This is a genomic window from Glaciibacter sp. 2TAF33 (assembly GCF_052114945.1).
Taxonomy (GTDB): Bacteria; Actinomycetota; Actinomycetes; order Actinomycetales; family Microbacteriaceae; genus Cryobacterium.
Window position 1 is genome coordinate 115344 of sequence record NZ_JBFRFS010000007.1, and the last position, 57671, is coordinate 173014.

Consider the following 57671-nt stretch of genomic DNA (forward strand, 5'->3'; position numbering starts at 1 on the left):
CCCGGGGCATTTTCGCGCGCCCAGCGTCGTCGCGCGCGACCCCGACCGGGTGAGCACGGCATACGGCCGGTACGGGACGCATCCTGTGAGCACGATGAGAACTCTGGCAACCGTTTGCCAAACGCTGTATTAAGTGTTTCACTTAACGGGTTCTGATCCGCGGCCCGCCGCAGACCACCATGACAACAATCGCAAGGAAGCGCACCGCAACGGCGCGAATGGAAAGGTCATCATGCTGAATCCGCAGGCTCGCCCGGGGCATCTCGCCCTCGACGGCGCATTCGTGACCGACCCGGTCGCCGGCGTGGCCGGCTCCCACGCCCTGCACGCCCGCCGCACCCGGCGCGCCACCTCAGCAGCGCACAGCAGCGCAGTGCCGAACAACTAAGCATCCGTGAAGAACATGGGTAAAGGAGCCCCCGCAATGACCTCAACCATCGCACCGAACCAGGCGGCACCAGCCGCGGAGGTCGGGAAGCCGGCCGGCAAGCTCAGCAAACTGAGTATCGTCGGCTACGGCGCTGGCGACGCGGCGAACAACCTCGCCTTCACCACCGCGAGCATGTTCCTGCTGATCTACTACACGGATGTCGCCGGTATCTCCGCCGCCGCCGCCGGTACCCTGCTCCTGGTCGTGCGCGTGTTCGACGCGTTCGCTGACATCTTCGCCGGCCGGATCGTCGACCGCACCTACAGCAAGAAGTTCGGCAAGTTCCGCCCGTTCATCATGTTCGGCTCGATCCCGCTCCTGCTGCTCTCCGCCGCAACCTTCTCGGTGCCGCAGATCGGCGAGAGCGGCATGCTCATCTATGCCTACCTCACCTACGCGGCGCTCGGCCTGGCATACAGCCTGGTCAACATCCCGTACGGCTCGCTGGCCGGCGCCATGACGCAGGACTCGGGGGAGCGGGCCAAGCTCGCCAGCGCCCGCTCGATCGGCGGCATGCTGGTGGGTGCCGGGTTGGGAATCTTCGTCGCCCCGCTGATCGTGCCCGGGGCCGACCTGCAGACCCTGTTCACCTTCATGACCCTGGGCTTCGTTGTAGTCGGCACCGCCCTCTACTTCTTCACCGTGTTCACCGCCAAGGAGCGTGTGGTCCGCGACGTCGCCCACGTCTCCCTGAAGCAAAGCTTCGCGGTGCTCAAGGGCAACAAGCCGTTGCTCCTGCTCTGCATCAGCTCCTTCGTGTTCCTCACCGGCTACCTCGCCCTGGCCACCGTGCAGCTGTTCTACCTGCGCGACGTGCTGCACTCGCTGCCGCTCTACGCCGTCATCTCGATGGTGCAGCTGGTCGCCACCTTCGGACTGGCCGCGTTCATCCCGCGCATCGTACGCCGCTTCGGCAAGCGCAACGGATACATCTTCGGTGCGGTCGTCATGGCGGTCGGTGGACTGATCGTGTTCTTCGCCCCGTCCGGACTGCCGGCCCTCGGATTCGGCGGACTAGTCCTCTGCCAGGTCGGTATCGTCCTGGTGAACATGCTGGTCTGGACGCTCGAGGCCGACACGGTCGAGTACGGCGAGTGGAAGACCGGCGTCCGCGCCGAGGGCATCACCTATGCGCTGTTCTCCTTCACCCGCAAGACCGGCCAGGCTGTCGGCGGCGCACTCGCCGCGTTCGCACTGGCCTGGGGCGGGTACGTCGGGGGCGCTGCGACACAGACCGCGCATGCCGAGCTGGGTATCCGGGCCGGTGCCGGACTGATCCCGCTCGCGGCATCCGTCATCGCTGCCGTCGTAATGGTCTTCTACCCGCTGACCGACAAGAAGCACAAGGAGATCGTGGCCGAGATCGCGGCCCGCCGAGCGGCAACCGGTTCTGCGATTCCGATCGACCCGGCACTCTCCACTGCGTCGTTCACCGTCTCACGCGGACCCAACGGCGCCCCGCCGACCGACTAATCCTCCATCGACTAGTCTTCCTCCACGCCAACTCACGAGTAAGGGAACAGCAATGAAGATCGACAAGGCAGAAGTCATTGTCACCAGCCCCGACCGCAACTTCGTCACCCTCAAGCTGACGACGGATGACGGCCTGACCGGCCTCGGCGACGCCACCCTCAACGGCCGCGAGCTGGCCGTCGTGTCCTACCTCAGCGAGCACGTCGTGCCCCTGCTGATCGGCCGCGACGCCTCGCGGATCGAGGACGCCTGGCAGTTCCTGTACCGCAGCTCCTACTGGCGTCGTGGCCCGGTCACCATGGCGGCGATCGCCGCTGTCGACACGGCGCTCTGGGACATCAAGGGCAAGGCAGCGGGGATGCCGATCTACGACCTGCTCGGCGGCGCCAGCCGCGACAAGATGATGGCGTACGGGCACGCGTCCGGCAAGGAACTTCCGGAGCTGTTCGACAGCATCCGCCACCACCAGGAACTCGGTTACCGCTCGATCCGTGTGCAGACCGGGGTTCCCGGACTCGAGTCGATCTACGGCATCGCCTCCAACAAGGGCCTCCCCGGCAACGAGGGTGTGCGCTACGACCACGAGCCAGCCCAGCGCGGCGCATTGCCGGCGCAGGAAGACTGGGACACCCGCGCGTACCTCCGTCACCTGCCGACCGTGTTCGAAGCGGTCCGGAACGAGTTCGGCCCTGAGCTGCCACTGCTGCACGACGGCCACCACCGGATGACGCCGATCCAGGCCGCCAAGCTCGGCAAGTCGCTCGAGCCGTACGACCTGTTCTGGCTCGAGGACTGCACGCCCGCTGAGAACCAGGAGGCGCTGCGACTGGTTCGCCAGCACACCACCACGCCGCTGGCGATCGGCGAGATCTTCAACACGGTGTGGGACTTCCAGTCGCTCATCAAGGAACAGCTCATCGACTACGTGCGCGCGGCGTCCACCCACTTCGGCGGCATCAGCCCGCTCAAGAAGGTCATGGACTACGCGGCGCAGTACCAGATCAAGTCCGGCTTCCACGGCCCGACCGACATCTCGCCGGTCGGCTTCGCCGCCCAGTTGCACGTGGGCCTCGCGATCCACAACTACGGCATCCAGGAGTACATGCAGCACGGCGACAAGACCAACGCGGTCTTCGAGCAGTCGATGACGTTCGCGGACGGCTACCTGCACCCGGGCACCAAGCCAGGGCTCGGCGTCGAGTTCGACGTCGACGAGGCAGGCAAGTACCCGTACGAGACCGCGTACCTTCCGTACAACCGTCTCGCCGACGGCACCGTCCACGACTGGTAAAGGTAGTTTGAACAGATGACTCACTCACACCCCGAAGCGCCACTGATCGTCGTCATGGGCGTTTCGGGGTGCGGGAAGTCGACCATCGGTGCGCTGATCGCGGACCGGCTGGGGATTCCGTTCGTCGACGCCGATTCGCTGCACTCCACCTCGAACATCGAGAAGATGGCCGCCGGCATCCCGCTGACCGACGACGACCGCTGGCCCTGGCTAGCCACCGTGGGCACGGTCCTCGCCGACGCCGGCCGTGCGGACAGCGGCGTCGTCGTCGCCTGCTCGGCGCTCCGCCGGAGTTACCGTGACGCGATCCTCGCCGAGGCCCCCGCCACGGTGTTCGTGCACCTGAGCGGGACCCGCGAAGTCCTCGCCTCCCGGCTCGAGGGACGCAGCGGCCACTTCATGCCGTCCGCGCTTCTGGACTCCCAGTTCGCGACCCTGGAAGAGTTGCAGGCCGATGAACCTGGCGTGGTCGTCGACATCAGCCGGTCGGTGCCGGAGATCCTCACCGACGCCGTGGGACGCATCCGCTCACGCCTGGCCAGGGCCGCCGTCGCTTCGCCTGCCGACACCGCGCCCGCGGACTGACGCCCGGTCCCGCCCACCGGCTTTCCGGCGTGGCGGATGCCTATTCGGGTGCGCCGCTGTGCTCGATCGTGCTCATCTCCGTGAACGCCTTGTCCATGATGCGCAGCATGGCCGCGTGCGCTTCATCGCCGTGGCCGCGCTGGATGGCGCTGGCCACGTCGACATGGAACTGCAGCGCCTCGGTGGCCGGGTGATCCGGGGTGAACCCGTAGTGGGTGCGTCCGGTGAGCACCTCGGCGACCAGCGAGTTGAGCTTCGCGAACATCTCGTTGCCCGAACTGGCCAGCACCAGCTGGTGGAACTCGATGTCGAGCTCCAGGAACGCCGCGGAGTCGCCGGCCTGGCCCGCGGCCCAGAGCTTTCCGGCGAGGCCCATCAGCGCGCTCCCGTCCTCCAGTGACGCGCGCTCAGCTGCCAGCCGGGCGGCCTCCGGTTCGATTGCCGTGCGCAATTCGGTCAGCGACTGCAGCTGCGCGATCCGACCCGGTGACGCCAGGCGCCAGCGGATCACCTGTGGATCGTAGAGATTCCACTCCGACGCGGGCAGCACCAGCACGCCGACCCGCCGACGCGACGCAACCATCCCCATCGACGACAGCACGCGGAGCGCCTCGCGAATCACGGAGCGGGAGACGCCGTAGTGCCCCTCGAACTCCTCGATCCGCACGATCGTCCCGTCCGCCAGCTCGCCAGAGCAAATAGCAGCACCCAGCCGGTCGAGCACGCGCGCGTGCAGGCCGCTCAGCACCGCCCCTCCGGCGGCGATGATCGGCGCGGGCCCCTCGGAGGCGGTTGTCCTCGGGCGTGCTGCGGCATCCGTCATGCGACAAAGCATATCGTTATGGCTACAGAGTTGAATAAGTATGTTTTATTCAGTAACCTCGTGCGTTGAGGCAGATGTAAAGATGCATTGCCGAGGCCTGCGCACGCAGGCTTCCCAGATTGGAGACACAGTGAAGCGTCATTCAGTTGTGAAGGTCGCCGCCATCGCGGCCACCGCGTTCCTCGCCGCAGGAGCATTGTCGGCTTGCAGTTCCGGCGACAGCGGCGGCAGCGACAAAGCCGACCAGGGGTCGAAGACGCTCAGCGTCACCCTGGTGAACCATGTGTGGACCGACATCATCAAGTCCAAGATCCCCGAGTTCGAGAAGAAGACCGGAATCAAGGTCACGCTCAGCCAGTACGGCGAAGATCAGCTCTCCGACCAGTACAACGTGAAGCTGAACGCCGGCACCAGCGACCTCGACGTGATGATGTACCGCCCGCTGCAGGAAGGCAAGCAGTTCGCCAAGAACGGATACTTCGCCGATCTCACCGATGACGTCACGTCCGACAAGAAGTGGGCCTGGGATGACTTCCAGTCCGGCCCGGTCGGCTCGACCACCTACAAGGACAAGGTGGTCGGCGTGCCGATCATCACCGAGCAGGAAGTGCTCTACTACCGCAAGGACCTGCTGGAGAAGGCAGGCCTTGAGGTCCCTAAGACCATGGACGAGCTCGAAGCCGCCGCCAAGGCGATCAAGGAGCAGAACCCCGGCGTCGCCGGCTTCGTCGCCCGCACGGGCAAGTCCGCAGCGGTCACCCAGTTCTCCAGCTTCCTCTACAGCTTCGGCGGGGACTTCATCGGCAAAGACGGCAAGGCGAACATCAACAGCCCCGAAGCCAAGAAGGCCTACGCCTTCTACGGCGGCCTGATCCATAATTACGGACCCGAGAACGTCAGCACCGACATGAGCTGGTCCGAGGCGATGGCCATCTTCACGCAGGGCGGTGCCGGGCTCTACACCGAGGCCGACAGCCTCTACAAGAACGCCACCGACCCGGCGAACTCCAAGGTCGCCGACACGGTCGGCTTCGCGCCGATGCCCGCCGGCAAGTCCGGCTCGAAGGCGTACAACGTGCCCTCCTGGGCGCTCGGGGTCAACGAGGCATCCGGTCACAAGGACGCCGCCTGGAAGTTCATCCAGTGGGCGACCAGCCAGGACATGACGCTGGAGATCCAGAAGAACGGCGTGCCCGGTGCGCGCACCTCGGTCTGGAACGACCCCGACGGAGTCTCCACCTACCCGGAGGACCTCGCCGCTGCTATCGCGGTCAGCACCAAGAACGGCATCGGCCACGACCGTCCGCTCGTGATCAAGGTGCCAGAGGCACGTGAGATCGTCGGCGACCCGATTGTCACCGCCATCACCGGCGGCGACTCCGACGCCGCCGCCGACGCCGCCAACAAGGCCTTCCAGGCCCTGCTGGACGACGAGAAGTAAGTACCCCTGAAACGGATGCCCGGCGCCTCGCCGGTGCCGGGCATCCGTTTTCGACCCCCTGTTTGCAGACCTTGAACCGAGGTGAACGATGACCGCACTGGTCAGCAGAACGCCCACCGCGCGGATGAATTTCTCCGCCTGGGCAAACCACCACAGGAAATGGCTGTTCGCGGCGCCCGCGATGATCTTCGTCGGCCTGCTGATCGCCGTCCCGCTGCTCTGGACGATCTACCTCAGCCTCACAGACACCGAAGGCTCTGTGCGGGCGGAGTCCGAGTTCGTCGGCTTCGACAACTACCTCGAGGTCTTCGGCGATTTCACCCGATTCTGGCCGGCCGTTGCGCGCACCTTCATCTTCACCGGGGGCGCCCTGGCGGTCGAACTGGTACTCGGGATGGGCATCGCGCTGCTGCTCTGGCGCCCGTTCAAGGGCGAGAAGTGGGTGCGCGTCGCGATCCTCCTGCCGCTGGTGGCCACGCCCGTCGCCGTCGGCATGATGTGGCGGCTGATCTTCGACCCGAACATCGGCTTCGCCAACCAGCTGCTCGGCTGGTTCGGCGTGCCGCCGCAGCCCTGGCTGAGCGGTCAGGCGACCGCCCTGCCGACACTGATGTTCGTCGACATCTGGCAATGGACGCCGATGATCGTGCTCATCCTCCTGGCCGGCCTCACCTCGCTCTCCGAAGAACCCGACGAGGCCGCGCGGATCGACGGCGCCAACGCCTGGCAGCGATTCTGGTTCGTCACCCTGCCGCTCCTGCGGGCGACGGTCATCGTCGCCATCGTGCTGCGGGGCATCGACGCGCTGAAGACCTTCGACATCCTCTACGCCACCAAGGGCAAGGGCGGCGGTTCGTTCCATGAGGTGGAGACGCTCAACGTGTACGCCTATGGGCTGAGCTTCGACTACAACGACTACGGCATCGCCTCGACGGTGCTCATCCTGTTCTTCCTGCTCATCATTGGGATCATGTGGCTCGTCACATTCCGTAGAAAGGCGAACCGGTGACAACCGACACTCTCCTCACCACACCGGTGGCCTCGGCTCGGCCGGCCCCGGTGCAGGCCAGACGGCGCAAGCCTCGCGCCTACCCGGTCTTCCGGGTGGTCGCGCTCACCCTGGTGGTGCTGATGTTCGTGGCGCCGCTGGTCTGGATGTTCATCGCGTCGCTGAAGACGAACGTGGACATCTACGACGCGAGCAAGACGCTGCTGTTCACACCCACGTTCGACAATTACGCGAACGTGCTCAGTCGCAACAACTACTTCAGCTTCATCTTCAACAGCTTCTGGGTGGCGTTGTGGTCGACCGTCTTGTCGCTGGTCCTGGGAGTACCGGCCGCGTACGCGATGAGCCGGTTCACCATGCACCGCTCGGCGATGGTCGTACTCATGGCGAGGATCATCCCCGGCGTCAGCTTGTTGGTGCCGTGGTACTTCATCTTCGCCAACCTGCGCCTGGTCGGCGGTTTCGGCGTGCTGATCCTCTCGCACATGTTCGTGGCGTTGCCGCTGATCGTGTACATCATGATCAGCTTCTTCGACTCGATGCCGCTGGAGCTCGAGGAACAGGCGCAGGTCGACGGGCTCACCCCGATCGGGGCGTTCGCCCGGATCACGCTTCCGTTGTCGGTCCCGGGGCTCGCAACGGCAGGCATCCTCTCGTTCATCTTCTCCTGGAACAACTTCATGTTCGCCCTGGTGCTCTCCGGCGCGAACACCAAGACCCTGCCTGTCGCGATCTTCAACTTCGTCTCCTACGCCAGCATCGACTGGGGCAGTCTGATGGCCGCGGCGGTGGTGGTCACGGTTCCGATCATGGTGATCGCCCTGTTCACCCAGAAGTACATCGTCTCTGGCCTCACGGCCGGCGCCACGAAGGGTTAGCAGAGTATGAAGATCGTCAGGATCGAAACCTTCCTGGTTCCGCCACGGTGGCTGTTCGTACGCATTGAAACGGATGCCGGCATCGTCGGCTGGGGCGAGGCGAGCCTGGAAGGGCACGCAGACGCCGTGCGCACGGTCGTCGAGCAGTACGCCGAATACCTGATCGGAACCGATCCCGGCCGCATCGAGGACCACTGGCAGGTGCTGTCCAAGAGCGGGTTCTACCGCGGCGGGCCGGTCTTCGGCAGCGCGTTGTCCGGCATCGACCAGGCGCTCTGGGACATCAAGGGCAAGGCCCTCGGCGTTCCCGTGCACGAGCTACTCGGCGGAGCCGTGCGCGAGCGGATCCGGGTGTACGGCTGGGTGGGCGGCGATGACCCCAGCGGCATCGCCGACGCCATCGGGGCGCAACTCGCCGTTGGCCTCACCGCCGTCAAGATGAACGCGTCGGGAATCATGAGCCGGATGGGCTCCGTTGCCGAGATCGACGGCGTTCTCGATCGGGTCGCCGCCGCGCGTGAGGTGCTCGGGCCGCACCGGGATGTCGCCGTGGACTTCCACGGCCGGTTCACCCTGGCCACCTCCCGCCGCATCGCGCCGCTGCTCGAACCGCTCCGGCCGTTCTTCATCGAAGAACCCGTCGTTCCCGAGAACTCTCACCTGATCGGTGACCTCACTCGCTCGACATCCGTTCCCATCGCCACGGGGGAACGGCTCTACAACCGGCAGGACTTCCTGCCCGTGCTTCAGGCGGGCATCGCCGTCGCCCAGCCGGACCTCTCCCACGCCGGTGGAATCTCCGAGGTGCGTCGCATCGCTGCAGTAGCTGAGGCCTTCGACGTGCAGCTGGCGCCCCATTGCCCGCTGGGCCCGATCGCCCTCGCCGCCTCGTTGCAGGTCGGCTTCTCGACGCCGAACTTCCTGATCCAGGAGCAAAGCATCGGCATCCACTACAACCAGGGCGCGGAACTGCTGGACTATGTCGTCGACAAGACCCCGTTGCGATTCGTCGACGGCAGCATCGAGCGGCTGACCGGCCCCGGGTTGGGGATCGAGGTCGACGAGAAAGCGGTGCGGGCGGCAGATGCCCGCGGCCACAGCTGGCGGTCGCCGATCTGGCGGCACCCTGACGGATCCCTGGCGGAATGGTGAACATGAACGAGAACTTCCTGAACGATCTCACGCAGGAGAGGCTGCTCGCGATCATCCGCGGCAGCGACGCGGATGCCGCGATCAGGGCGGGCGTCACGCTGGTCGAGTGCGGCATCCGTTTCCTGGAGGTGTCGCTCGTGACTGCGGACGCGCTGCGAGTCATCGGTGAGATCCAGCGGCTCGGCGGTGACCGCTGCATGATCGGCGCCGGCACCGTCTTGACGCGCGACGACGTGGCACGGGCGGCGGATGCCGGTGCGCGCTTCATGGTGACCCCGGCCGTCACCGACAGCGTCGCCGAGTCGGTGGCACGGGGGATCCCCGTGGTGGCCGGTGCGCTGACGCCGACAGAGGTGCTCACGGCTGTGGGCCTCGGCGCGACCGCGGTGAAGCTCTTCCCCGGGTCGGTCGGTGGCCCCCGTTATCTGAAGGCACTGCGCGAACCGCTGCCGCTGGTGCCCTTCGTGCCGGTGGGCGGAGTCACTACCGTCGCGGCGGCGGAGTATTTGGGATACGGCGCGATCGCGGTCGGGATCGGCAGCCCGCTGCTCGGCGACTCGGTGCGCGGGGGCGACCTCGACGAACTCCGCAGCCGGGCGGCCGCGTTCCGTGCCGTCGCCGAGGAGTCGCGCCCGTCCCTCTGACCGCCCCGCGAGTCTGCACTTGTTGGGGTTATGAGCGCTCGATAACCCCAACAAGTGCGTTCTCGGCGACGTGAAAGGGCGGGAATGGGGCGGGCCAAACGGGGCCTGCGGCGGCTGCTAGACTGGCGAACTGAACTTCGGCGAGGGATGACAACGCTGGCGGGCGACCGCGAGTACGGCATCCGTTATCGACGCGGCGAAAAGACTTCCTCTTTTCCTCACGCTGACAATGCGTTCGAGTTGAACCAGTACCCATACGTTGCAGGCACAGCCTGTGAACCATCGATCAGGGCGCATCTGCCCCGCAAGGAGAAACATCATGGCTGAAGACAACAAGGTTGTCGCCGAACTGCGCGAGAAGTTCGGCAAGGGCTTCGCCCGCCGGCTCCGGGTTGCCGGCAAGATCCCCGCCGTCATCTACGGCCACGGCACCGATCCGGTGCACGTTGCGCTGCCGGCCCACCACATCGGCCTGCTGCTGCGCAAGGCCAACCAGGTGCTCGAGCTCGACCTGGACGGCACGACGCACCTCACCCTGGTGAAGGACGTGCAGAAGGACCCGGTTCGACAGATCATCGAGCACCTCGACCTCATCGTCGTCCGCAAGGGCGAGAAGGTGCAGGTTGAGGTTGCCGTGCACGTCACCGGTGAGCCCGCGGCCGGCACCATCGCCGACTTCGACACCAAGACCCTGCTGCTCGAGGTTGAGGCCACCCACATCCCCGAGAACGTGTCTGTGGACATCGAGGGCCTCGAAGAGGGCGCCCAGATCCACGCCAAGGACATCTCGCTGCCGACCGGTGCCGTCCTCATCTCGGACCCCGACACGCTCGTGCTCTACGTGCACGCGCCGCGTGGCGAGGAAGAGCCGGAGACCACCGAGGCCGCTGCAGAGGCTCCTGCCGCTGCGCCCGCTGAATAGTCACGCTGCATAGCGTCTTGAAGCGGATGCGTCATGTGGTTTCGTCGCACGAGGAGCAGTCCTCTGGACGATAATCTCTGGCTCGTAGTCGGGCTCGGCAACCCCGGGCCCGGCTACGCCGGCCACCGACACAACGTCGGCCAGATGGTCCTGGCCGAACTGGCCGATCGTATGTCGGCCAATTTCAAGTCGCACAAGACGAACGCGACGGTCGCCGAGGGGCGCAGCTTCCCCGACGGGCCGAAGCTCGTGCTGGCCAAACCGAACACGTTCATGAACGTATCCGGCGGCCCGGTCGCGGCGTTGCTGCGGTTCTACTCGCTGGAGCCGTCGCGCCTCATCGTGGTGCACGACGAGCTGGACCTGCCGTTCGACACGCTCAAACTCAAGGCCGGCGGCGGGCACGGCGGCCACAACGGCCTGCGTGACATCATCGCCGCGACCGGCACGAACGACTTCACCCGGGTGCGCGTCGGCATCGGCCGCCCGCCCGGACGGCAGGATGCCGCCGACTACGTGCTGCGCGATTTCACCGCCGCCGAACGCACCACCCTGCCCAACCTGCTGACGGATGCCGCGGATGCGGTCGAAGCGATCGCCGCCGACGGTCTCACCACGGCCCAGCAGAAGTTCCACTCGCCCGCCTGAGAAGCCCGTCAACGCCCCGCGAGAACGCACTCGTTGGGGTTATGCGGCCCGTTTAGACCCAACTACTGCGTTTTCGCGGAACTTGTAGACTTGTGCGAGTGATCCTTCAGGGCTTAATCGCAGCGCTTTCGCGCGCCTCCACATTCGATAACGCCCTGCGCTTCGCGGCCAGGGACGCCGACTTCTCGCTCACAGAGGGCCTTCGGGCCCCGCTCCTGGCCGGCCTCGCCCGCCGCCGCAGGGAGCAGGGGAACACCCAGGCACTGCTCGTGATCACCGCAACCGGCCGCGAATCCGAGGCGCTGCGCGAGAACCTCGCCTGCTTCGCCTCCGACGCTGCCAAACCCGCCGAAATCGTGGACTTCCCGGCCTGGGAGACCCTCCCGCACGAGCGCCTCAGCCCGAGCGCCGAGATCGTCGGCAAGCGCCTGCACGCGCTCCGGCGGATGCGCGACTGGGAGGCCGCAGACCCCGCCGAGCGTGCGCCCCTCGTCGTCGTCGCCTCTGTCCGCGCCGCCCTGCAGCCCGTCGCAGACAACCTCACCGACTTCGAACCGATCGAGCTGACCGCCGCCGGACGCGGCTACGACCTCGCCCAGATCGCCCACGAACTCGTGAACGTTGCCTACTCCCGGGTCGACATGGTCACCCGGCGCGGCGAATTCGCGGTGCGCGGAGGCATCCTCGACGTGTTCCCGCCGGTCGCCCCGCACCCGTACCGGGTGGAGTTCTTCGGCGACGAGGTCGAGCAGATCCGGGCGTTCTCGGTCGCCGACCAGCGTTCGCTGCCCGAACCGATCGCATCCGTCAGCCTGCCGCCGAGCCGCGAGCTGCTGCTCAGCCCTGCCGTGCGGCAGCGGGCCAGGGAGATGCAGCACGAGTTCCCGAGCCTGGTCGGCATGCTCGCCAAGATCGCCGAGGGCATCCCGGCCGACGGCATGGAGAGCCTCGCCCCGGCACTCGTCGACCGCCTGGTGCCGATCACCCACTACCTGCCCGCCGGCGCGGCGATTGCCGTGATCTCCCCGGAGCGGGTCGCCTCCCGCGCGATCAGCCTCGCCGAGACCAACCGCGAATTCCTCTCCGCCGCCTGGAATGCCGCCACCGCCGGCGCAGAAGCCCCGATCGACCTCGACTCCGGCGACTTCCTCACCCTGGGCCAGCTCCGCGACTCGGTGAAGTTCAGCGCCCCCGGCCAGCCCGCCTCCGAGCACGTCTGGTGGACCCTCAGTTCCTTCCAGGCCGCCCCGGTGGGGGAGGAGCTCCCCACGGAGGTCCTGCCAGAGCACCGCGAAATGGACGACCTCCTCACGGTTCGCATCCAAGCGGATGCCGTCCCCAGCTTCCAGGGCAGCGTCGAGGGTGCGGTGGGTCACCTGGCGTCGCGACTGAAGGACGGCTGGATGGTCGCCATCGTCGCCCAGGGGGCCGGCCTCGTCGAACGCGCCGCCGATGTCCTGGCCGAGCACGAGTTGCCGGCCCGGGTGGTCGACGAGTTCCCCGCGGACCCGGAACCGGGCATCGCATACCTGCTGAAGGCATCCGTCGACCACGGTTTCGAACTGCCGGAGCTGAAGCTCAGCCTGGTCAGCGAGTCGGAATTCTACGGGCGCACCGTCGGATACGACGCCCGCCAGGTGAAGAAGCTCGCCAGCCGGCGGAAGAACGTCGTCGACCCGATGCAGCTGAAGGCGGGCGACTACGTGGTGCACCAGACCCACGGCATCGGCAAGTTCCTCGAGCTCACCCAGCGAGAGGTGTCCAGCGGCGGCCGCAACGCGGTCAAGACCAAGCGCGAATACCTGGCGCTCGAGTATGCGCCGTCGAAACGCGGCCACCCCGGTGACAAGCTGTTCGTGCCCACCGACCAGCTCGACCTGCTCACCCGCTACGTCGGCGGCGAGGCGCCGGCGCTCAGCAAGATGGGTGGCAGCGACTGGTCGGCGGCGAAGAACAAGGCCAGGAAGGCCGTGCGCGATATCGCGGTGGAGCTGGTGAAGCTCTACTCGGCGCGGATGGCCAGCAAGGGCCACGCGTTCGGACCGGACACGCCCTGGCAGCGGGAGCTCGAGGAGGCGTTCCCGTTCGCCGAGACGCCCGACCAGCTGACCACGATCGACGAGGTCAAGGCCGACATGGAGCGGCCGATCCCGATGGACCGGCTGCTCTCGGGCGACGTCGGCTTCGGCAAGACCGAGGTGGCGGTGCGTGCCGCGTTCAAGGCGATCCAGGACGGCAAGCAGGTGGCCATGCTGGTGCCGACGACGCTGCTGGTGCGCCAGCACATGGAGACGTTCCAGGAGCGTTTCGCCGGGTTCCCGATCCACCTGCGCGCGCTGAGCCGGTTCCAGACCGAGAAAGAGTCACGGGAGACCATCGCCGGGATGCTCGACGGCACCGTCGACCTCGTCATCGGCACCCACCGGCTGCTGTCGGAGAACGTCATCTTCAAGGACCTCGGCCTCGTCATCATCGACGAGGAGCAGCGCTTCGGCGTCGAGCACAAGGACCAGCTGAAGAAACTCAAGACCAACGTCGACATCCTCGCCATGAGCGCCACGCCGATTCCACGCACCCTCGAGATGGCGGTCACCGGCATCCGCGAGATGTCGACCCTGGCGACCCCGCCGGAGGACCGGCATCCGATCCTCACCTTCGTCGGCCCGTACTCCGAACGGCAGGTCGCCGCGGCGATCCGCAGGGAACTGCTGCGTGAGGGCCAGATCTTCTTCGTGCACAACCGGGTGTCGAGCATCAACCGAATCGCGGCCAACCTGGCCGAATTGGTGCCGGAGGCCCGCATCGCGGTCGCGCACGGCCAGCTGCCCGAGGCGCAGCTCGAGCAGGTGGTGGTCGATTTCTGGGAGCGCAAGTTCGACGTGCTGGTCACCACGACCATCATTGAAACCGGCCTCGACATCGCCAATGCCAACACCATCATCATTGATCGCGCGGACAAGTACGGCCTCAGCCAGCTGCACCAGTTGCGCGGGCGGGTCGGCCGTGGCCGGGAGCGCGCCTACGCCTACTTCCTCTATGACGAGAACAAGCCGCTCTCCGAGACCGCGCACGACCGGCTCTCCACCATCGCGGCGAACAACGAGCTGGGCAGTGGCATGCAGGTTGCGCTGAAGGACCTCGAAATCCGCGGGGCCGGCAACCTGCTCGGGGGCGAGCAGGCCGGCCACATCGCGGGCGTCGGCTTCGACCTCTACCTGCGCATGATCGGCGAGGCGGTGTCGACCTTCCGCGGCGACGTCGCCGAGGGCCAGACCGAGCTGCGGCTCGAGCTGCCGGTCGATGCGCACATTCCCGAGGACTACGTCGACAGCGAGCGGCTGCGGCTGGAGGCCTACCAGAAGCTCTCGGCCGCGAGTGCGCCGACCGCGGGACAAGGGCAGATCGACCAGGTGCTCGAGGAGCTCACCGACCGTTACGGCGAGCCGCCGACGCCGGTGCAGAACCTCATCGCCGTATCCCGGCTGCGCTGGCGCGCCCAGCAGGCCGGCCTCGGCGAGGTCGTCGCGATGGGTTCGAACCTCCGGGTCGCGCCGGTCGACCTGCCCGACTCGATCCAGGTGCGGTTGCAGCGGATGTACCCCGGCGCGCGCTACTTCACCCAGAACGGTTCGCTCACGGTGCCGATGCCGCGTCCGGACGGGGAGGCCCTCGACGATCCCGCGCTGATCGAGTGGGCGGGCGCCTTCCTCGGTGCGATTTTCCCGCCGCCGGTGGATGCGACCGCAGCGAAGGTCTCCTAGCCGGGCTGAAGCGACGTACCCCGAACCGGGCGCCAGGTGGGCGCGCCCGAAATAGCGCCACGCCGCCGCCGGGGCGGGCGCGCGGAGCCGATTCGGGCGCGCTGACCCGATGCCTGGCCTGCCGGCGCCGCCGCTAGGCGGGCGCGCCCGAAAAGGCGCCACGCCGCCGCCGGGGCGGGCGCGCCGAGCCGATCCGGGCGCGCTGAGCCGATGCGGGCGCGCTGAGCCGATCCGGGCGCGCCGAGCCGATCCGGGCGCGCCGAGCCGATTCCAGGCCTGCCGGCTCAGGCCAGCGGATGCCTTCGGCGATACTGCCGGGCGCGCGCGCTGACCACGAATCCGGAGATCACAATCGCGATGCCGGACCCAACAAGTACGGCCAGGGTGCCCTGGTCGGCGACGCCGCGCTCGTCGGCGAAGGCGAGCTCGCTCATCAGCAGCGACACGGTGAAGCCGATGCCGCCGAGGCAGGCGACCGTCATGATGTCCGCCACGGTGAGCCAGGCCGGCCGGTCGTGGGCACCGGGTCGACGGCCTGCCACTGCCCTCCCGACGGTGCTCCCGAGCCAGCCGGCAAAGGTGATCCCCACGAACTTGCCCACCGGCAGCGCGAGAACGATGCCCCAGAATGCCGGGCTGAGCTCGCCGACGCGCACCGCGGGGATCGCCACCATTGCTGCCGAGAACGCGAACAGCGGCAGCACCACGCCGTTCGAGTACGGCTCAAGGACGTGGTGCGTGTGCCCGGCCGGCACCCGCGCCATCACCATCCCCAACACCACGCCGGCAATGGTTGCGTGCACCCCGGACTGCAGGGTGAAATACCAGGTGAGCACGGCGAGCACGACCAGCGCAGCACCCAGCGGCCACCGGGGCCGGCGGGTGAGGGTCCAGCGGGAGCGTGGCTTCAGCATCCGGCTCAGAAGCCCGAACCCTGTCGCCGTGATGGCGGCGCAGCCCAGGAATTGCAGCTGCACGTCCTGGGTGAAGAACAACGCGATGATGAGGATCGCGACCAGGTCATCCAGTACCGCGAGGGCGAGCAGGAACACCCGCACCCGGGGCGGGATACCGCGGCCGAAGACCGCGAGCACGCCGAGGGCGAAGGCGATGTCGGTCGCGGTCGGCACCGGCCAGCCGGACTGCAACGCACTGCCGGAAGTGACCGCCAGATAGATGCAGGCCGGCACGACAACGCCGCCGAGCGCGGCGAAGGCGGGCAGCGCGGCCTTGGCGGGGCTGTTGAGATCGCCGACGACGAGCTCGCGCTTCAGCTCGATCGCCACCAGGAAGAAGAAGACCGCCAGCAACCCGTCGCTGATCCAGTGCCGTATCGACAGGTCAAGCCCGAACAGCGGAGTGTGCGGGTGTGCGTCGACGGCGCCGAGGAGCGCCCCGCCGATCGGCGTGTTCGCGATCAGCAGGCCGAGTGCGGCTGCGGCGAGGAGAATGCCGGCGGCGTAACGTTCGGAGCGGATGAAGGTCATGGTGGCCCGTCGGGGTCGGTGAAGCGACGAGAGCGGATGCCTCCGCCCGCCGACCAGACTTCCCGGCTCACCTGCACCAAGGGTACTGGCGCACGCCTCCCCACCGCAGCTATAACCGCGAACCGGCCGGATTCTCCGCGCCCGAAGCTTACGATGGAGGCGACCTTCAGGAGGGCCACGTGACCAATCCCGTCTTCTCCGGCACGGCATCCGCTGACCAGAACGCTGACCAGAACGCTGACCAGAACGCGGGCCGGTCCGCGGGCCAGGACGCCGGCGAGCCCAGCGCGCTCGACACGCTCATCGCGACGGTGGCCCGGCTGCGCGCCCCAGACGGCTGCCCCTGGGACGCCGAGCAGACCCATGAATCCCTGGTGCAATACCTGATCGAGGAGAGCCACGAGCTGATCGACGCGATCGAGGCGGGCAGCCGTGAGGAGATGATCGAGGAGCTCGGTGATGTGCTCTACCAGGTGCTGTTCCACGCCGACATCGCAGCACACACGAGCGGTGAGGACTTCGACATCCAGGACGTCGCCGCCCACATGACGGCGAAGATGGTCGGTCGGCACCCGCACGTGTTCGGCAACCAGACGCTCGAGACCGCCGACGACGTGGTGGCCGCGTGGGACGGTTTCAAGGCCGCGGAGAAGCCACACCGCACCAGCGTGCTCGATGGCGTCCCGCAGGGCATGCCCGCCCTCGCCCTCGCCGACAAGGTGATCGGCCGGGCACAGAAGATCGGCCTGCTCGAAACGGATGCCCCGCCGTCGATGGCATTGCAGTCCGAGGATGAGCTCGGCCCGCTCCTGCTCGCCATCGTGGCGTCGGCGAGGGCGCAGGGCCTCGATGCGGAGCGCGCGCTCCGCGGCGCCCTGCGCGACCTGCAGGAGGAGATTCGGGCGGCCGAGGCGGACACCAGTGCCGGCGCGGACGCGTTCGGCGACCCGACCGATGCGGGAATCATCGCCTTCCCGGCAGAATAGGCGCATGTCCCAGGACTCCGGTTCGGATGGCGCGGACGAGGGTGCTGCACCTGGACCCGGCGCCGGCAACGCAACCAGCCCTGCGACTGGCGCCGAGGGCGGCCGGGGCCTGCGGACCACCGACCACACCGACCCGGCCGCCAACGCGGAAGCGAACGCCGCCGCACTGCGATCCTCCCGGCGCTCGTTCCTCAAGGCCGGCGGCATCGCCGCTGCCGGGCTCGCCGTGGGCGGCGTTCGGCGCAGCGGCGGCGCGACGCGAGAACCCCGGCCGGTCCGCTCCGCTGGATCCTCGTTCCGAGCCGGGCTTCGACCACATCGTGGTGCTGATGTTCGAGAACCGTTCGTTCGACAATATGCTCGGCTGGCTCTACACACCTGACACTCTGCCGGATGGACATGCATTCGACGGGCTGGCCATGGGCAACTACAGCAACAGCGCCTCCGACGGCACATCGATTGCGGCGCACGCGTACTCGGGTGCCACCGACACCATCATGAGCCACCCCGATCCGGACCCGGGGGAGCAGTTCCCGCACGTCAACACCCAGCTTTTCGGAACGGTCAAACCCGCGAGCAACGCCGATCTGCGGGCGAGCCCGGCGCAGCATCCGTTCAATGCGCCGCCGGCGGGGACCCTCGCCGACAACTCCGGCTTCGTGCGCGACTACGAGATCAACTACCGGCACCTCCGCGGCTCGGCGCCCACCGACGCGGAGTTGCGGGTGGCGATGGGCGGTTTCACGCCGGACATGCTGCCAGTGATGTCGACCCTTGCCCGCAGTTTCGCCGTCTACGACTTCTGGTTCTGCGCCGTGCCGTCGCAGACCTTCTGCAACCGGTCGTTCTTCCACGCCTCGACCTCGCACGGGTTCGTCACCAACGCGGGCGGCGGCTACGCCAAGTGGTTGGACGCTCCCGCGGCACCGACCGTCTTCAACCGGCTGGAGGACGCCGGGCTCAGCTGGAGGGTCTATTACGACGAGGCGCAGATCATCTCGTTCACCGGATTCCTGCACGCGCCGGCGCTGGAGCCGTACTGGAGGAGCAACTTCCGTACCATGGAGCAGTTCTACGCGGATGCCGAGAACGGCACCCTGCCCGCTTACGCCTTCATCGAGCCGCGGATGACCTTCAACCACAACGACATGCACCCGCCGATCGGCCGGCTGCGTGAGGGCGAGGTCGACGGCGATGAATTCTTCAACGGCGCGCTCTCCGACGTGCGCGCCGGCGATGCGCTGCTGCACGACGTGTACACCGCGATCAAGAACGGCGACTCGTCGGCAGGCTCCAACGCGAACAACACGCTGCTCCTGGTCACCTTCGATGAGCACGGCGGCACTTACGACCATGTCGCGCCACCAGCTGCGACGCCGCCCAGTTCTGATGGGCCCGGCGAGATGGGTTTCGGATTCGACCGGCTCGGCTGCCGGGTTCCGGCGATCGCAATCTCCGCGTACACCCGCGCCGGGACGGTGATCAACGACGAGACGCACCATGGGGCCGTGGCCAGCACCCTCACCCGGCTCCACGGGCTGAAGCCGCTGACGGCTCGCGATGCGGGGGCCAACAATCTGTTCACCGTGGTCAACCTGCAGGCGCCGCGGCCGGCATCCGACTGGCCGGACACCCAGCCGCAGTACACGCCGCCAAACCCGGAGTCGGTGCCGCGACCGCTCGAGCGTTTCCGGGACCGGCCGTTGACCTCACCGGCGAGTGGCCTGATGGGGTTGCTGGTCGCCCGATACGGGAAGCCGGGCGAGACCGTTCCCGACACCTACGGGGAGGCCTTCGACTCGCTGATGGAGCACGGCACGGGGCTGTTCGGCACGACCGACTGACGCCGACTGTGCCGCCGTGGCGGGCGCGCGCCGCCATTTCGGGCGCGCGGCATGAGTGCCGGGCGGGTCCGCGCCGCATTGCCGCGCCCCGTGAGGCGTGCCGCTGCCGCCGTGGCGGGCGCGTGCCGCCCTTTCGGGTGCGCGCCGCCCTTTCGGGTGCGCGCCGCCATTTCGGGCGCGCGGCATGTGTGCCGGGCAGCTGGGCGCCGCATTGCCGCGCCCCGCGAGGCGTGCCGCTGCCGCCGTGGCGCGTGCGGCACGCCATCTCGGGCGCGGGCTGCCGTTTCTGGTGCGCGGCAGGAGTGTCGGGCAGCTCCCCGCTCGTGGGCACGGTGGTGGGCGCGGTCGAATCGGCGCCGCGCTGCCGCCGAGGCGGGCGCGTTCCGCCATTTCGGGCGCGCGCCAGGACTGCCAGCACATCCCCGGCTGCACAACCGGGGCCGCACAACCGCGGCCGGACGGGCGGCATCCGCTGAACTGACAGAATTGTGGGCATGGCAACTGCAGTGACCCCGCCGCGCGGCATGCGCGATTTCCTCCCCGCCGACAAGGCCCGGCGTGAGCACGCGCTCGGGGTGATCCGCGCCAGCTTCGCCTCCCACGGTTTCGACGAGATCGAGACCCCGGTCATGGAAGACGCCGCGCGCCTGCATTCCGGTCTCGGCGGCGACAACGAGAAGCTCGCGTTCGCCGTGATGAGGCGCGGTCTGACCGAAGCGGATGCCGCCGCCGCAGCCGAGTCCGGCGACCTGCTGTCCCTGGCCGACCTGGGCCTCCGGTTCGACCTCACCGTGCCGCTGGCCCGCTTCTACGCCACGCACCGCGCGAACCTGCCCACCGTGTTCCGGGCGATCCAGATCGCCCCGGTCTGGCGCGCGGAACGGCCGCAGAAGGGCCGGTTCCGCCAGTTCATGCAGTGCGACATCGACATCATCGGTGAAGCCGGGCCGCTGGCCGAGATCGAACTGATCACCGCGACCTCGGCCGCGCTGGACGCGCTCGGGCTCTCCGGCTGCACGATCCGCATCAACGACCGGCGGGTCCTCTCCGCCCTGCTCGGGCACTGGGGCGTCGCGCCCGACCTCACGGAGCGCGCGCTGATCACGATCGACAAGCTCGACAAGATCGGCGTGGACGGAGTGGTCGCCGAGCTCGGCGCGCTCGGGATCATCGACGGCGCCAGCGCGCCGGCCGTCGCTGAGACCCTCGGTGTGATTGGACGCGCCGGCTGGAACCTGCTCGGCACGGAAGCCGCAGACGGCACCACCACCGAGCCACCGGCCTGGCTCGACGTCGACGCCTACCGGGACCTGCTCGCCCTTCGTGCGGCGATGCCGGGCGTCGAGCTCGAGTTCGACCCCACCCTGGTCCGCGGCATGGGCTATTACACCGGGACCATCTTCGAGATCGCCCACCCCGACCTCGGTTACTCGCTGGGCGGCGGCGGACGCTACGACGGCATGATCGGCCGCTTCCTCGGCACCGAGGTTCCGGCGTGCGGATTCTCCATCGGCTTCGAACGCATCGTCGACCTGCTGGAGCCCGATGCGGCATCCGTTGCCGATGCCGTGGTGCTCGTGCACGAGAAGAACGCCAGCCCGTCCGACCTGGTTGCGCTGAAGTCGGCGCTCGTCGGCCAGGGCAAACGGGTGCGGCTGGAGAAGCGGGCGAAGAACCTCACCCCCGTGCTCGACCGGGCGGCCGAGGCCGGCTACGGCAGCTTCGCGTTCGTTCCCACCGGCACAGCGGATGCCGCGGCGCTGGACTTCAAGCCCCTCGGCTGACGAGGCCGACCGGCCCGCCGGTCCGCGCGTGCCGTCACAGGTACCGCGCGTGCCGTCACTGTGTCCGCGCGTGCGGTCAAAGTGCCGCCTGACGCGCCGGATTGGCGACCATTTGGCCGCACGCGCGCCGGGCACGACGCTCGATAGACTGGCACTGGATTACACCGAAGTTTTCCTCAAACCCCCACACCCAGAACACAGGAGACAGTTGTGGCTCTCATTGAGGCAGTAGACGCTCGCGAAATTCTCGACTCGCGCGGCAACCCCACCGTCGAGGTCGAAGCGTTGCTCGACGACGGCACGGTCAGCCGTGCGGCTGTTCCGTCCGGCGCATCCACCGGCGCGTTCGAGGCCTATGAACTGCGCGACGGTGACAAGGGCCGTTACCAGGGCAAGGGTGTGCGGAAGGCCGTCGACGCCGTCATCGACGAGCTCGGCCCGGCGATCGAGGACCTCGACGCCACCGACCAGCGCATCATCGACGCAGCGCTCATCGCCGTCGACGGCACCGAGAACAAGGAGCGCGTCGGCGCCAACGCCATCCTCGGCGTGAGCCTGGCCGTCGCGAAGGCGGCCGCCCACTCGGCCGGTCTGCCCCTGTTCCGCTACCTCGGCGGCCCGAACGCGCACACGCTGCCGGTTCCGCTGATGAACATCATCAACGGCGGTTCCCACGCCGACAATGACGTGGACATCCAGGAATTCATGATCGTCCCGATCGGCGCCGAGACGTTCAGTGAGGCGCTCCGCTGGGGCGTCGAGACCTACCACGCCCTCAAGGCACTGCTGCAGTCGAAGGGCCTGTCGACGGGCCTCGGTGACGAGGGCGGCTTCGCGCCCAACCTGCCCAGCAACCGCGCCGCGCTCGACCTCATCGTCGAAGCCATCGAGAACGCCGGCTACGTGCCCGGCAAGGACATCGCCCTCGCCCTCGACTGCGCCGCCACCGAGTTCTTCAAGGACGGCGCCTACCAGTTCGAGGGCAAGCAGCTTTCGGCCACCGAGATCGTCGCCTACTACGCCGAACTCGTCGACGCCTACCCGCTGGTCTCGATCGAAGACCCGCTGGAGGAGGAAGACTGGGACGGCTACGTGCACCTCACCGAGCAGCTCGGCGGCAAGGTGCAGATCGTCGGCGACGACCTGTTCGTCACCAACCCGGTGCGCCTGGCCAAGGGCCTCGAGCTCGGCGCCGCCAACTCCATCCTGGTCAAGGTGAACCAGATCGGCACGCTCACCGAGACGCTCGACGCGGTCGCCCTCGCGCAGCGCAGCGGCTACACGGCGATCCTGTCGCACCGCTCCGGTGAGACCGAGGACACCACCATCGCCGACCTGGCCGTGGCAACGGATGCCGGCCAGATCAAGACCGGAGCGCCTGCCCGCAGCGAGCGGGTGGCTAAGTACAATCAGTTGCTGAGGATCGAAGAAGAGTTGGGCGACGCAGCGGTGTACGCCGGCCGCAGCGCTTTCCCGCGCTTCCGCGGCTAGAAAGCTCGTCGAGGTGGTCGGGCCGGCGCGCGGCCGGCTTTCGACAGGCTCGACCACCGGGTCTCGACAGGCTCGACCACCGGGTCTGGACAGGCCCGACCACCGGGAGGGGTGCAATGGCAGGGAAGAATCGCGAAGAGCGCCCCGTCGCCATGTCCGGAACCGAGACACCTCTCGAAGGCTGGCTGCGCGGCATCCGTTTTTCAGGCTTCTCCTTCGTGATGATGGGAATCCTGGTGCTCGCCGTGGTCGTGCTCGCGCCGAGCCTTCGCACGTATGCCGAGCAACGGCAGCAGATCAACGAACTCCGGGCGACCGTGCAGACCGCGCAGCAGACGGTGGACAAGCTCAAATCGGAGCGCGAGCGCTGGAACGACCGCACCTTCATCACCACCCAGGCCCGTGACCGCCTGTCATACGTCCTGCCCGGCGATATCAGTTTCCTGGTGATCAACGACCTCACCCTTCCCGCTGCAGGGCCGAGCGCGTCCGCACCGGTCAGCACCCGGATCCAGGACACCAAAGTCGACTGGATGAAATCGATGTTGGCCTCGGTCATGACGGCCGGACTGGCTCCGGAGGCCTCACAATGACCCGCCCGCCGTTCGATCCGCCCACCGAGCGGGACATCGCCATCGTGTCAGCGCAACTGGGCCGCCCGGCCCGGGACGTCGCCGGCATCGCTGCGCGCTGCGTCTGCGGTGCCCCGACGGTCGTCGCGACCGCGCCGCGCCTGAGCGACGGCACACCGTTCCCCACGCTGTACTACCTGTCGCACCCGGCGGCGACCGCAGCGATCTCGTACCTCGAGGCAACCCAGGTGATGAACGAGTACAACCAGCTGCTGTCCGACGACGAGAGCGTCCGCGCGCACTACCGCGACGCCCACACGAGTTTCCTGGCCGACCGGGCCGTGCTCGGCGACGTTCCGGAGATCGCCGGCATCTCCTCCGGCGGAATGCCGGAGCGGGTCAAGTGCCTGCACGCCCTGGCCGCCCATTCACTGGCCGCCGGTCCCGGCGTCAACCCGATCGGTGACCTCGCCCTCGTCCGCGCGGCCTGGACACCGACGGTCTGCGAGTGCCTCGACTACGACCTGGGAACCGAACCGGGCGCCGGGCCCACCGGTCAGGCCGCACCCGGGCGCGAATGACTGGCCCCTCGGCCGGGTTGGGCCCGCGGGTTCGGCCCGGCGCACGACGCACCGGTTCCCTCGTCGCCATGGGCCTGGCCGCGATGCTCCTGAGCGGGGCATCTGTCGTCGTTGACTCCGCCCCGGCGCATGCCGACCAGGTGCGCGACCTCGAATACTGGTTGAACGACTACGGCTTCAGCCAGGCCTGGGCGAAGACCAAGGGCGCCGGGGTCAAAGTGGCGGTCATCGACACCGGCGTCGACGGCAGCGTCCCCGACCTCGCCGGCGTGGTCGTCGGCGGAACGGATGTCTCGGGCCTGGGTTCCGCAAACGGTCAGACGCCGGTCGGCGACGAGAATTCGCACGGAACGCTGGTGGCCTCGCTCCTGGCCGGCCGAGGCACCGGGCCCGGAAACGGGGTGATCGGGGTGGCACCCGAGGCGTCGATCCTGTCGGTCTCCGTCGCTTTCGGAACCAGCCAGGCCTCGGTGAGCAATGACGATCAAATCGCCGCCGGCATCCGCTGGGCGGTGGACAACGGGGCCGATGTGATCAACATGTCGCTGACCCGGAACACCCTGGACTGGCCGATCAGCTGGGACGACGCGTTCCTCTACGCCTTCGAGCACGACGTCGTGGTGGTGGCGGCGGCAGGGAACCGGGGGAGCGGTACCACCGAGGTCGGCGCGCCGGCCACCATCCCCGGAGTGCTCACTGTCGCCGGTGTCGACCGCAACAAGGCAGCCAGCTTCGACGCGTCGTCGCAGGGCATCACGATCTCCGTCGCCGCGCCCAGCGAGAAGCTCGTCGGGGTGGTGCCCGGCGGCGGCTATGTGCAGTGGGACGGCACGAGCGCCGCGGCGCCGATCGTCTCCGGCCTGGTGGCCCTGGTGCGTGCGGCCTACCCGAAACTCGACGCGGCCGGGGTGATGAACCGGATCGTGGCGACCGCCAACCCGAACGGGCACTCGGTGCCGAGCCCGATCTACGGCAACGGGCTCATCGACGCCGCAGCAGCGGTGACGGCGGCCGTGCCGGCGGCCGGCGGCCCCACCCCGACGGCGCTGCTCAAGGACTGGATCCACATCCATCGCCGCGCCGACATCGAGCCGACTCCCGTGCCGGAGCCGACTGCCATGGCACCGGTGCCCGCGAAAGCGGACCCCGCCCTTCCCGACCGCCCGGTGGCCGCAGCGTGGCTGCCGAACCAGTTGACGCTGGCCTATATCAGCACCCCGCTCGCCGTGCTCCTCGGGTTTGGTATCCTTGTAGTGCTGTTCGGCATAGGGGCCACTCGGCAATTCAAGCGAACCCGCCGCAAATAAAGACTGTTCGCGAATCGGTAATCATCCAGGAGGCCTTCTAATCGTGCCCAGAATTCTCATCGTTGGCGGCGGCTATGCCGGTTTTTACACTGCGTGGAAGCTGGAGAAGTGGCTCCGACCGGGTGAGGCCGACGTCACAATGGTTGATCCGTTGCCCTATATGACGTACCAGCCGTTCCTCCCAGAGGTCGCGGCGGGATCAATCGACCCCCGCCACGCGGTTGTCGCCCAGCGGCGGCACCTCAAGACGACCAACGTCATCACGGCCAAGGTCACAAACGTGAACCACGCTGAGAAGACTGCAACCATCACGCCGCCAGACGGTGAGCCATGGGAGTTCGAGTACGACATCGTCGTCGTCACTGCCGGGGCCGTGTCGCGCACCTTCCCGATCCCCGGCGTGGCTGACCAGGCCGTCGGCCTCAAGACCATCGAAGAGGCCGTGTACATTCGCGACCGCGTACTTACCAACTTCGACAAGGCGGCGCAGCTGCCGGCCGGCCCCGAGCGGGACCGCCTGCTCACCTTCGCCGTTGTCGGTGGCGGGTTCGCCGGGATCGAGATCTTCGCCGAACTCCGCTCGTTCGCGAGTTCGCTGTTGAAGCGGTACCCGGAGATCAGTTTCGAAGACACCCACTTCCACCTGATCGAGGCGATGGGCCGCATCATGCCCGAGGTGTCGCTGCCCACCAGCCACTGGGTGATCAACAACCTCGCCCAGCGCGGCGCGCAGATCCACCTCGACACCCAGCTCACCTCTGCCGTCGACGGCAAGGTCGAACTGTCCACCGGTGTGAGCTTCGAGACGGACCTCATCGTCTGGACCGCCGGTGTGATGGCGAACCCCGCCATCGTGCGGCACACCGACCTTCCGATCGAGGAGCGGGGCCGCCTGTTGGTGCGCTCCGACCTCCGCGTCGGCACCGAGGACGACATCGTCGAGGGCGCCTGGGGCGCCGGCGATGTCAGCGCCGTGCCCGACCTCAGCGGCGGCGGAGTCGGCGGCTTCTGTGTGCCGAACGCCCAGCACGCCGTGCGCCAGGGCAAGCTGATGGCGAAGAACATCGTCGCCGTCATCCGCGGCGAAGGCCCCAAGGAGTACGTGCACAAGAACCTCGGCGCCGTCGCCGGCCTCGGCGTCGGATACGGCGTGTTCCAATCCGGCAAGATCGCCATCAAGGGCGTGCCGGCATGGATCGCACACCGTGGCTACCACGGCCTGGCCATGCCGAGCTGGGAGCGGAAGCTCCGCGTCATCATCGGCTGGGTGGCCAACTTCTTCCTTGGCCGCGACATCGTGTCGCTGGCCGCGGTTGAGCACCCGCGCGCCGCCTTCGTCGAGTTCGCGGCCCGGCCGAAGCCCCCGGCTCCGGTCGAGGTGTCCGCCGGGTCGACAGCCGCGCCGGCCCGTGGGGCAGTCGCAGCCACAGCGGTGAAACCCCCGGTGAAGCGCGCGCCCCGGAAGACCCCCGCCAAGGCCGTGACCGGTCCCGCCGCCCAGTCTGAAGCTCCCGCCGCGACCCCGGAGGCACCGTCCACCGCAGACGAAACCGCGGCCGAGCGGGTCTCGGAAACGGTGACCGCTCACAAGTAGTCGCTCGCCAGCCCCTACGCTTGAAGCGTTCGACTCACCTCGAACGCGCCCCCATAGCCCAACCGGCAGAGGCGGACGACTTAAAATCGTTACAGTCTGGGTTCGAATCCCAGTGGGGGCACAGACAGGCACAGACACAGGGGCACAGACGCGGAGCCGCAGGCACCGGGGCGCAGGCGCGCTCGCGCTGGGCGCATCCGCTGCCCATCCCGCCATGATCAAGCGGGTGCCCCGGATCAGCCCAGCCGGTCGAGGTAGCGCAGGATGATGCCCTCGCGCATCGCCCAGGGCGACACCTCGAGTTCCCGTACGCCGAACGCCGCCATCGCCTCGGTGAGCACAATGCCTCCGGCGACGATCTGGAACGTGCGGTCGACGGTGATGCCCGGCAGGGCGGGCCGGGCGTCGGCCGGGATCCGCGCCAGTCGCGGCACCCAGTCCTCAAGCTGGGAGCGTCGCAACATCATCCGGTCGGCCGACCCCACGCCATCCTGGGTGGACCCGGCGAGCCTCGCCAGCGAACGGATGGTCTTCGACGACCCCACAACGTGGTGCGGGGCGGGAAGTCCGGTGAACTCGCCGACGGCCGTCGCGAGGAGCTCCGACGCGTGCGCCCGGAGACTCCTGACCTCGTCGTCCAGCGGCGGGTCATGATGCAGGAAGTTCAGGGTGGAGCGGCCGGCCCCCAGCGGGATCGACAGTGCCACCTCGGGATTCTCATTCGCGCCGGAGGAGATTTCAAGTGAACCCCCGCCGATGTCGAAGACCAGAATGTTCTCCGCCGACCAGCCGTACCACCGTCGCACGGCGAGGAACGTCAACCGGGCTTCATCCTCGCCGGAGAGCACCAGCAAATCGACGCCGGTCCGTTCCTTGATCAGCTCCAGCACGGCCGGCCCGTTGGCGGCCTCCCGAAGCGCGGACGTGGCGAACGGCAGGAGCTCCTCGACGCCCAGACGTCGCGCGACCGCCGCCGCATTCGTCACGGCCGCAAGGATCGCGTCGACGCCTTCATCGTTGATGGCGCCGTCTGCGGTGAGATAGCGCATGAGGCGCAGCACGGCCTTGTCGGAGGCCTCCGGGATGGGCGGGGCGCCCGCCCGCGCATCGACGACCAACAGGTGGACCGTATTCGAACCGACATCAAGAACTCCGAGGCGCACGCTCCGACGATACCCCTCGCCACAACGAGTCAGCGCAAGGCCGGCACCACGAACCGTTGCCAGGCCCAGGTGCCGACGCTGAGCGCGGCGAACGCCGCAGCGGCCACCCACAATAGCGTTCCGGCCCCGTTGTGCCAGTCCAGGACCGACGGGGACAGCACGATGAACAACATCGCGAAGGCCAGCACCGTGAGGCCGGCCCAGATCGGTGGCGACCAGGCGAGTACCCCGCGTCCGCTGGTGCGACCGACGGGGATGAGCACCAGCACCGCCGACCCGATCGCGGTGAGGACGACGGTGTTCGTCACCTCCGCGACGAGGGCAGCCGCGAACCCGCCGGACGCGGACGACGAGTCCGACGCGAACAGGGGCACCGCCCCAAGCGCGAGCCAGCCGACCAGGGCCAGGGCGAGAAGGCTCGCCGCCCGCACCGCCGCCAATTGCCCGCGGACGGCAGCCGTCGGTATCTGCGTCACGGCCACGCTGCCGAGCAAGCCGAACAGCAGCGCCGGGTGCAGGTCGAAGACCCGGGAGCCGAGCGCCGTCACCGCCACCAGCAGCAGGTAGCGAGGCAGGAACGAAACGGATGCCGCGACCCGGAGAACGCGGGTGCTCCACCACCAGGGCACCAGCGTCGCGACCGCGTTCACCAGGCCGAGCGCGATCACGACGGCCACGAGTAACCGGAGGTACGCCGGCTGGTCGGAGACCGGCCCGGACAGCACGACCAGGGCGGCGGCCGCAATCAGGGCCGCCGGGGCCACCAGGGCCCGGCTCACCCGGAACTGCGGGGCCGTCTCGAATTCCTCCCGGGCACGGTTGCGGCCGGTCAGCTGCGCCGGATGCCAGCGCCGCCGTCCGGCCATGGCCCGGGAGAGCGTTCCGGCGAGCAACCGAGCCGGAATGGCGAACAGCACGAGAGCGCCGAGCGCCAACACGAGGGCCTGCTGCCATGGGAAGGCCCCCGCGTCACCGGGTGGGAGGACGGCGGCGGTGAACCGGGTCGGATCGCTCCATCCGCCGGGGTCCTGCGGCCGGTTCGGACCCGCGCCGCCCGCGGCCGGCGGCTGGGTTGCCGACGGCGGCGATGTGGGGGGGCCCGCCTGGCCGGCTGAAGGCGGCGGGCCGCCCTGGCTCGGGCTTTGACTGGGACTCTGGCTCGCGCCCTGGCTCGGCGTTGACCCGCCCGTTGGGGCACCTGTGGTCGGCTCTGGCGTGACAGTCGCGGTGGGTTCCGCTCCATAGAGAACGGTGATCGGCTCGGATCCGGGACTCGCGTTCCCCGCGGCATCCTGTTGCAGCGCGATCACCGCATAGCTGCCCGCCGCGACCTCCGAGCCGGAGCAGCTCCAACGCCCGTCAGCCACCGGGGTGGTGCACACGGAGTAGGGACCGGCGAACACGGTGACGGTCGCCCCGTCCTCGCCGGTGCCGGAGTATGTCGTCGCCCCCAGCGGCACGTGGGCGCCAGTGACCGGTGCGGTCACGATCGGCGGCGCGGGCGTCGTCACATCGAAGCGGATGACGACCGGTTGGCTGTCGTTCGATGAACTGGGGGAGATGTCATCCGACTGCTGGCGGGCCGTCACCCGCGCGTCGCCGTTCGAGACCCCGGAAACGGTGCACGCCCAGGCTCCCGAGCTGTCTGCGTCGGTGGTGCAACCGCGGCCGCCCGTCACTGTGACGGTGACGGATGCGCCTGGATACCCGATTCCGCGCAGCCGGCCGTCCGAGAACGGCTGCCCGCTGGCACCGCCGGTCACGGTGGGCGGACCGAGTATCGGCACGGTGATCGAGTCGCCCAGGCCGGCATTCCCGGAGACCACGACTCGCAGGGTGACCGCGGGTCCACTCGGCAGCGGTCCGGCGGTGCAGCTCCAGGCCGTGGTGCCGTCGGGGGCGATGATGCAGAGCGGATCGTGGCCGGGGACCGGGGAGAGGAGCTGGACCGCCTGGTCGGCGGCGCGCGTGCCGGAGACGACCGTGCTGGTGAGGCCGACGAATGTGCGGTCGGGCGGCGAGGTGATCTCGGGTGAACCGGAAGCGGCACTCGGTGTGGATGTGGCCGGCGTGCGCTCCGCCGGCATTGGCTCGGGCGTCGTCGCCGCCCGGGCGCCGGGAGCCACAGAACCCAACAGCACGGCCAGGACCGCCGCGGCGAAGGCGAGGCCCAGAATGGCTGCCCGGAAACGTTTCGCTGTCGCCAGCGACACCTGCCCCACGCTACGAGTCACGAGCACCACACCCCCAACCCCCATTTCACGGGCCAGGCCGGGCAATGTCAACCTCCGGGGCGGGTAGTCGTGACAAAGCGTCATATTCGTTATCGTCCTGAGATCTGGCCATGGTGCATACTGGCTCCGGCCGGGGCGTGGACTCGGCCGGTTGAGGAGGTGCCCGCATTCTGATCACGACCGGCGTCGGCGTTTTCGCCGAACCAACCACGCGTGTACCCGGTCGGTGGATCGCGGCCTTCGCGACAGCCTGGCTCGGGATCTGGATGGCGCAGCTCACCCCGGTTCAGCTGCTGTTGCCCGCCCAGATCGATCGAAAGCTCCACCCGGAGCACTGGGTGGACAGCGTCGTCGCGTTCGGGATCATCTCGGGGATCGCCGGGCTGTGCGCCATCGTCGCCTTCCCCCTCACCGGTGCGCTCTCCGACCGCACCACCTCCCGGTTCGGCCGGCGACGCCCGTGGATCGCCGGCGGCACAGCCCTGTTCGCCCTTTCGTTGCTGCTGCTCGGAGTACAGGGCAGCCTGTTCGGAATCGGCCTGTGCTGGGCGCTCACCCTCACCGGGTTCTGTGTGCTGAGCGCAGCGCTCACCGCGACCATCTCCGACCGGGTACCGGTGGACCAGCGCGGCTACGTCTCCGGATGGCTGTCTGCCCCGCAGGCGATCGGCATCATCCTGGGGCTGGTGCTCGTGACCACGCTGTTCACCAGCACCCTCGGCGGGTACGCCGTCGTCGCCGTTCTGCTGGTGCTGCTGGTCATCCCGTTCCTGTTCCTGCCCGACGCCGTGCTCCGGCCGGACCAACGCGCCCCCGTCACCGTCCGCGGCATCCTGGGGAGCCTGTGGATCAGTCCCCGCGACTATCCGGACTTCGGCTGGACTCTGCTCAGCCGGGTGCTGGTCAACTTCGGCAACGCATTCGGAACCACGCTGCTGCTCTACTTCCTCATGTTCGGCCTGCACGACGCCAATGCCGAGGACGACCTCATCCTGCTCACCCTGATCTACATGGTGTTCGTCATCCTGGCCTCCCTCGTCCTCGGCCGGCTGAGCGACAGGCTCGGCCGGCGCAAGGCGTTCGTATTCGCCGCGTCCGTGCTGCAGGGCGTCGCGGCTCTCCTGCTCGCCTTTGTTCCCGAGCTCACGGTGGCGATGATCGCCGCTGGCATCCTCGGCCTCGGCTACGGTTGTTTCCTCTCGGTCGACCAGGCCCTCGCCACCCAGGTGCTCCCGGACCCCGCCGCCCGCGGAAAGGACCTCGGCATCATGAACATCGCCACCGCCGTGCCGCAGGCGATCGCGCCGCTGCTCGGCGCGCTCACCGTCGCGGCGATCGGCGGATTCCACGGCCTGTTCCTGCTCTCCGCGCTGTTCGCATTCGCCGGCGCACTCGCCGTGGCCAGGGTGAGGTCGGTGCGCTGATGACGCTCGACCTCGGCCTCGCTCCTGCAACCACCACAACGGATGCCGCGCCGTGGCTCGACCCCGCCCGTTACTGGCCCGCACTCACTCATGCCACCATCCACCTGGACACCCCGGTCGCCGCGGTGCACCTCGGTGCCCTCCGCCACAACACCCGCGACCTGCTCGCCCGCGCCGCGGGCACCCCGATCCGGGTTGCCACCAAGTCGCTTCGGGTTCGGAGCGTGATCGAAGCGATCCTCGCCGTTCCCGGTTACCGCGGTGCCCTGGCGTACACCCTCGCCGAAGCACTATGGCTGGCCACATCCATCGACGACGTCGTCGTGGCCTACCCGACGGTCGACCGTGGCGCTCTCGAACGCCTCGCCACCTCGCCGCAACTGGCCGCGCGGGTCACCCTCATGGTCGACGACGTCGCCCAGCTCGACGTGATCGACGCCGTGCTGCCGCCCGGCCGACGCGAAACCCTCCGGGTGTGCCTGGAACTTGACTCGTCGTGGGATGCCCCGGTGCTCGGGCACCTCGGCGTCTGGCGGTCCCCGGTGCACACGCCGGAACAGGCGCGGGCGCTCGCCATCGAGATCGTGTCGCGCCCCGGGTTCGCCCTCGTGGGGATGATGGGCTACGAGGCGCAGATCGCCGGCATCGGCGATCGACCCCGGAAACCCGGCGGCGCACCCCTCACCCGGTGGATGCGGCAGCGATCGATCACCGAACTGGCGGCCCGGCGAACGGCGGCAGTCGCCGCCGTTCGAGAAGTCGCCGACCTGGAATTCGTCAACGGTGGTGGAACCGGGTCCATCGAGAGTACGCGGGCCGACCCATCCGTCACCGACATCGCCGCCGGCAGCGGCTTCTTCGGCGGCCACCTGTTCGACCACTACGCGAGCTTCACTCCGGCGCCGGCTGCGGCGTTCGCGTTGTCCGTGGTGCGGAAACCGTCGCCGGAGACGGCGACGCTCCTCGGCGGCGGCTGGATTGCGTCGGGTCCGCCCGGCACCGACCGGCTCCCGAAGCCGGTCTGGCCGGAGGGCATGAAACTGGTGCCGCGGGAGATGGCGGGCGAGGTGCAGACGCCGGTCACCGGCACGGCCGCCGCCGGCCTCGCGGTCGGCGACCGGGTCTGGCTGCGGCATACCAAGTCCGGGGAGCTCAGCGAACACGTCAACACCGTCGCGATCGTGGACGGCGACCAGGTGGTCGACACCGTGCCGACCTACCGGGGTGAAGGGAAAGCGTTCCTGTGACGGCGACCGGTGCCGTGTGGCAGAACTGGAGCCGCACCGTCGAAGTGCAGCCACGCCGCATCGAACGACCCGCCACCCGGGAGGCGGTGCAGCGCGCGGTGATCGCTGCCGGGCGGGCCGGGCTGCCGATCAAGGCGGTCGGCGCCGGGCACAGCTTCAACGGCATCGCGCTCGCACCGGGTGTACAGCTCGACCTGCACGACCTCGGGCTCAGCGGTGACTGCGCCGGCGGCCTTCTCGCGGTCGACGCCGAACGCCGCCGGGTCACCCTCGCCGCCGGTACCCCGTTGCACCGCCTCCCTGCCCTGCTGGCTCCCCACGGGCTCGCGCTCACCAACATGGGCGACATCGACCGGCAGACCATCGCCGGCGCCACCTCCACCGGCACGCACGGAACCGGCGGTAGCTTCGGCGGACTCGCCACCCAGATCACCTCCCTCACCCTCGTCACCGGCGACGGCTCACTGCTCACCGTCAGCGACACCGAGAATGCCGAATTCCTGCCCGCCGCGCGGCTCGGTCTCGGCGCGCTCGGCGTCATCGTGGACATCACCATCCAGTGCGTTCCCGCGTTCCTGCTGCACGCGGTGGAGGCGGCCGAGCCGCTCGATGGCGTCCTCGAGGACTACCTCCGCCGTTCGGCGGCGCACGACCACTTCGAGTTCTATTGGTTCCCGCACACCGGCAGCGCTCTCACCAAGACGAACACCCGGCTTCCCGCCGACTCCGTACGCGCGCCGCTCAGCCCGCTGGCCCGCTGGTTCGAGGACGAGGTCCTGGCCAACGGCGCCTACCGCGCCACCTGCGCGATCGGCGCCGCCCTCCCCGCCCTCGTGCCCCGGTTCAGCCGGCTGGCCGAGCGGCTCTCCGGTCGGCGCGACTACACGGATGCCTCGCCTCGGGTGTTCGTCACCAACCGAACGGTCCGCTTCCGTGAGATGGAGTACGCGTTGCCCCGGCACGCCGTGCCGGCCGCGTTGCGCGAGGTGCGCGCGCTGATCGAGCGCCGCGGCTGGCGCATCTCATTCCCGATAGAAGTGCGCTCCGCCGCCGCCGACGACCTCTGGTTGTCCACAGCCCACGAGCGCGAAACCGGCTACGTAGCGGTACACCGCTACGCCCGGGAGGACCCGGCCGAGTACTTCGCGGCGGTCGAGGCGATTATGCGCGGGCACGACGGACGCCCACACTGGGGGAAGATGCACAACCTCGACGCCGGCACGCTCCGCGACCTGTACCCACGGTTCGACGACTTCCGTATGGTGCGAGACCGCCTCGACCCGGAGCGTCGCTTCGGTAACAGCTACCTGGAAAGAGTCCTCGGCCCGTGAGCACGAGCAGCACCCGCAGCACCAACCCGTCCAACGGTCGGCCCACCGCCGTGGCCTCCCGAGCCTGGCAGCACCGGACGAACGAGCTCGGCGACCTGATCCCGTCCGGGTTCCAGGTCGGCGTCGCCACCGCCGCGTTCCAGATCGAGGGCGCCGCGCGGGAAGGCGGCCGGGGCGAGTCGGTCTGGGACGCGTTCTCGGCCCAGCGCGGACGGATTCTGGACGGCTCGAACGCATCCGTTTCAACCAACCATTTCCACCGCTACGCCGAAGACGTCACACTGATGCGCGAGCTCGGAGTGGATGCCTACCGGTTCTCGTTCGCGTGGCCACGGCTGCAGCCCGACGGCCGCGGCGCGCTGAACCGCAACGGGATCGCGTTCTACGACCGGCTGCTCGACCGGCTGCTCGACGCCGGGATCAGCCCGATGGCCACCCTGTTCCACTGGGACACCCCGCTGGCCCTCCGCGGCGGCTGGCTGAATCGCGACACGGCGCTCCGCTTCGGCGACTACGCGCACGAGGTCGGTGCCGTCTTCGGCGACCGCATTGACGCGTGGGTGACGATCAACGAACCGGCGACGGTGATGCTGAACGGGTACGCGCTCGGTGTGCACGCGCCGGGAGACACGCTGCTGTTCGACGCGCTGCCGACCGCGCACCACCAGCTGCTCGGGCACGGCCTGGCCGTGCAGGGACTGCGGGCAGCGGATGTGCGCGGCCGGGTCGGCATCGCCAACGTGCACTCGCCGGTGGAGCCGGCCGGGGACCGCGAAGAGGACCGGGTGTTCGCCGAATTGTTCGACGTGCTGCACAACCGGATCTTCGCCGACCCGGTGTTGCTCGGTCGGTATCCGGAGCTGCCCGAGTTCGCGAAGGAACTCCGCCCGCTGGCCGAGGTGGACCCGGACGACCTCAGCACCATCCACCAGCCCCTCGATTTCTACGGCCTGGGCTACTACATGCCCTCGCGGGTCGCAGCGGGCAGCGGCGGGACCGCGGGCCCCGACGGTGGGACGCCCGTCCTGGCGAGGCTGCCATTCCACCTCGAGCCGTTCCGCGAGTTTCCCCGCACCGGTTTCGGCTGGCCGATCGCCCCGGAGTACCTCGCCGTCTCGCTTCAGGAACTTCGAGATCGATACGGAAAGGCACTGCCACCGGTATACATCACCGAGGGCGGGGCGAGTTTCCCTGACACGGCCCCGGGCACGGGCACCGGCACGGGCGCCGTCGCCGGTAAACGGGGCGACCACCCCCAGCGCGGTGAGCGCACCGAGGTCAGTGATGTCGACCGGGTCGACTACCTGGCCGAGCACGTGACGGCGGCACTGGCATCCGTTTCCCCCGGCGGATCAGCCGAGGGCGTTGACCTGCGCGGCTATTTCGTCTGGTCGCTGCTCGACAACTTCGAGTGGGCCGCCGGATACACCCAGCGCTTCGGCCTGGTCCGGGTGGACTTCACCGACCAGGCTCGCACCCCGAAACTCTCGTATCGCTGGCTGCAGAAGGTCCTCGCCGCGCGCTCCTGACCCCGGCGTCGTTCACTCGGCGTGGCCGCGCGGGGATGGCGCGCCCTCGGTACCCAAAGTCCCGCCGGGCACCCGGTATCCCGTTGGGCACCCGATATCCCGTCGGGCACCCGATTTCCCGTCGGGCGCCCGAAATCGCGCGCGCCCGGCGCACTATCGCGCGCCCACGCTTCCTCGCAGCCCATCTTTGGGTTCACGGCCCAGGTATACGCGCCCGCCCCGAACACAAAGGTGAGCCGCGACGCGCGCGGCGGCGAAACGGCGACCACGTCACGCTGCGACCCTCCCACTGGGTCCGGATGCCGCGCCGGGCACCCGATATCCCGTCCGGCACCCGAAATCCCGCGCGCCCGGCGCACTATCGGGTGCCCGGCGCACTATCGCGCGCCCGGCGCCCGAGACGGCGCCCGAGACGGCGCGCGCGGCGCCCGAGACCGTGCCTGGCGCCCGAGATCGCGCGCGCCCGGCGCACTATCGCGCGCCGGGCACCCGAAATCCCGTCCGGCACCCGAAGTCCCGCCGGGCACCCGAAGTCCCGTCCGGCACCCGAAATATCGCGCGCCCGGCACACTATCGCGCGCCGGGGGCGGGAGACGGGCCGACCCTGGCGAATCCCGCGCGGGTCAGGGGGTGCGGCGGCGCAGCGTGATCGAACCCAGGACGACGGCGCCGACGATCCAGGCGAGGATGATCAGGAGTTCGCCGCCGATGTACGCGGCATCCTCCGAGTCGGCCGCCACCGCTTGCAGCGCGTTGATCGCGTGCGACAGCGGCAGCCAGTCGCTGATGTCACGCAGCACGTCGGGCAACTGCTCGCGGGGCAGGAAGATGCCGCCGAGCAAGATCTGCGGGAACACCAGCAGTGGCATGAACTGCACCACCTGGAACTCCGTGTTGGCGAACGCGCTGGCGAGCAACCCCAGCGTGGTTCCGAGTATCGCGTCGGCGACGGCCACCGCCAGGAGCAGCCAGATCGAGCCGGCAATCTCCAGGCCGCACACCCAGACGGCAAAGCCCACGGCGACCGCCGACTGCGCAATGGCCAGCAGACCGAACGCCAGTGTGTACCCGAGGATCAGGTCGCCCTTGCCGAGCGGCATCGACAGCAGCCGCTCGAGCGTGCCCGTGCGCCGCTCTCGCAGCGTGGTGATGCTGGTCACCAGGAACATCACGATGAACGGGAACAGGGCGAGAATCGCCGGTCCGATGACATCGAACACCGGAGTGTCGGAGAAGATCCACGCCACCAGTCCCACCAGCAGGCTCGGCACGATCAGCAGCAGCACGATCGTACGCGGGTCGTGGCGGATCTGGGTGAGGATCCGCCCGGTGGTGGCCAGGGTGCGCTGCGGGTTCATGAGCGGATGCCGTCGATTCCGCCTGCAACGTCCCCGCCGCGGGGTCCGCCGGCTCGCTCGCCGCCCGCGTCGCCATCCGGCGTGTCAGGCAGCGGATGCCGTCCGATCAGTGCCAGGAACGCCGCCTCGGTGTCGGCAGTGCCGGTCGCCTCCAGCAAGCCGTTCGGTGTGTCATCGGCCAGGATCTCGCCGTCCCGCATCAGCAGCAGCCGGTCGCACCGGTTCGCCTCGTCCATCACGTGGCTCGACACGAAGATGCTGGTGCCGGCCTCCGCCAGAGCGTGGAACAGCCCCCACAGTTGCACCCGCAACACCGGGTCGAGGCCGACGGTGGGCTCGTCCAGCACCAGAAGCTCGGGGGAGCCGAGGAGGGCGCCGGCCAGCGACACCCGGCTCAGCTGCCCGCCGGACAGCGACCCGGCAAGCTGGCCGGCCTGGCCCGCCAGGTCGGTCGCTTCGATCACGCGGTCGACGTCGCTCCGGGGAGCGCCGAGCACGGAGCAGAAGTACTGCAGATTCTGTCGCACGGTGAGGTCGTCGTACACGCTCGACCCCTGCGTGACGTAGCCGACCCGGCGGCGAAGGGACGCGCTGCCGGCGGGTTTGCCGAGCACCGTCACGGTGCCGGACTGGACGACCTGTACGCCGACGATGGAACGCATCAATGTGGACTTGCCGCATCCGCTCGGGCCGAGGAGGCCCACCACGCCGCCGCGCGGGACGGCCAGGCTCAGGCCGTGCAGCACCGGCCGCTTGCCGCGGCGAACGCGCAAGTCTTCGACCAGCACCGCCGGGGCCAATTTATTCACCATGTGATGAATTATTCGCTCGGCGACGACGCGTGTCAAGGGTCAGCGGCGGGGAAGCTCCGGGGCCGGTTTCAGCGCTTCGCCGGGGGAGTAGCCGACGAGGTGCCACTGCAGGACGGGCCCGAGGCGGGCCACCAATTCATCGACCGGGGCGCTTGCGATCGGCTCGATCTTGAGCACGTACCGGGTCATGATCAGGCCGACCACCTGCGAGGCGGCGAGTGCGGCCCGCAGGTCCGCGTCCGGCCCGCCGACACCCTCCGCGATTCGGTGCAGCACTTCCCGGACCAGGAACTCACGGAGCATCCGGGTGGCCGGATTGTGCCCGATCGCGGTGCGCAGGACCAGGGCGATGCGTTTCTGCGCGGCGGGGGAGGCCAGCTCGGTGAGCACGTACCGGGCGACGCTCTCGCCGACCTGGTCGCGTGGGCCGGCCAGGATGCCCGGCACCACCCGGTCGGGACGGAACGGCGCATGGATGGTCTCGGCGAACAGGTCGCGCTTGTCCTCGAAGTAGTGGTGCACGAGGGCCGGGTCGACCCCGGCGCGCCGGGCGATCGCCCGGAGCGAGGAGGCCTCGTACCCACGCTCGGCGAACTCGTCGGCCGCGGCCTTGAGGATGGTGGCGCGGGCGTCGCCGGCCGTCGATCCGCGCGGGCGGCCCCGCGAGCGGCCGCGCGGCTCGGCGGCGGGGGGTTCGGCGTCCGCTCGCAACTCGCTCATACTCAGAGCCTACGACCGCGGCGGGGTGTGAGATCGGCCGGGTTTAGCTTGGAGTGTCATGGGAAGCGGGTGGGAGCGCGCGGGCCGCCGCTAAGCTTAACCCCGCACCCACAGGGCCATTCCGGCCTGCCCAAGTACAAGGAGTTCGCTGCCATGGAATGGCTCATCCCGGTTCTCATCGTTGTCGCGCTTGTTGTAATCATCGGCATCTACCTCTGGGCGACGTACAACTCCCTGGTGACACTCAATGTGCGCGTCGATGAGGCGTGGAGCGACATCACCGTGCAGCTCAAGCGTCGCGCCGACCTCATTCCGAACCTGATCGAAACGGTCAAGGGCTATGCCGCGCACGAGCGCGGCGTGTTCGAGAACGTCACCAAGGCGCGCGCCGAGACGCTGTCCGCGCAGGGACCGGCGGAGGCATCCGTCGCTGAGAACCACATGCAGACCGCGCTGAAGAGCATCTTCGCCGTCGCCGAGGCCTACCCGCAGTTGCAGGCCAGCCAGAACTACCTGCAGCTGCAGGCGGAACTGGTGGACACCGAAGACAAGATCCAGGCCTCGCGGCGGTTCTACAACGGTGGGGTGCGCGAGCTGAACACTAAGATCAAGGTGTTCCCGAACCACATCTTCGCGCGCAACCTCGGTTTCACCGAACGGGACTTCTTCGAGGTCTCCGACTCCGCAGCCATTGCGGAGCCACCGCGCGTCCAGTTCTAACGGCAGGCGCACATGTATAGCGCGATTGCGCGGAACAAGCGCAACACCGTCTTCATCATCATTTTCTTCCTGGTGTTCATCGGTGGGCTGGGGTGGCTGGCCAATGCCGTGTACGGCCGGGGCGGCTATGGGATCCTGGTCACCACGATCGTGATCGCGGTCCTGTACGCGGTGTTCCAGTACTTCATGGCCGGCCGCCAGGCGGTGGCCATGGCCGGCGGGATCAGGATCAACAGCAAGGCCGACCACCCGCGGCTCTGGCGCACGGTGGAGAACCTCTCGATCACCACCGGCACGCCGATGCCCGAGATCTACGTGATCAGCGACCCGGCGCCGAACGCGTTCGCCACCGGGCGCGACCCCGAACACGCCGTCGTGGCCGCCACCACCGGGCTCCTCGAGATCATGGACGACTCCGAGCTCGAGGGCATCATGGCCCATGAACTCGGCCACGTGCGCAACTACGACATCCGGGTCTCGCTGATCGTGTTCGGCCTGGTCGTCGCCGTCGGGTTCATTTCCGACATGTTCCTGCGGATGGCGTTCTTCGGCCGCAACAACAATAACCAGGGCGGCAACCCGGTCGTGCTGGTGTTCGGCCTGGTCGCCATGGTCGTCGCGCCGCTGGTGGCCAGCATGGTGCAGCTGGCCGTGTCCCGGCAGCGCGAGTACCTCGCCGACGCCACCAGCGCGATGACGACGCGGCACCCGGACGCCCTGGCCAGCGCCCTGGCGAAGCTGGAGACCTACGGCCGCCCGATGCGCAGGCAGAACACCTCGATGTCGCACCTGTGGATCGCCGACCCGCTGAAGCCGGGCGTGATGAGCCGCCTGTTCAGCACCCACCCGCCGATTGCGGACCGCATTGAGCGCCTGCACACGATGGGCCGTACTTTCTAGCCCGGTGGTCGAACCTGCGATGCCCTGAGCCTGCGGTGCCCTGAGCCTGTCGAAGGGTCGAAGGGCCGAAGGGTCGAGACCCCGGCGGCGGCTACGACGCGGCGACTTCGGCAGCGAGCCCGTCGGCGAGGTTCCCACGCGGTGCGACCACGATCTCGCCGAGGCCCTGCCAGTCCGCGGTCTCCCGGAGAACGGATGCCAGTTGCTCGGCCGTGTCCGCCGGCGCGCCGGGCTCCGCCCAGGCGGCTTGCACCTGCAGCACCCCGTTCTGCCGGTCGTTCTTCAGGTCGACCCGTCCCACGATCGTGTCGCCGAGCAGCACCGGGAGCACGTAGTAGCCGAACACGCGTTTCGGCTCGGGCGTGTAGATCTCAATCCGGTAGCGGAAGCCGAACATCCGCTCTGCCCTCGCTCGCTCCCAGACCACCGGGTCGAACGGCGACAGCACGGTTGCGGCGTCAATCCGGCGGGGGAGGCGGGCATCCCGGTGCAGCCAGGCATCGCCGGGGGCAGCGTTCCGGCCCCAGCCCGGCACTTCGACGCGAACCAGTTCGCCGGACTCTTCCAGCTCCCGGATCGCGACCAGGGTCGGTTCGGTCTTCAGCCGGAAGTAGTCGGTGAGGTCCTTGGCCGTGCCGATGCCGTGGGCGCGCGCCGACCGGCTGACCAACTCCCGGTGGGCGTCTTCGCGGGACACGGCGCGGTCCAGGAGCGTCCGGGGCATCGCCTGCTCCGGAAGGGCATAGACCCGTTCAAACCGCTGGCGTCCGGCGCTGACCACGTCGCCCCAGCGGAACAGTACCTCGAGCCCGGTCTTCACCTCCGACCAGCCCCACCACGGGCCGCTGCGCTTGTTGGCGTCGTGTTCGATGGCGCTGGCCGGCATCGGCCCGTTCGCGACCAGCTCGGCGCGCAGCCAGTCCAACATCGGCTGGTTCGCGTTTGCCCAGTGCCCGGCATCGCCGGCGTGACGGTTACGGAAGTCCTGCATCCGCCACCGGAACAACGGCCACGCCTCGAGCGGCAGGAACGACGCCTCATGTGCCCAGTATTCGGTGAGCCGGGCCGTACTCCCGTAGGTGAGCCGGTCGAGCTGCGCCTTGTCGTAGGATCCCAGGCGGCTGAACGCCGGCATGTAGTGGCTCCGCTCGAACACGTTGACCGAGTCGATCTGCAGGAGGCCCAGACGCTGTACCAGCGCATCCAGCTGACGGATGCCGGGCTGAATGGTGCGGGGCTGAGTTGTGCGGCGCTGGGCGGTGCCGGGCCTACTGCTGTCTGGCTGACGGATGCCGGCCTGGACCGTGCCGGCCTGGCGGATGCCGAGCGAGGCATCCGTTTCGGCATGCGTTCTCGCTGTCGGGCGTCGGCCGAAGCCTTGCGCCGCGAGCGCGATGCGGCGGGCAAGGGCGGGAGAGATCGTCTGGGCCATCGGATCGAGCGTAGCGTCACCCGCCGACACCGCGTCCCAGCGGCGGCAGGGACCGGTCTTAGACTGATTCTGTGACGAACACCTCGGGAAAGTCAGGCTGGAGCAGGCTGTTCGGCGGACGCAGGAGCGTCTCGGAGCCGGTGGTGACGCCGCGCGCGCCGGAGAACCTGCCGCCCGGTCTGCGGCTGGCCGGCGCCTGGTCATGGCGGCTGCTGGTCATCGGCGCCGCGATCGCGGCCTTCCTGTTCCTGGTCGTGCAGCTGCGGTTGATCGTGATTCCGCTCCTGGTGGCAGTCCTGGTCTCCGCCCTGCTGGTACCGCTGGTTTCATTCCTGGTGCGGCATAAATGGCCGAAAGCCCTTGCGGTCGCCGTGGTGATGGTGGGAACGCTCGCGGTCGTCGCCGGCCTGATCACCCTCGCCAGCACCCAGATCGCCAACGGGGCAAGCGGGTTCAGCTCTCGTCTCAACGATTCCTTTGAGAGCTTCAAGGACTTCCTGCTCACCTCGCCGTTGCACCTGACCGAGGCGCAGATCAACGATTACGTGGCCCAGGCCTGGTCGGCGCTCCAGACCGACAGTGCGGTCTTCGTCAGCGGGGCGCTCTCGGTCGGAACCTCGATCGGGCACCTGCTCGCCGGGCTCCTGCTCACGCTGTTCAGCCTGCTGTTCATCCTCATCGACGGCAAAGGCATCTGGGCCTGGATCGTGCGCCTGTTTCCGCGTCGCGCACGCGCGGCGGTGCATGGTGCCGGTGTCGCCGGCTGGGCGACTCTGGGCAACTTCGCCAAGGTGCAGATCCTCGTCGCCACCATCGACGCCATCGGTATCGGGGTGGGAGCCGCCATCATCGGTGTTCCGCTGGCCATCCCCATCGGCATCCTGGTGCTCCTCGGCTCGTTCATCCCGATCGTCGGTGCTGTCGTGACCGGCGCGGTGGCGGTTGTCCTCGCACTGATCTTCCTCAGCCCGGTGCACGCGCTGATCATGCTCGGAGTGGTGCTGCTGGTCCAGCAGATCGAGGGCCACGTCCTGCAGCCGCTGATCATGGGAACGGCGGTGAAGGTGCATCCGCTCGCCGTCGTCCTCGCCGTCGCCGCAGGATCCCTGGTCGCCGGCATCCCGGGTGCCCTGTTCGCTGTACCGATCGCGGCGGTGCTGAACGTCATGACCAACTACATTTCCCGCGGCACCTGGCGTGCCGGCCTCCCGGCAGCGGATGCCGGCCCGGCGTCGCCGATCTGGCAGACGGTCCCGCAGCGGCCCGGCTTCCGCCGCGAGACCACGGTCGTCGTCTCGCCCGTCGCCGGCGGCGCGCCCACGCCGGGACTCATCCACCCCACCACGACCCGTCCAGAAAGCCCGCTCCATGACTGAAACCATCGTCGGCCCCACCCTGGCCGACATCGAGGCCGCGCGCGTGGTCGTCTCCCGAGTCGCACAGGTCACTCCGATGGAGAGCTCGCGGTATCTGGAAGAGGTGCTCGGCGCCCCGGTGTTCCTCAAGTGCGAGAACCTGCAGCGCACCGGCTCGTACAAGATCCGTGGCGCCTATAACCGGCTCTCCCAACTCACCGCGGAGGAACGGGCACACGGCGTGGTGGCGGCGTCCGCTGGGAACCACGCCCAGGGCGTGGCGTTCGCCGCGCGCGAGCTGGGCATCGCGGCCACCATCTTCATGCCGGTCGGTGTCGCCTTGCCGAAACTGCAGGCGACCCGCGACTACGGCGCCCAGGTGGTACTTCGCGGCCACACCGTGACCGAGCCGCTCCTGGCGGCCGCCGCGTACGCGGAGGAGACCGGTGCCATCCTCATCCCGCCGTTCGACCACCCTGATGTGGTCGCCGGGCAGGGCACCCTGGGCCTGGAGATCCTTGACCAGGTTCCCGGCGTGCAGACCGTGGTCATCCCGATCGGCGGGGGCGGACTCATCGCCGGGGTCGCCAGCGCCCTCAAGCAGCGTGCGGCACGTGAGGGTCGCAGCATTCGCGTGATCGGCGTGCAGGCCGCCAACGCCGCCGCCTACCCGCCCTCGCTGGAGGCGGGCGAGGCCGTCGAGATCACGATCCTGCCGACCATCGCCGACGGCATCGCGGTCGGCAAGCCGGGGCTGCTGAACTTCGACATCATCAAGGATGTCGTCGATGAGATCGTGACGGTCAGCGAAGACGACACCGCCCGGGCGCTGCTGGTGCTGCTGGAGCGCGCGAAGCTCGTCGTTGAACCGGCCGGAGCGGTGTCCGTCGCCGCCATCCTGGCCGGGAAGGTGCCGTCGGACGGGACGACGGTCGCCATCCTGTCGGGAGGCAACATCGACCCGCTGCTCATGCAGCGCGTGATCAGCCACGGCCTCGCGGCATCAGACCGCTACCTCACCCTGCGGATAATGCTGCCCGACCGCCCCGGCCAGCTCGCGCGCATCGCCGAGTTGCTCGCGGAGGCGCAGGCGAATGTGATCGAAGTGCTGCACACCCGCCACGGCGCCGGGCTGCAGTTGACCGAGGTCGAGATCGACATCAGCGTGGAGACCCGGGGCCCGGATCACCGCCAGCAGGTGGTCGATGTGCTCCGCGCGGCCGGCTACGACCCCCAACTCGACTAGCCCTCCCACCCTGTACGCGAAAACGCACTTGTTGGGGTTATCACGTGCTCATAACCCCAACAAGTGCGTTTTCGCGAGCGGATGCGCGCGAGCGGATGCGCGCGTGCGGCGCGTGCTACTTGCCGGTGAAGGTCTCGACCTTGGAGATCGACACGGTGATCTCCTTGCCGTTGGGCGCGGTGTAGCTGGTCTTCGCGCCGACCTTGAGTCCGATGATGGCCTCGCCGAGCGGGCTCTGCTCGCTGTAGACGTCGAGGTCGCTGGCGCCGGCGATCTCGCGGCTGCCGATCAGGAAACGGGTCTCGTCGCCCGCGATCGTGGCGGTGATGACGGTGCCGGGCACGACGATGCCCTGGCTCTCCGGGGCGGCGCCGACTTCGGCGGTGCGCAGTAGCTGCGTGAGCGTGCGGATGCGCGCCTCCTGCTTGCCCTGCTCCTCCTTGGCCGCGTGGTAGCCGCTGTTCTCCTTGAGGTCGCCCTCTTCGCGGGCGGACTCGATCTTCCGGGTGATGTCTTCGCGCCCGGTGGTGCTGAGGGTCTCCAGTTCCGCCGTGAGGCGGTCAAAGGCCTCCTGGGTCAGCCAGGTGACCGTAGTTTCGGTGGTCATGGACATTCTCCTCTTGTGCTGGATTCGACTGCTGGTTCCGGCCCTCACGAGCCCGCAGATATAGCCAACGCCCCGACGAGCACGTCAGGGCGAATACGTCAGTCTAGGTCAGCCAGCACCGGTAAATCAAGCCCGTCGTGCTCAGCTCACTGGTTCGGAGGTCGACCGTGAAGGTGCGGGTGAACTTCTTCGACGGAGGCAGGTCGATAACTTTCCAGCCCACCACGGTGAAGGACTGATTCAACGCTTGCACCGCGCAGCTCATCGCCGTGTCGGTGGGGGCTGACACCTCGGAGTCGATGCTGATCAGATTGTCGTCGACGATGGTGTAGCCCAGGTCCCGGGTCTCGATGACGGGCTTACCGGCGTCGAGCCCCGCCCAGACCACCCAGGCCCCGAAGACCACGACGAACACGCAGGCGAGGATCCACAGGACGGTCCGGTCCCGTTTCTTGTGGTTGCGGCTTCTGCCGTATCGGGTATCGAGGTCGCTGCTCACTGCCACTGCCACTGCCACTGCACACTCACGACGGGCGACTCCACACTCACGGTTCAACGATTAGGCTGGCATTCAAGGCTATCTGGCATTCGTGAGGAGTTCGGTGACACTGCGACTAATGGCGGTGCACGCCCATCCCGACGACGAGTCGAGCAAGGGCGCTGCCACGTATGCCTACTACCGGAGCAAAGGCGCCGAGGTGACAGTGGTCAGCTGCACCGGCGGCGAACGCGGCAGCATCCTGAACGAAGCGGTGGCCGACCGCGCCATGGCCGAACGCGACATCGCAGGCCTCCGCCGCCGTGAGATGGCGGCGGCGCAGGGGCATCTCGGTGTCGACCACCGCTGGCTCGGGTACGAGGATTCCGGCATGAATGACGACGGGTCGGTCCCGGCGAACTCGTTCGCCGACATCCCACTCGAGATCTCCGCCGAACCGCTGGTGCGTCTGATCCGGGAACTCCGGCCGCACGTACTCGTGACCTACGACGAGAACGGCGGCTACCCGCACCCCGACCACATCCGCTGCCACCAGGTGTCCGTTGCCGCCTACCGCGCCGCTGCCGACCCGGAGCAGTACCCCGAGGCCGGCGCGCCGTGGCAGATCGACAAGCTGTACTACGACCGCATCTTCAACCTCGAGCGGGTCGACGCCATGTTCCTCGAGCTCAGCGTGAAGGAGCCGGACTCTGCGCTGCTGGAACCGCTCGGCGAAGCGCGCGAATGGATGAAGGACTACCCGAAGCTCGCCACCACGCATGTGCCGATCGGCGACTTCCTCGAGGCCCGGGATGCGGCGCTCCGCTCGCATGCCAGCCAGGTCGCTCCCGACAGCAGCTTCTTCTTCTGGCCGAACGCCCTGATCCGCGAGGCGTGGCCGTACGAAGACTTCCAGCTCATCGAATCGAAAGTGAACACCGTCATGCCAGAGTCAGACCTCTTCGCCGGGATCGAGGACAACGGATGACGTACGTCCTCGGTTTGATCCTCGCGACCACGCCGCCGCCTGACGACACCGTCACGCCGGGGCCGGTCGGTTTCCTCGCGATCTTCTTCGTCGCCATCGCGGTCGTTCTGCTCGGGCTGGACATGGTCCGCCGCATCCGTCGCACCACCTACCGCGCCGAGATCCAGGAGCGGCTGAAGAACGAGCAGGCCGCACAGAACGGCGACGACCGCCTGGAGTAGGCCGCCCGCGCCAGGGGCGAACCTCAGGACCAGGGGTAGCTCAGGGATAGAGCGGATGCGTCGCGATCAGCAGGATCGCGGTCCAGTGGCAGAGGAACGCCACCACCGTGAGGGTGTGGAAGATCTCATGGAACCCGAACACGCCCGGCAGGGGATTGGGCCGCTTGAACCCGTAGACCACGGCGCCGACGCTGTAGCAGAGGCCCCCGATCAGGATCAGCGTCATCATCAGGGCGTCAGCCTGGAAGAAGTCGACGATGAACATGATCGCGCCCCAGCCCATCAGCAGGTACAACGGCACGTAGAGCCAGCGGGGAGCGCCGATCCAGAACACCCGGAACGCGATGCCCAACAACGCGCCCGCCCACACCAGGGTCAGCAAGAGGGTCGCCTTCGCGGGCGGGAGGGCGAGCACCGTGATCGGTGTGTATGACCCCGCGATCAACAGGAAGATGTTCGCGTGGTCGAATCGTTTGAGCATGACTTTTGCGCGGGGGCTCCAGTTCACCCGGTGGTAGAGCGCTGAGACGCCGAACAGGAGCATCGAGCAGAGCACGAAAACGGCGCAGCTCCAGGTGGCGGCAGGGCCGTCGGCGGCGACCAGCAGCACGATCCCGGCGATGATCGTCACCGGGAAGGTGCCGGCATGGATCCAGCCGCGCCAGGTGGGCTTGACGTCGACCGGATGGTCGACGACGTCCTCCACCAGCGGCAGGTTCGGGATGTCGTGCTCGGGGCTGACGGCGTTCTCGTTCATCGGGTGTACCGGCTCATGAAGCAACCCTATGACAGCCGCCTGCTTCGGTGCGGTGCGTGCAACCCGGCCGGAGTGGACTAGCGTAATCGTGTGCAGAAGCGGCAGGTTCCCCTCGGGCGCGGCATCCTCTACGGGGTCTACCAGCGCCGGCTGCGTCGCGGGCTGAAACCGGAGACCATGCCGCGGCACGTGGCCATGATCATCGACGGCAACCGCCGTTGGGCGCGCCAGCTGGGATTCAACTCCGCCGCGCACGGTCATCGGGCCGGCGCCGCCAAGATGCGCGAATTCCTCGAATGGTGTGACGACCTCGGGATCTCGGTTGTGACGCTGTACCTGCTCTCGTCCGACAACCTCACCCAGCGGCCGGCCCGTGAACTCTCCGACCTGATCGAGATCATCGCCGGACTCGCCGAGGAGCTCTCGCACTACCGCAACTGGCAGGTGCAGCAGGTCGGGTCGAAGAAGGGCCTGCCGGAGCCCCTGGTCGCGGCCCTCGACGCGGCCGACGCCCGCACCGCAGGCAAGACCGGAATGCACGTGAACCTCGCGGTCGGCTACGGCGGCCGCACCGAGATCACGGATGCGATGCGCAGCATCGTCGCGACGCACCACGCCCACGGCGGGACGCTCGAAGACCTCGCCGAGACACTCACGCCCGAGCTGATCGGCCAGCACCTCTACACCGGTGGCCAGCCTGACCCGGACCTGGTGATCCGCACCTCGGGTGAGCAACGCCTGTCCGACTTCATGCTGTGGCAGAGCGCGCACAGCGAGTTCTACTTCGTGGAGGCGCTCGGACCCGACCTGCGGCAGGTCGACTTCCTCCGGGCCCTGCGCGATTTCGCCCGGCGCCAACGCCGCTACGGAGGCTGACCGTGGGTTCAATCCAGCAGTTCATCGACGGTTTCCCCGAAGAACCCGGCTACCTCGACTACGGCCGCGTCGGGCCGTTGTCCTCCGTCGTGGTCGCCGAGTCGCTCGGGCAGATCGACGTGCTCTCCCGCGCCCGATTCGGCAGCCTGGGCAACCTTCTGAACCAGACCGAGCGGATGCGGAACGCCGTTGCCGCCATCACCGGCTTCCGCGCCGACCAGGTGGTGGCGCAGCCCAACACCAGCACCGGCCTGATGCACGCCATGTTCGGGCTCACCGGTGCGGTGCTGCTGTCGCCCGCCGACTTTCCGAGCGGCCCGTTCGCCGCGGCCCGCGCGGCCGAGGCGCTCCACGTGGTCACACCGGTCTGGCTTGAAACCAACCACGGCCGGGTCACTCCCGGCGAGATCAGGCAGCAGTTGACCTCGGACGTCGTCGCCGTGGCCGTCTGCCTGGTCGACTCGCGCACCGGCCACCTCGCCGACCTGGAAGGCATCCGCCAGGTCATCGGCGACCGCCTGCTGATCGTCGACGCGATCCAGGGCTTCGGCGTGATCGACGCACCGTACGAAGTAGCGGATGTCGTCGCATCCGGTGGCCAGAAATGGACCAGGGCCGGCTGGGGAACCGGCTTCCTGGCCTTGAGCGACCGCGCCGTCGGACGCTTGACACCGGTCTTCTCGGGCTTCACCGGAACCGACAGCGAGGGCGACCCGTGGGACGAGGTGCTGCCGCCGCGGACGGACGCCGGGGCGTTCCAGGTCAGCAACGGCGACAACATGGCGCACGGCCGATTCGCGGCCGCCCTGGAGGAACTGGAAGCCGTCGGGGTGGCGAGCGTGGAGGCGGCGATTTCCGACCTCGTCACCCGGGTGATCGATCTCGCCGACGATTTCACCGTGCCGGTGGCGTCCTCCCGCGACGAGCGGGAGAGGGCGGGAATTGTGGTGCTCGAGCCGCCAGCGGAACAGCTCACCCTGCTGACCGCGTCGCTGCACAACCACGGTGTCTCCGCGACCAGCCGGGGCGGAACGGTGCGGCTGAGCATCCACGCCGGAACCTCGTCGGAGACGCTCGACATGCTCCGTGCCGCGTTCACGTCCTATTCCACCGCCGCCATCTACTGACCGAGGGTTTCACCGCATCGTCAACGCCCACAACGGGGGCGGCGCGTCCCGGTGAACAGAGCGTGACGGCCCGCGTGTCGGACTGGCGATTTTCAGGTTCCGGACGTAGCGTCAAACACATCAGGTACGGCACCTGATCGAGACGGCCACATAAGTACGGCTCGATATCTGCTAGTGGCCAACTCGCCGAAGAAACCGCGCAGGAATGCGCGGGGTGGGAGTGGTTGTGGCCGCGAATCAGACCGACTACCAGAACTCGAACCAGACGGCAGAATCGTCCCAAACGGCGGTGAAGCAGGCCGAGCGCACCTACGTGCTCGACACCTCAGTACTGCTGTCTGATCCGAAGGCGATCTTCCGCTTTGCGGAGCATGCAGTCGTGCTCCCGGTGGTGGTGATCACCGAACTGGAGTCCAAGCGCAACGACCCGGAGATCGGGTATTTCGCCCGGCAGGCGTTGCGGTACCTCGACGAACTCCGTGTCAAGCACGAACGACTCGACTTCCCGATCCCGGTCGGCGAGGGCGGGAGCCTGCGGGTGGAGCTCAACCACTCGAGCACCTCGGTGCTGCCGTCCGGGCTGCAGCTGGGCGACAACGATTCCCGGATCCTGGCCGTGGCGATGAACCTGGCCAGCGACGGGCTCGACGTCACCGTGGTCTCCAAGGACCTCCCGCTGCGGGTGAAGGCGTCATCGGTCGGTCTCGCCGCCGACGAATACCGGCACGAACTGGCCGTCGACTCCGGATGGACCGGGCTCGACGAGATCACGCTGGGTTCCAACCAGATCAACGAGCTCTACGACAATGAGCGGATGCACACCCGCCTGGTCGAGGACATGCCGGTCAACACGGGCCTCGTCATCCACTCCGAGCGCGGCTCGGCGCTCGGCAGGGTCACCGGCCGGGGCGAGCTGAAACTCGTGCGCGGCGACCGGGACGTATTCGGCCTGCACGGCCGCTCGGCGGAGCAGCGCCTCGCGATCGACCTTCTGCTCGACCCCGAGATCGGGATCCTCTCGCTCGGGGGCCGGGCCGGCACCGGCAAGTCTGCGCTCGCCCTCTGCGCCGGGCTCGAAGCCGTACTCGAGCGGCAGCAGCACAAGAAGATCATGGTGTTCCGGCCACTGTACGCGGTCGGCGGCCAGGAACTGGGCTTCCTTCCCGGCGACCAGGGCGAGAAGATGAACCCGTGGGGACAGGCCGTCTTCGACACCCTCGGCGCGCTGGTCTCGGAGAATGTGCTCGAGGAGGTGATGGACCGCGGCATCCTCGAGGTGCTGCCGCTCACCCACATTCGCGGGCGTTCGCTGCACGATGCCTTCGTGATCGTCGACGAGGCCCAGTCGCTGGAGCGGAACGTGCTGCTCACGGTGCTCAGCCGCATCGGCCAGAACTCCCGGGTGGTGCTCACCCACGATGTGGCCCAGCGCGACAACCTCCGGGTCGGACGCTTCGACGGCGTGGCATCCGTGATCGAGACGCTGAAGGGGCATCCGCTGTTCGCCCACATGACGCTGACCCGGTCGGAGCGGAGCGCGATCGCCGCCCTGGTCACCGAGATGCTGGAGGGCAACGACCTGGCCTGACCCATCAAGGTGCCGGCCGGCGGCAGCTCCTGTGGATAACTCCCGCGAGCGGATGCCGCCGGCGGCTACCCTGCGAGGGTGACCGGCTCCGGCAACAACGCTCGCACCGCGGTTCCCCCCAGCCGCGAGGCGACGCACCGTTTCCGGAGCCGGTTCCTTGGCCAGTGGACGGCGCAGCAGCGCCGCGGGTTGGGGGCCCGGACCGGGGTCGGAGGACTCGTCGGGGTCACCGCGGCCGTGCTCCTGCTGCTCTTCGCCTGGCTGCGGCTCGGCTGGGACCCGGCACTCGTGCCGGCCGGCTACCTCGCCGTCGTGACCGCGCCGTTGATCGCCATCGATGCCGCCGAGCATCGCCTCCCCAACCGGCTGGTGCTGCCCGGCTACGCGTTTGCGCTCGCCGGAGTGGCGTTGTCCGGGGCCGCCGGTGGAATCCCGCTCGAGGCGCTGGTGGCAGGCGCGGCGTACTTCATCTTCCTGCTGCTGATGAACCTGGCCGGCGGGATGGGCATGGGCGACGTCAAGCTGGCCGGAGTGCTCGGACTCGCCCTCGGGGTGATCAGTGCGGCGGCGGCGGTCGCGGGCGTGATGGTGGCGTTCCTGCTCGGTGCGGTGGCGGGCGCTGCGGCCCTGCTGGCCCGGGGGAGCGGGCCTCGCACCCGGATCCCGTTCGGCCCGTTCCTGCTGGCCGGCTACTGGGCATCCGTCGCCCTGGCGCCGCTGATCACCCCCGCTTTCGCGACCTGGACATCGTGAGGGGTCACGAATCGACCTTCCCGGGGTGGTGAAGGTCGATATGTGACCCTTCAGCGGTTGGGAGGCGCACGAAGCGGGCCGGCGTCGAGCCGGGGGCGGAGGGCTGAGGTCAGGGCTGGGCCTGGGGCGGGCGGGTCATGCTCAGCACGTCGAGAGCCGTGTCCAGCTGCTCGGTGGTGACCTCGCCGCGCTCGACGAAGCCGAGATCGATGACGGCCTCGCGCACGGTCATGCCCTGCGCCACCGAGTGCTTAGCCACCTTCGCGGCGGCCTCGTAGCCGATCACCCGGTTCAGCGGGGTGACGATCGACGGCGAGGACTCGGCGAGCGCGCGGGCCCGTTCCAGGTTGGCCTCGAGGCCGTCGATGGTCTTGTCGGCCAGCACCCGGGTGGCGTTGGCGAGCAGGCGGATCGACTCCAGCAGCGCGGTGCCCATCACCGGGATCGCGACGTTCAGCTCGAAGGAGCCCGACGCGCCGGACCAGGCGATGGTGGCGTCGTTGCCGATCACCCTCGAGCACACCATCAGCACGGCCTCGGGGATCACCGGGTTCACCTTGCCGGGCATGATCGAGGAACCCGGCTGCAGGTCGGGGATCGAGATCTCGCCGAGCCCGGTGTTCGGGCCGGAACCCATCCAGCGCAGGTCGTTGCAGATCTTGGTGAGGCTGACCGCGATGGTGCGCAGGGCACCGGATGCGTCGACCAGGCCGTCCCGGTTGGCCTGCGCCTCGAAGTGGTCCTGTGCCTCGGTGATCGGCAGTTCGGTGTCGGCGACGAGGAGCTCGATCACGAGCTGCGGGAACCCGGCCGGCGTGTTGATGCCGGTGCCGACCGCCGTGCCGCCGAGCGGCACTTCGGCCACCCGGGGGAGCATCGTGCGCACGCGCTCGATGCCGAGCCGCATCTGGCGGGCGTAGCCGCCGAACTCCTGGCCGAGCGTCACCGGCGTGGCGTCCATCAGGTGGGTGCGGCCGGCCTTGACCGCCCCGGCCCACGCCGTCGCCTTCTCCTCGAGCGCAACAGCGAGGTGGTCGAGCGACGGGATGAGGTCGTCGATCAGGGCGCTGGTCACGGCGATGTGAACCGATGTCGGGAACACGTCGTTCGACGACTGCGACGCGTTCACGTGGTCGTTGGGGTGGACCGGGCTGCCCAGGCTGCGCGTGGCGAGGGTGGCCAGCACCTCGTTCATGTTCATGTTCGACGACGTGCCGCTGCCGGTCTGGTAGACGTCGATCGGGAACTGGTCGTCGTGGCGTCCGCTGATGACCTCGTCGGCGGCCCCGGCGATGGCGTCCGCGATGGCGCCGTCGAGCACGCCGAGCCGGGCGTTTGCCTGGGCGGCGGCCTTCTTGATCCGGGCGAGGGAGGCGATCTGCGCCGACTCAAGCACCGAACCCGAGATGGGGAAGTTCTCCACCGCACGCTGCGTCTGGGCGCCGTACAGCGCATCCGTCGGCACGCGCACCTCGCCCATCGTGTCGTGTTCGATCCGGTATCCGTCGCCTGCGGAGTTCTCCACCACGGTGTGTTCCCTTTCGGTCAAGCGGCGCTCACGCGCCTGTTGTGTGCCGGCGTTGTGCCGACATGCGTCTTCTGCTGCCTAAACGGAGCCGACGATGACGTCGGCGTCTGCGCGCCCTTCGAGCAGTCGGTAGTTGGCGCCGACGATAGCCAATGTACCGGCTGCGACGGCGTCGCTGATCAACTCCGACCGCTTCAGCATCTCGGCGATGGTGTCGCGGAGGTGTTCCCGGCCCACCAAGGACGCGTCGATGGTCTGCGTGTCTAGCGGCGAGGCATCCGTCACCCCGCTGACCCGGCGCACGGCCGGCACGATCTTCTGGATCAGGTGGTCGATGTGCGCGGGCAACAATGGAGCGTCCGCCGACTGGGAGTCGATCGCGGCCCGCACCGCACCGCACGCGTCGTGGCCGAGCACCACGATCAGCGGCACCTTGAGCACGGCGACGGCGTACTCGAGCGAACCCAGCACCGAGGACGAGATGATCTGCCCGGCGTTGCGGATGACGAAGAGATCGCCGAGCCCCTTGTCGAAGATGATCTCGGCGGCCAGCCGTGAGTCGCTGCAGCCGAAGAGGGCGGCGTGCGGGGCCTGTGCGCCGGCCAGTTCGGCGCGGCGTTCTACGTCCTGGCGGGGGTGCCGAGGCTCGCCTGCGACGAAACGCTCATTGCCGCGGCGCATCTCGTTCCAGGCCTTGGCCGGGGTGGTGTGCGCTCCGGTCGATTCGCTCATGAGCCGGCTCCGTTCCGTGCGATCTGGTCGGCCAGGGCCCCCGCGAGCGCGGCGAACTCGGCTTCGGTCGCCGTTCCAACCAGCAGATAGGTGCTGTCAGCGGATGCCGTCACCAGCGCGTAGTCGAAATTGCCGCGGTCGGCTTCCTTGACCGTGTTGCGGTACACGTCCCAGGTGATGCCGTCGATGGTCACGGTGCCGGTGGCGGCCTGACGCTGTAAGGCGTCGGCGAGCCAGGACGGATTCGCGTTGATCGCCTGGGTGAGTCCGATGAACTGGTCGCGCGGGGTGAGCAGGCCGATGTACCAGGAAGGAACCTGGTCGGAGCCGCCGGTGCGCCACTCCGCCTCGTTGGCTCGCCAGCCGTCGGGCAGCCTCGGGTCCGCCAGCGGTTCGTCGATCCCGTGCTGAGCCTGCTGCGCGACCTGGTGGTAGTCGACGGTGCTCACGGACGAGGTGTCGCTCCGCGGCACGAGGAGCACCAGCACCAGCACCGCGGCCAGGGTGACGAGCAGGGACAGCACCAAGTTGTTCATCGTCTTGCGGGCGCGGTACTTGCGGGAGTTCTCGGCCAGGCGCGCGGCGGTCTCTTCCGGCGTCTCCGGGCGGCCGAGCTCGGCGACGATACGCGGGGGCCTGGCGGGACTCATTCGGCGGATGCCGCGGACGAGGCGGGTGTCGCGGACGATGCGGGTGGGGTCGTGGCGCGGACTGGTGCGGCGGCGGCGGCCTGGCCGGCTCGGGCAGCGTCGAGGCGTGCCTTCGCGCCGATCAGCCACTCTTCGCAGCGCCGGGCGAGGGCTTCGCCGCGCTCCCACAGCGCCAGGGATTGCTCGAGGGTGGCGGAACCCTGCTCGAGTTCGCCGACCACGCGCACGAGTTCGTCACGCGCCTGCTCGTAGCTCAGGGCGCTGGTGTCTGCAGGCTGGGTCATGGCTCCCATTCTATTTCGACCGGCTGACAGTGGATTCCGCGTCGACCGCGTCGCCAGGGCCGGCGCCGGTCGACGCCATGCCGGTCGACGCCGCGGCCAGCGTCCCCTCGGCGAGGGTGAGGACCAGCCCTGTGCCCGCCGGCGCCTGCCCCGGATCTCGCAGCACATGACCGTCGGGCAGCTGCACGATGGCGTACCCCCGGTCCAGTGTGCCCTGAGGCGACAGGGCGCGCAGGTGCGAGCGGAGGTCGGCGATCACCGATCCCGCGCTCTCCACGACCCGGGCCGACAGCTCCGTTCCGCGGGCCACGTAACGGGTGAGGTCTTCGGCCCGGGTGTTGACGATCCACCTGCCGTCGCTGAGCACCGGCCTGGTGCGAAGCTGCCCGATCCGGTCGACTTCGTGGTGCAGGATGCCGGTGAGCCGGGAACTCAAGCGGGCCCTGGCCTGGTGAACCCGGTTGAGCTCATCGGTGACGTCAGGGACGACGCGCTTGGCGGCATCCGTCGGCGTCGACGCCCGCAGGTCGGCAACGTCATCGAGCAGCGGGCGGTCGTTCTCGTGCCCGATCGCGCTGACCAGGGGGGTGGCGCAGGCCGCTGCGGCACGCACGAGGCGCTCATCGCTGAAGCCGAGCAGGTTCTGGAAATCGCCGCCGCCCCGGGCCACGATGATGACGTCGACCTCCGGGTCGGCGTCGAGCCGCCGGATCGCAGCGGTGACCTCGCTGACGGTTCGGTCGCCCTGCACGGCGGCGTGGATGACCCTGAAGTTCACGGCCGGCCAGCGCAACTGGGCATTGCGGATGACGTCTTTCTCGGCGTCGGAGTCCTTGCCGGTGACCAGGCCGATGCAGTGCGGCAGGAACGGCAGTCGCTTCTTGCGAGAGGCGTCGAACAGGCCCTCCGAGGCGAGCTGGCGCCGCAACCGCTCCAGGCGCTCGAGCAGGTCGCCGAGGCCGACGTGGCGCAAGTCGTACACCTGCATGGTGAGGCTGCCGCCCTTGACCCAGTAGTTGGGCTTGATCAAGGCGATCACGCGGTCGCCCTGTTTGAAGTCGCTGGTGAGTCTGGCCCGCACCGACGACCAGACGGTGAAGCTCACGGTGGCGTCCTCGGTGAGGTCCTTCAGCTTGCCGTAGACGTTTCCGCCGCTCAGGCCCCACTGGGTGAGTTCGCCCTCGACCCACGCGGTGCCGAGGCGTTCGATGTAGCCGCGGATCTTGTTCGACAGCAATGCCACCGGCCAGGGCGCCTCCAGGGTGGGCGGTGCGTCGGTCATCTGTGATTCCTTCCGCGGGTGTACATGGTGGTCGGCCGGCGTTCAGCCACGGCCCCGGACGCTCAGGCCGATGTCCAGGCGCCCTCACGTACACTGGATCGGTGACTACGAATACGCCGGTGATCGGCCTTGGCATGCCCCGGATTCCGAGCGTCAAGGGCAGGCTCAAGGATACCCCCGCGGTCGGACAGAAGCGGGTGCTGCTGGCCGCCCCGCGCGGTTACTGCGCCGGCGTCGACCGGGCGGTCATCGCCGTGGAGAAGGCCCTCGAGCATTACGGCGCCCCGGTGTACGTTCGCAAACAAATCGTGCACAACATCCACGTGGTCACCGAGCTCGAGAAGAAGGGTGCCATCTTCGTCGACGAGGTCGACGAAGTTCCCGCCGGCGCGCACATCGTCTTCAGCGCGCACGGCGTCTCCCCTGCGGTCGTCAACGCCGCCGCCGAGCGCGGCCTCCAGGCCATCGACGCTACCTGCCCGCTGGTCACCAAGGTGCACCGCGAGGCGGTGCGGTTCGCCCGCGACGACTTCGAGATCCTGCTGATCGGCCACGAAGGCCACGAAGAGGTCGAGGGCACGGCCGGCGAAGCCCCGGAGCACACCACCCTCGTCGGCAGCCCGGACGAAGCCGACACCATCGTAGTGCGTGACCCGAACAAGGTGGTCTGGCTCTCCCAGACCACGCTGAGTGTCGATGAGACCATGGAAACCGTGCGCCGCCTCCGCGCCCGCTTCCCGAACCTGCAGGACCCGCCCAGCGACGACATCTGCTACGCCACCCAGAACCGGCAGGTCGCGATCAAGAAGGTCGCGCGGGACTCCGACCTGGTGATCGTGGTCGGCTCCGCGAACTCCTCGAACTCGGTGCGCCTGGTCGAGGTGGCGCTGGAGTACGGCGCCAAGGCCGCCTACCGGGTCGACTATGCCAGCGAGGTCAAGCAGGAGTGGCTCGACGGGGTGACCACCGTCGGTGTGACGAGCGGGGCATCCGTGCCGGAAGAACTGGTGCAGGAGTTGCTGGCCGACCTCGAGTATGCCGGCTATGGCGATGTGCAGGAAGTGAAGACGGCCGAAGAGGACCTGATCTTCTCGCTTCCCAAGGAACTGCGGAAGGGCCGCAGCGGCGACGTCGACCCGCGCGCCCTGGGCGGCCACACCCGCGCCACCCCCTAGCCCCTCCCTCGCCGAAACCGCACTTGTTGGGCTTATTCGGGCGCCATAACCCCAACAAGTGCGGTTTCGGCGGCGAGTGAGGGGATTCGCGAGGGCGAGGGCGAGGGCGAGTTAAGGGTTCGAGGCTAGGGACGGCCGTAGAACTCGAGCAGCGTCGGGTCCGAGGCCAGGATGATCGCCATGAACACGAAAATCGCCACGAACGCGACCACACCGCCGATCAGCGGCACGTAGAACGCGCGTCGCCGTCGCACCACCAGCAGAATCGATATCGCGGCGGTCGCCAGCCAGACCAGGGCCTGCACCACGATGCCGCCGGTGATCAGTGCGCCGACGGATGCCGCCGGCTCGTAGGTTCCGAGCCCGTCCTGCGTGTAGAGCATCTGCACGGCCTGCGGCAGCGCGTTCAGCACCGACACCGTGAAGAACGTGCCGAGCAGCCCGAAGATCA

53 protein-coding genes and 1 tRNA gene (1 of these 54 only partly in view) are annotated in these 57671 nt (G+C 68.6%); 37 read left to right on the plus strand and 17 right to left on the minus strand.

Features of this window, described 5'->3' with window-relative positions:
* Positions 1-232: 232 nt before the first annotated feature.
* From AB4Y94_RS08745 to AB4Y94_RS08760, 4 genes are read left to right on the plus strand one after another with little or no spacing between them, the layout of a single operon-like run.
* Positions 233-388, plus strand: coding sequence for a hypothetical protein (locus tag AB4Y94_RS08745; RefSeq protein ID WP_441727345.1), 156 nt, complete (start codon positions 233-235; stop codon positions 386-388).
* Between the two features lie 36 nt (positions 389-424).
* Positions 425-1903: a glucuronide transporter gene (uidB, locus tag AB4Y94_RS08750; protein ID WP_441727346.1), complete on the plus strand. Its 1479-nt coding sequence runs from the start codon at positions 425-427 to the stop codon at positions 1901-1903.
* A 52-nt stretch (positions 1904-1955) separates the two neighbouring features.
* Positions 1956-3194 (plus strand): D-mannonate dehydratase ManD, encoded by a 1239-nt coding sequence (gene manD, locus AB4Y94_RS08755; protein WP_441727347.1) that lies wholly within the window; start codon positions 1956-1958, stop codon positions 3192-3194.
* Positions 3195-3209: 15 nt separating this feature from the next.
* The gene (locus AB4Y94_RS08760; RefSeq protein WP_441727348.1) at positions 3210-3779 is read left to right on the plus strand and encodes a gluconokinase; all 570 of its coding nucleotides are present in this window, start codon (positions 3210-3212) and stop codon (positions 3777-3779) included.
* Positions 3780-3819: 40 nt separating this feature from the next.
* Here the strand turns inward: AB4Y94_RS08760 and AB4Y94_RS08765 are convergent, their stop codons facing one another.
* Entirely contained in the window at positions 3820-4602 is a 783-nt protein-coding gene (locus AB4Y94_RS08765; RefSeq protein ID WP_441727349.1) for a FadR/GntR family transcriptional regulator, read from the minus strand.
* A 130-nt stretch (positions 4603-4732) separates the two neighbouring features.
* On the opposite strand from AB4Y94_RS08765, the gene AB4Y94_RS08770 reads away from it, so the two are divergent.
* The 8 genes from AB4Y94_RS08770 to mfd all read left to right on the plus strand — a co-directional run bounded on the left by AB4Y94_RS08770 (position 4733) and on the right by mfd (position 15057).
* Positions 4733-6043 (plus strand): ABC transporter substrate-binding protein, encoded by a 1311-nt coding sequence (locus AB4Y94_RS08770; RefSeq protein ID WP_441727350.1) that lies wholly within the window; start codon positions 4733-4735, stop codon positions 6041-6043.
* Positions 6044-6131: 88 nt separating this feature from the next.
* Positions 6132-7052 (plus strand): carbohydrate ABC transporter permease, encoded by a 921-nt coding sequence (locus AB4Y94_RS08775; protein ID WP_441727351.1) that lies wholly within the window; start codon positions 6132-6134, stop codon positions 7050-7052.
* A complete protein-coding gene (locus AB4Y94_RS08780; protein WP_441727352.1) occupies positions 7049-7930 on the plus strand; it encodes a carbohydrate ABC transporter permease in 882 nt (293 codons plus the stop codon). Before AB4Y94_RS08775 ends, AB4Y94_RS08780 begins: the two co-directional genes overlap by 4 nt.
* Positions 7931-7936: 6 nt before the next feature.
* On the plus strand, positions 7937-9082 hold the full coding sequence (gene dgoD / locus AB4Y94_RS08785; protein WP_441727353.1) for a galactonate dehydratase: 1146 nt from the start codon (positions 7937-7939) through the stop codon (positions 9080-9082).
* Between the two features lie 2 nt (positions 9083-9084).
* Complete coding sequence (locus AB4Y94_RS08790) at positions 9085-9726, plus strand: bifunctional 4-hydroxy-2-oxoglutarate aldolase/2-dehydro-3-deoxy-phosphogluconate aldolase (RefSeq protein ID WP_441727354.1); 642 nt, start codon at positions 9085-9087, stop codon at positions 9724-9726.
* A 319-nt stretch (positions 9727-10045) separates the two neighbouring features.
* Positions 10046-10648: a 50S ribosomal protein L25/general stress protein Ctc gene (locus AB4Y94_RS08795; protein WP_441727355.1), complete on the plus strand. Its 603-nt coding sequence runs from the start codon at positions 10046-10048 to the stop codon at positions 10646-10648.
* 33 nt (positions 10649-10681) lie between these two features.
* A complete protein-coding gene (gene pth / locus AB4Y94_RS08800) occupies positions 10682-11296 on the plus strand; it encodes an aminoacyl-tRNA hydrolase (RefSeq protein ID WP_441727356.1) in 615 nt (204 codons plus the stop codon).
* Between the two features lie 98 nt (positions 11297-11394).
* Entirely contained in the window at positions 11395-15057 is a 3663-nt protein-coding gene (gene mfd, locus AB4Y94_RS08805; RefSeq protein WP_441727357.1) for a transcription-repair coupling factor, read from the plus strand.
* A 284-nt stretch (positions 15058-15341) separates the two neighbouring features.
* Here the strand turns inward: mfd and nhaA are convergent, their stop codons facing one another.
* The gene (gene nhaA, locus AB4Y94_RS08810; protein WP_441727358.1) at positions 15342-16544 is read right to left on the minus strand and encodes a Na+/H+ antiporter NhaA; all 1203 of its coding nucleotides are present in this window, start codon (positions 16542-16544) and stop codon (positions 15342-15344) included.
* A 302-nt stretch (positions 16545-16846) separates the two neighbouring features.
* On the opposite strand from nhaA, the gene AB4Y94_RS08815 reads away from it, so the two are divergent.
* The 10 genes from AB4Y94_RS08815 to AB4Y94_RS08860 all read left to right on the plus strand — a co-directional run bounded on the left by AB4Y94_RS08815 (position 16847) and on the right by AB4Y94_RS08860 (position 26824).
* Positions 16847-17530 carry a MazG family protein gene (locus AB4Y94_RS08815; RefSeq protein ID WP_441727450.1) on the plus strand — a complete coding sequence of 228 codons (684 nt, stop codon included), beginning with the start codon at positions 16847-16849 and terminating at the stop codon, positions 17528-17530.
* A 4-nt stretch (positions 17531-17534) separates the two neighbouring features.
* The gene (locus AB4Y94_RS08820) at positions 17535-17912 is read left to right on the plus strand and encodes a twin-arginine translocation signal domain-containing protein (protein WP_441727359.1); all 378 of its coding nucleotides are present in this window, start codon (positions 17535-17537) and stop codon (positions 17910-17912) included.
* Positions 17860-19374: an alkaline phosphatase family protein gene (locus AB4Y94_RS08825; RefSeq protein ID WP_441727360.1), complete on the plus strand. Its 1515-nt coding sequence runs from the start codon at positions 17860-17862 to the stop codon at positions 19372-19374. The genes AB4Y94_RS08820 and AB4Y94_RS08825 overlap by 53 nt, the downstream gene beginning before the upstream one ends.
* Before the next feature lie 494 nt (positions 19375-19868).
* The gene (gene hisS, locus AB4Y94_RS08830; protein ID WP_441727361.1) at positions 19869-21158 is read left to right on the plus strand and encodes a histidine--tRNA ligase; all 1290 of its coding nucleotides are present in this window, start codon (positions 19869-19871) and stop codon (positions 21156-21158) included.
* Positions 21159-21368: 210 nt separating this feature from the next.
* On the plus strand, positions 21369-22649 hold the full coding sequence (eno, locus tag AB4Y94_RS08835) for a phosphopyruvate hydratase (protein ID WP_441727362.1): 1281 nt from the start codon (positions 21369-21371) through the stop codon (positions 22647-22649).
* A 116-nt stretch (positions 22650-22765) separates the two neighbouring features.
* Positions 22766-23242, plus strand: a complete 477-nt coding sequence (locus AB4Y94_RS08840; protein WP_441727363.1) for an FtsB family cell division protein — start codon at positions 22766-22768, stop codon at positions 23240-23242.
* Entirely contained in the window at positions 23239-23802 is a 564-nt protein-coding gene (locus AB4Y94_RS08845; protein WP_441727364.1) for a DUF501 domain-containing protein, read from the plus strand. Before AB4Y94_RS08840 ends, AB4Y94_RS08845 begins: the two co-directional genes overlap by 4 nt.
* On the plus strand, positions 23799-25109 hold the full coding sequence (locus AB4Y94_RS08850; protein ID WP_441727365.1) for a S8 family peptidase: 1311 nt from the start codon (positions 23799-23801) through the stop codon (positions 25107-25109). Before AB4Y94_RS08845 ends, AB4Y94_RS08850 begins: the two co-directional genes overlap by 4 nt.
* A gap of 43 nt (positions 25110-25152) precedes the next feature.
* Complete coding sequence (locus AB4Y94_RS08855; protein ID WP_441727366.1) at positions 25153-26703, plus strand: NAD(P)/FAD-dependent oxidoreductase; 1551 nt, start codon at positions 25153-25155, stop codon at positions 26701-26703.
* A 47-nt stretch (positions 26704-26750) separates the two neighbouring features.
* Positions 26751-26824: transfer RNA gene (locus AB4Y94_RS08860), tRNA-Leu, on the plus strand.
* Between the two features lie 115 nt (positions 26825-26939).
* On the opposite strand, the gene AB4Y94_RS08865 is transcribed toward AB4Y94_RS08860, so the two are convergent.
* Positions 26940-27866, minus strand: coding sequence for a Ppx/GppA phosphatase family protein (locus AB4Y94_RS08865; RefSeq protein WP_441727367.1), 927 nt, complete (start codon positions 27864-27866; stop codon positions 26940-26942).
* A gap of 29 nt (positions 27867-27895) precedes the next feature.
* A complete protein-coding gene (locus tag AB4Y94_RS08870; protein ID WP_441727368.1) occupies positions 27896-30079 on the minus strand; it encodes a hypothetical protein in 2184 nt (727 codons plus the stop codon).
* Between the two features lie 287 nt (positions 30080-30366).
* Here AB4Y94_RS08870 and AB4Y94_RS08875 point away from each other — a divergent pair, with 287 nt between their 5' ends.
* Genes AB4Y94_RS08875 through AB4Y94_RS08890 form a run of 4 tightly spaced genes read left to right on the plus strand, consistent with a single transcriptional unit; the run spans position 30367 to position 35631 of the window.
* The gene (locus AB4Y94_RS08875; protein WP_441727369.1) at positions 30367-31524 is read left to right on the plus strand and encodes an MFS transporter; all 1158 of its coding nucleotides are present in this window, start codon (positions 30367-30369) and stop codon (positions 31522-31524) included.
* Entirely contained in the window at positions 31524-32771 is a 1248-nt protein-coding gene (locus AB4Y94_RS08880; RefSeq protein WP_441727370.1) for an alanine racemase, read from the plus strand. Before AB4Y94_RS08875 ends, AB4Y94_RS08880 begins: the two co-directional genes overlap by 1 nt.
* The gene (locus AB4Y94_RS08885; RefSeq protein ID WP_441727371.1) at positions 32768-34102 is read left to right on the plus strand and encodes a D-arabinono-1,4-lactone oxidase; all 1335 of its coding nucleotides are present in this window, start codon (positions 32768-32770) and stop codon (positions 34100-34102) included. Before AB4Y94_RS08880 ends, AB4Y94_RS08885 begins: the two co-directional genes overlap by 4 nt.
* 50 nt (positions 34103-34152) lie before the next feature.
* Positions 34153-35631 (plus strand): glycoside hydrolase family 1 protein, encoded by a 1479-nt coding sequence (locus AB4Y94_RS08890; protein ID WP_441727452.1) that lies wholly within the window; start codon positions 34153-34155, stop codon positions 35629-35631.
* 623 nt (positions 35632-36254) lie between these two features.
* Here AB4Y94_RS08890 and AB4Y94_RS08895 read toward each other — a convergent pair.
* The 3 genes from AB4Y94_RS08895 to AB4Y94_RS08905 are packed head-to-tail and all read right to left on the minus strand — an operon-like array spanning position 36255 to position 38521.
* On the minus strand, positions 36255-36989 hold the full coding sequence (locus tag AB4Y94_RS08895; protein ID WP_441727372.1) for an ABC transporter permease: 735 nt from the start codon (positions 36987-36989) through the stop codon (positions 36255-36257).
* The gene (locus AB4Y94_RS08900) at positions 36986-37801 is read right to left on the minus strand and encodes an ABC transporter ATP-binding protein (RefSeq protein WP_441727373.1); all 816 of its coding nucleotides are present in this window, start codon (positions 37799-37801) and stop codon (positions 36986-36988) included. The genes AB4Y94_RS08895 and AB4Y94_RS08900 overlap by 4 nt, the downstream gene beginning before the upstream one ends.
* Before the next feature lie 39 nt (positions 37802-37840).
* Positions 37841-38521 (minus strand): TetR/AcrR family transcriptional regulator, encoded by a 681-nt coding sequence (locus AB4Y94_RS08905; protein ID WP_441727374.1) that lies wholly within the window; start codon positions 38519-38521, stop codon positions 37841-37843.
* Between the two features lie 153 nt (positions 38522-38674).
* On the opposite strand from AB4Y94_RS08905, the gene AB4Y94_RS08910 reads away from it, so the two are divergent.
* Complete coding sequence (locus tag AB4Y94_RS08910; protein WP_441727375.1) at positions 38675-39241, plus strand: LemA family protein; 567 nt, start codon at positions 38675-38677, stop codon at positions 39239-39241.
* A gap of 12 nt (positions 39242-39253) precedes the next feature.
* Positions 39254-40141 carry a M48 family metalloprotease gene (locus AB4Y94_RS08915; protein WP_441727376.1) on the plus strand — a complete coding sequence of 296 codons (888 nt, stop codon included), beginning with the start codon at positions 39254-39256 and terminating at the stop codon, positions 40139-40141.
* Positions 40142-40232: 91 nt separating this feature from the next.
* Here the strand turns inward: AB4Y94_RS08915 and AB4Y94_RS08920 are convergent, their stop codons facing one another.
* On the minus strand, positions 40233-41573 hold the full coding sequence (locus AB4Y94_RS08920) for a winged helix-turn-helix domain-containing protein (RefSeq protein WP_441727377.1): 1341 nt from the start codon (positions 41571-41573) through the stop codon (positions 40233-40235).
* Between the two features lie 71 nt (positions 41574-41644).
* On the opposite strand from AB4Y94_RS08920, the gene AB4Y94_RS08925 reads away from it, so the two are divergent.
* On the plus strand, positions 41645-42949 hold the full coding sequence (locus AB4Y94_RS08925) for an AI-2E family transporter (RefSeq protein ID WP_441727378.1): 1305 nt from the start codon (positions 41645-41647) through the stop codon (positions 42947-42949).
* A complete protein-coding gene (gene ilvA / locus AB4Y94_RS08930) occupies positions 42942-44174 on the plus strand; it encodes a threonine ammonia-lyase (RefSeq protein ID WP_441727379.1) in 1233 nt (410 codons plus the stop codon). Before AB4Y94_RS08925 ends, ilvA begins: the two co-directional genes overlap by 8 nt.
* Positions 44175-44289: 115 nt before the next feature.
* Here ilvA and greA read toward each other — a convergent pair whose 3' ends face one another.
* Together greA and AB4Y94_RS08940 are read right to left on the minus strand one after the other, a co-directional pair.
* On the minus strand, positions 44290-44781 hold the full coding sequence (gene greA / locus AB4Y94_RS08935) for a transcription elongation factor GreA (protein ID WP_441727380.1): 492 nt from the start codon (positions 44779-44781) through the stop codon (positions 44290-44292).
* Positions 44782-44884: 103 nt separating this feature from the next.
* A complete protein-coding gene (locus tag AB4Y94_RS08940; protein ID WP_441727381.1) occupies positions 44885-45286 on the minus strand; it encodes a DUF4307 domain-containing protein in 402 nt (133 codons plus the stop codon).
* 112 nt (positions 45287-45398) lie between these two features.
* Here AB4Y94_RS08940 and mca point away from each other — a divergent pair, with 112 nt between their 5' ends.
* A complete protein-coding gene (mca, locus tag AB4Y94_RS08945) occupies positions 45399-46247 on the plus strand; it encodes a mycothiol conjugate amidase Mca (RefSeq protein ID WP_441727454.1) in 849 nt (282 codons plus the stop codon).
* On the plus strand, positions 46244-46468 hold the full coding sequence (locus AB4Y94_RS08950) for a hypothetical protein (protein WP_441727382.1): 225 nt from the start codon (positions 46244-46246) through the stop codon (positions 46466-46468). The genes mca and AB4Y94_RS08950 overlap by 4 nt, the downstream gene beginning before the upstream one ends.
* A gap of 40 nt (positions 46469-46508) precedes the next feature.
* Here the strand turns inward: AB4Y94_RS08950 and trhA are convergent, their stop codons facing one another.
* Entirely contained in the window at positions 46509-47225 is a 717-nt protein-coding gene (trhA, locus tag AB4Y94_RS08955) for a PAQR family membrane homeostasis protein TrhA (protein WP_441727383.1), read from the minus strand.
* Between the two features lie 90 nt (positions 47226-47315).
* On the opposite strand from trhA, the gene AB4Y94_RS08960 reads away from it, so the two are divergent.
* The 4 genes from AB4Y94_RS08960 (at position 47316) to AB4Y94_RS08975 (ending at position 51569) form a co-directional block, all read left to right on the plus strand.
* Positions 47316-48101, plus strand: coding sequence for an isoprenyl transferase (locus tag AB4Y94_RS08960; protein ID WP_441727384.1), 786 nt, complete (start codon positions 47316-47318; stop codon positions 48099-48101).
* A 2-nt stretch (positions 48102-48103) separates the two neighbouring features.
* The gene (locus AB4Y94_RS08965) at positions 48104-49228 is read left to right on the plus strand and encodes an aminotransferase class V-fold PLP-dependent enzyme (protein WP_441727385.1); all 1125 of its coding nucleotides are present in this window, start codon (positions 48104-48106) and stop codon (positions 49226-49228) included.
* A gap of 205 nt (positions 49229-49433) precedes the next feature.
* Complete coding sequence (locus tag AB4Y94_RS08970) at positions 49434-50816, plus strand: PhoH family protein (RefSeq protein ID WP_441727386.1); 1383 nt, start codon at positions 49434-49436, stop codon at positions 50814-50816.
* 78 nt (positions 50817-50894) lie between these two features.
* Entirely contained in the window at positions 50895-51569 is a 675-nt protein-coding gene (locus AB4Y94_RS08975) for a prepilin peptidase (RefSeq protein WP_441727387.1), read from the plus strand.
* A 109-nt stretch (positions 51570-51678) separates the two neighbouring features.
* Here AB4Y94_RS08975 and AB4Y94_RS08980 read toward each other — a convergent pair whose 3' ends face one another.
* The 5 genes from AB4Y94_RS08980 to xseA form a co-directional block, all read right to left on the minus strand.
* The gene (locus tag AB4Y94_RS08980; protein ID WP_441727388.1) at positions 51679-53097 is read right to left on the minus strand and encodes a class II fumarate hydratase; all 1419 of its coding nucleotides are present in this window, start codon (positions 53095-53097) and stop codon (positions 51679-51681) included.
* Between the two features lie 78 nt (positions 53098-53175).
* On the minus strand, positions 53176-53829 hold the full coding sequence (locus AB4Y94_RS08985) for a carbonic anhydrase (protein WP_441727389.1): 654 nt from the start codon (positions 53827-53829) through the stop codon (positions 53176-53178).
* On the minus strand, positions 53826-54479 hold the full coding sequence (locus tag AB4Y94_RS08990; RefSeq protein WP_441727390.1) for a DUF4245 domain-containing protein: 654 nt from the start codon (positions 54477-54479) through the stop codon (positions 53826-53828). The genes AB4Y94_RS08985 and AB4Y94_RS08990 overlap by 4 nt, the downstream gene beginning before the upstream one ends.
* A complete protein-coding gene (locus tag AB4Y94_RS08995; protein ID WP_441727391.1) occupies positions 54476-54772 on the minus strand; it encodes an exodeoxyribonuclease VII small subunit in 297 nt (98 codons plus the stop codon). The genes AB4Y94_RS08990 and AB4Y94_RS08995 overlap by 4 nt, the downstream gene beginning before the upstream one ends.
* Position 54773: 1 nt before the next feature.
* Positions 54774-56045: an exodeoxyribonuclease VII large subunit gene (xseA, locus tag AB4Y94_RS09000; protein WP_441727392.1), complete on the minus strand. Its 1272-nt coding sequence runs from the start codon at positions 56043-56045 to the stop codon at positions 54774-54776.
* A 134-nt stretch (positions 56046-56179) separates the two neighbouring features.
* Here xseA and AB4Y94_RS09005 point away from each other — a divergent pair, with 134 nt between their 5' ends.
* Complete coding sequence (locus AB4Y94_RS09005) at positions 56180-57220, plus strand: 4-hydroxy-3-methylbut-2-enyl diphosphate reductase (protein WP_441727456.1); 1041 nt, start codon at positions 56180-56182, stop codon at positions 57218-57220.
* Positions 57221-57345: 125 nt separating this feature from the next.
* On the opposite strand, the gene AB4Y94_RS09010 is transcribed toward AB4Y94_RS09005, so the two are convergent.
* On the minus strand, positions 57346-57671 hold the 3' portion of the coding sequence (locus AB4Y94_RS09010) for a DUF6264 family protein (protein ID WP_441727393.1). Its footprint extends 280 nt past the window's final position; only the last 326 of its 606 coding nucleotides appear in the window; its start codon lies beyond the right edge, outside the window; its stop codon occupies positions 57346-57348.

Bases quoted from the DNA above. Each gene is read 5' to 3' on its own strand.
- AB4Y94_RS08745 (WP_441727345.1), top strand. From the start codon at position 233: ATGCTGAATCCGCAGGCTCGCCCGGGGCATCTCGCCCTCGACGGCGCA.
- AB4Y94_RS08850 (WP_441727365.1), top strand. From the start codon at position 23,799: ATGACTGGCCCCTCGGCCGGGTTGGGCCCGCGGGTTCGGCCCGGCGCA.
- AB4Y94_RS08995 (WP_441727391.1), bottom strand. From the start codon at position 54,772: ATGGGAGCCATGACCCAGCCTGCAGACACCAGCGCCCTGAGCTACGAG.
- AB4Y94_RS08880 (WP_441727370.1), top strand. From the start codon at position 31,524: ATGACGCTCGACCTCGGCCTCGCTCCTGCAACCACCACAACGGATGCC.
- AB4Y94_RS08790 (WP_441727354.1), top strand. From the start codon at position 9,085: ATGAACGAGAACTTCCTGAACGATCTCACGCAGGAGAGGCTGCTCGCG.
- AB4Y94_RS08825 (WP_441727360.1), top strand. From the start codon at position 17,860: ATGTTCGAGAACCGTTCGTTCGACAATATGCTCGGCTGGCTCTACACA.
- AB4Y94_RS08895 (WP_441727372.1), bottom strand. From the start codon at position 36,989: ATGAACCCGCAGCGCACCCTGGCCACCACCGGGCGGATCCTCACCCAG.
- AB4Y94_RS08985 (WP_441727389.1), bottom strand. From the start codon at position 53,829: ATGAGCGAATCGACCGGAGCGCACACCACCCCGGCCAAGGCCTGGAAC.
- AB4Y94_RS08990 (WP_441727390.1), bottom strand. From the start codon at position 54,479: ATGAGTCCCGCCAGGCCCCCGCGTATCGTCGCCGAGCTCGGCCGCCCG.
- uidB (WP_441727346.1), top strand. From the start codon at position 425: ATGACCTCAACCATCGCACCGAACCAGGCGGCACCAGCCGCGGAGGTC.
- AB4Y94_RS08915 (WP_441727376.1), top strand. From the start codon at position 39,254: ATGTATAGCGCGATTGCGCGGAACAAGCGCAACACCGTCTTCATCATC.
- AB4Y94_RS08795 (WP_441727355.1), top strand. From the start codon at position 10,046: ATGGCTGAAGACAACAAGGTTGTCGCCGAACTGCGCGAGAAGTTCGGC.
- manD (WP_441727347.1), top strand. From the start codon at position 1,956: ATGAAGATCGACAAGGCAGAAGTCATTGTCACCAGCCCCGACCGCAAC.
- AB4Y94_RS08840 (WP_441727363.1), top strand. From the start codon at position 22,766: ATGGCAGGGAAGAATCGCGAAGAGCGCCCCGTCGCCATGTCCGGAACC.
- trhA (WP_441727383.1), bottom strand. From the start codon at position 47,225: ATGAACGAGAACGCCGTCAGCCCCGAGCACGACATCCCGAACCTGCCG.
- pth (WP_441727356.1), top strand. From the start codon at position 10,682: ATGTGGTTTCGTCGCACGAGGAGCAGTCCTCTGGACGATAATCTCTGG.
- AB4Y94_RS08875 (WP_441727369.1), top strand. From the start codon at position 30,367: ATGGCGCAGCTCACCCCGGTTCAGCTGCTGTTGCCCGCCCAGATCGAT.
- AB4Y94_RS09005 (WP_441727456.1), top strand. From the start codon at position 56,180: ATGCCCCGGATTCCGAGCGTCAAGGGCAGGCTCAAGGATACCCCCGCG.
- AB4Y94_RS08950 (WP_441727382.1), top strand. From the start codon at position 46,244: ATGACGTACGTCCTCGGTTTGATCCTCGCGACCACGCCGCCGCCTGAC.
- AB4Y94_RS08905 (WP_441727374.1), bottom strand. From the start codon at position 38,521: ATGAGCGAGTTGCGAGCGGACGCCGAACCCCCCGCCGCCGAGCCGCGC.
- AB4Y94_RS08920 (WP_441727377.1), bottom strand. From the start codon at position 41,573: ATGGCCCAGACGATCTCTCCCGCCCTTGCCCGCCGCATCGCGCTCGCG.
- AB4Y94_RS08845 (WP_441727364.1), top strand. From the start codon at position 23,239: ATGACCCGCCCGCCGTTCGATCCGCCCACCGAGCGGGACATCGCCATC.
- AB4Y94_RS08910 (WP_441727375.1), top strand. From the start codon at position 38,675: ATGGAATGGCTCATCCCGGTTCTCATCGTTGTCGCGCTTGTTGTAATC.
- ilvA (WP_441727379.1), top strand. From the start codon at position 42,942: ATGACTGAAACCATCGTCGGCCCCACCCTGGCCGACATCGAGGCCGCG.
- greA (WP_441727380.1), bottom strand. From the start codon at position 44,781: ATGACCACCGAAACTACGGTCACCTGGCTGACCCAGGAGGCCTTTGAC.
- xseA (WP_441727392.1), bottom strand. From the start codon at position 56,045: ATGACCGACGCACCGCCCACCCTGGAGGCGCCCTGGCCGGTGGCATTG.
- mca (WP_441727454.1), top strand. From the start codon at position 45,399: ATGGCGGTGCACGCCCATCCCGACGACGAGTCGAGCAAGGGCGCTGCC.
- AB4Y94_RS08765 (WP_441727349.1), bottom strand. From the start codon at position 4,602: ATGACGGATGCCGCAGCACGCCCGAGGACAACCGCCTCCGAGGGGCCC.
- AB4Y94_RS08775 (WP_441727351.1), top strand. From the start codon at position 6,132: ATGACCGCACTGGTCAGCAGAACGCCCACCGCGCGGATGAATTTCTCC.
- AB4Y94_RS08760 (WP_441727348.1), top strand. From the start codon at position 3,210: ATGACTCACTCACACCCCGAAGCGCCACTGATCGTCGTCATGGGCGTT.
- AB4Y94_RS08900 (WP_441727373.1), bottom strand. From the start codon at position 37,801: ATGGTGAATAAATTGGCCCCGGCGGTGCTGGTCGAAGACTTGCGCGTT.
- AB4Y94_RS08820 (WP_441727359.1), top strand. From the start codon at position 17,535: ATGTCCCAGGACTCCGGTTCGGATGGCGCGGACGAGGGTGCTGCACCT.
- nhaA (WP_441727358.1), bottom strand. From the start codon at position 16,544: ATGACCTTCATCCGCTCCGAACGTTACGCCGCCGGCATTCTCCTCGCC.
- AB4Y94_RS08970 (WP_441727386.1), top strand. From the start codon at position 49,434: ATGCGCGGGGTGGGAGTGGTTGTGGCCGCGAATCAGACCGACTACCAG.
- dgoD (WP_441727353.1), top strand. From the start codon at position 7,937: ATGAAGATCGTCAGGATCGAAACCTTCCTGGTTCCGCCACGGTGGCTG.
- hisS (WP_441727361.1), top strand. From the start codon at position 19,869: ATGGCAACTGCAGTGACCCCGCCGCGCGGCATGCGCGATTTCCTCCCC.